This is a genomic window from Acidovorax sp. (genome assembly GCF_046339755.1).
Classification (GTDB): Bacteria; Pseudomonadota; Gammaproteobacteria; order Burkholderiales; family Burkholderiaceae_C; genus Acidovorax.
The window spans coordinates 1-48,647 of record NZ_JBKDTZ010000323.1 but is presented as its reverse complement, the minus strand read 5'-3'; the positions used below and the strand labels follow the sequence as shown (position 1 = coordinate 48,647).

At 60.9% G+C, this 48,647-nt stretch carries 49 protein-coding genes and 7 pseudogenes; 28 read left to right on the top strand and 28 right to left on the bottom strand.

Features of this window, described 5'->3' with window-relative positions; translation table 11 throughout:
- Positions 1–568 (top strand): annotated as a pseudogene (gene gatB, locus ACK59X_RS28650) (Asp-tRNA(Asn)/Glu-tRNA(Gln) amidotransferase GatCAB subunit B); the annotation flags it as partial.
- Between the two features lie 83 nt (positions 569–651).
- Here the strand turns inward: gatB and ACK59X_RS28645 are convergent.
- Both ACK59X_RS28645 and pyrE read right to left on the bottom strand, forming a co-directional pair.
- Positions 652–1,356 carry a DUF4124 domain-containing protein gene (locus ACK59X_RS28645; RefSeq protein WP_409961908.1) on the bottom strand — a complete coding sequence of 235 codons (705 nt, stop codon included), beginning with the start codon at positions 1,354–1,356 and terminating at the stop codon, positions 652–654.
- An 8-nt stretch (positions 1,357–1,364) separates the two neighbouring features.
- A complete protein-coding gene (gene pyrE, locus ACK59X_RS28640; RefSeq protein WP_409961906.1) occupies positions 1,365–2,063 on the bottom strand; it encodes an orotate phosphoribosyltransferase in 699 nt (232 codons plus the stop codon).
- Positions 2,064–2,073: 10 nt separating this feature from the next.
- Between pyrE and ACK59X_RS28635 the strand changes: the two genes are divergently transcribed.
- From ACK59X_RS28635 to ACK59X_RS28625, 3 genes and pseudogenes are all read left to right on the top strand, one after another.
- A complete protein-coding gene (locus tag ACK59X_RS28635) occupies positions 2,074–2,766 on the top strand; it encodes an exodeoxyribonuclease III (RefSeq protein WP_409961905.1) in 693 nt (230 codons plus the stop codon).
- Positions 2,767–2,861: 95 nt separating this feature from the next.
- Positions 2,862–3,074: pseudogene (locus ACK59X_RS28630) on the top strand (hypothetical protein); the annotation flags it as partial.
- Between the two features lie 113 nt (positions 3,075–3,187).
- Positions 3,188–3,398, top strand: a pseudogene (locus ACK59X_RS28625) (SMR family transporter); the annotation flags it as partial.
- Between the two features lie 35 nt (positions 3,399–3,433).
- Here the strand turns inward: ACK59X_RS28625 and ACK59X_RS28620 are convergent.
- The 7 genes from ACK59X_RS28620 to mobQ form a co-directional block, all read right to left on the bottom strand.
- Entirely contained in the window at positions 3,434–4,225 is a 792-nt protein-coding gene (locus ACK59X_RS28620; protein WP_409961904.1) for an exodeoxyribonuclease III, read from the bottom strand.
- Between the two features lie 124 nt (positions 4,226–4,349).
- Positions 4,350–4,973, bottom strand: coding sequence for a hypothetical protein (locus tag ACK59X_RS28615; protein ID WP_409961903.1), 624 nt, complete (start codon positions 4,971–4,973; stop codon positions 4,350–4,352).
- Between the two features lie 93 nt (positions 4,974–5,066).
- Positions 5,067–6,206, bottom strand: coding sequence for an ArdC family protein (locus ACK59X_RS28610; RefSeq protein WP_409961902.1), 1,140 nt, complete (start codon positions 6,204–6,206; stop codon positions 5,067–5,069).
- On the bottom strand, positions 6,199–6,381 hold the full coding sequence (locus tag ACK59X_RS28605; RefSeq protein ID WP_409961901.1) for a hypothetical protein: 183 nt from the start codon (positions 6,379–6,381) through the stop codon (positions 6,199–6,201). The genes ACK59X_RS28610 and ACK59X_RS28605 overlap by 8 nt, the downstream gene beginning before the upstream one ends.
- Positions 6,382–6,389: 8 nt before the next feature.
- Positions 6,390–7,151 carry a hypothetical protein gene (locus tag ACK59X_RS28600; protein WP_409961900.1) on the bottom strand — a complete coding sequence of 254 codons (762 nt, stop codon included), beginning with the start codon at positions 7,149–7,151 and terminating at the stop codon, positions 6,390–6,392.
- The gene (locus ACK59X_RS28595) at positions 7,139–7,390 is read right to left on the bottom strand and encodes a hypothetical protein (RefSeq protein WP_409961899.1); all 252 of its coding nucleotides are present in this window, start codon (positions 7,388–7,390) and stop codon (positions 7,139–7,141) included. The genes ACK59X_RS28600 and ACK59X_RS28595 overlap by 13 nt, the downstream gene beginning before the upstream one ends.
- A complete protein-coding gene (gene mobQ / locus ACK59X_RS28590) occupies positions 7,384–8,418 on the bottom strand; it encodes a MobQ family relaxase (RefSeq protein WP_409961898.1) in 1,035 nt (344 codons plus the stop codon). Before mobQ ends, ACK59X_RS28595 begins: the two co-directional genes overlap by 7 nt.
- Before the next feature lie 238 nt (positions 8,419–8,656).
- On the opposite strand from mobQ, the gene ACK59X_RS28585 reads away from it, so the two are divergent.
- Complete coding sequence (locus ACK59X_RS28585) at positions 8,657–9,139, top strand: conjugal transfer protein TraD (RefSeq protein ID WP_409961897.1); 483 nt, start codon at positions 8,657–8,659, stop codon at positions 9,137–9,139.
- Here ACK59X_RS28585 and ACK59X_RS28580 read toward each other — a convergent pair.
- Positions 9,129–9,575: a hypothetical protein gene (locus ACK59X_RS28580; protein WP_409961896.1), complete on the bottom strand. Its 447-nt coding sequence runs from the start codon at positions 9,573–9,575 to the stop codon at positions 9,129–9,131. The two genes, ACK59X_RS28585 and ACK59X_RS28580, sit on opposite strands and share 11 nt — an antisense overlap.
- A gap of 290 nt (positions 9,576–9,865) precedes the next feature.
- Here ACK59X_RS28580 and ACK59X_RS28575 point away from each other — a divergent pair, with 290 nt between their 5' ends.
- From ACK59X_RS28575 to ACK59X_RS28560, 4 genes and pseudogenes are all read left to right on the top strand, one after another.
- A complete protein-coding gene (locus ACK59X_RS28575; protein WP_409961895.1) occupies positions 9,866–11,005 on the top strand; it encodes a glutathione-independent formaldehyde dehydrogenase in 1,140 nt (379 codons plus the stop codon).
- Positions 11,006–11,010: 5 nt separating this feature from the next.
- A complete protein-coding gene (locus ACK59X_RS28570; protein ID WP_409961894.1) occupies positions 11,011–11,247 on the top strand; it encodes an FmdB family zinc ribbon protein in 237 nt (78 codons plus the stop codon).
- Positions 11,248–11,251: 4 nt separating this feature from the next.
- Positions 11,252–12,415: pseudogene (locus ACK59X_RS28565) on the top strand (Na+/H+ antiporter NhaA); the annotation flags it as partial.
- A 25-nt stretch (positions 12,416–12,440) separates the two neighbouring features.
- Positions 12,441–15,092 (top strand): excinuclease ABC subunit A, encoded by a 2,652-nt coding sequence (locus ACK59X_RS28560; RefSeq protein WP_409961893.1) that lies wholly within the window; start codon positions 12,441–12,443, stop codon positions 15,090–15,092.
- A gap of 80 nt (positions 15,093–15,172) precedes the next feature.
- Here ACK59X_RS28560 and ACK59X_RS28555 read toward each other — a convergent pair.
- Positions 15,173–16,051, bottom strand: a pseudogene (locus ACK59X_RS28555) (conjugal transfer nickase/helicase domain-containing protein); the annotation flags it as partial.
- 7 nt (positions 16,052–16,058) lie between these two features.
- On the opposite strand from ACK59X_RS28555, the pseudogene ACK59X_RS28550 reads away from it, so the two are divergent.
- Positions 16,059–16,431, top strand: a pseudogene (locus ACK59X_RS28550) (integrase core domain-containing protein); the annotation flags it as partial.
- Positions 16,432–16,468: 37 nt separating this feature from the next.
- Complete coding sequence (locus tag ACK59X_RS28545) at positions 16,469–16,639, top strand: type I restriction endonuclease subunit R, EcoR124 family (protein WP_409961907.1); 171 nt, start codon at positions 16,469–16,471, stop codon at positions 16,637–16,639.
- 124 nt (positions 16,640–16,763) lie between these two features.
- Here ACK59X_RS28545 and ACK59X_RS28540 read toward each other — a convergent pair whose 3' ends face one another.
- Entirely contained in the window at positions 16,764–17,066 is a 303-nt protein-coding gene (locus ACK59X_RS28540; protein ID WP_007182542.1) for a putative quinol monooxygenase, read from the bottom strand.
- 66 nt (positions 17,067–17,132) lie between these two features.
- Here ACK59X_RS28540 and ACK59X_RS28535 point away from each other — a divergent pair, with 66 nt between their 5' ends.
- Entirely contained in the window at positions 17,133–18,146 is a 1,014-nt protein-coding gene (locus ACK59X_RS28535) for a GlxA family transcriptional regulator (RefSeq protein ID WP_409961892.1), read from the top strand.
- A 259-nt stretch (positions 18,147–18,405) separates the two neighbouring features.
- Here the strand turns inward: ACK59X_RS28535 and ACK59X_RS28530 are convergent, their stop codons facing one another.
- The 6 genes from ACK59X_RS28530 to ACK59X_RS28505 all read right to left on the bottom strand — a co-directional run bounded on the left by ACK59X_RS28530 (position 18,406) and on the right by ACK59X_RS28505 (position 24,070).
- A complete protein-coding gene (locus tag ACK59X_RS28530) occupies positions 18,406–19,716 on the bottom strand; it encodes a Spo0J and IME4 domain-containing protein (protein WP_409961891.1) in 1,311 nt (436 codons plus the stop codon).
- 531 nt (positions 19,717–20,247) lie between these two features.
- Positions 20,248–21,393 (bottom strand): replication protein C, IncQ-type, encoded by a 1,146-nt coding sequence (repC, locus tag ACK59X_RS28525; RefSeq protein ID WP_409961890.1) that lies wholly within the window; start codon positions 21,391–21,393, stop codon positions 20,248–20,250.
- A 106-nt stretch (positions 21,394–21,499) separates the two neighbouring features.
- Positions 21,500–22,066, bottom strand: a complete 567-nt coding sequence (locus ACK59X_RS28520) for a hypothetical protein (protein ID WP_409961889.1) — start codon at positions 22,064–22,066, stop codon at positions 21,500–21,502.
- Between the two features lie 19 nt (positions 22,067–22,085).
- Positions 22,086–23,054: a hypothetical protein gene (locus tag ACK59X_RS28515; protein WP_409961888.1), complete on the bottom strand. Its 969-nt coding sequence runs from the start codon at positions 23,052–23,054 to the stop codon at positions 22,086–22,088.
- A 30-nt stretch (positions 23,055–23,084) separates the two neighbouring features.
- A complete protein-coding gene (locus ACK59X_RS28510; protein WP_409961887.1) occupies positions 23,085–23,480 on the bottom strand; it encodes a hypothetical protein in 396 nt (131 codons plus the stop codon).
- Between the two features lie 38 nt (positions 23,481–23,518).
- Complete coding sequence (locus ACK59X_RS28505; protein WP_409961886.1) at positions 23,519–24,070, bottom strand: hypothetical protein; 552 nt, start codon at positions 24,068–24,070, stop codon at positions 23,519–23,521.
- Between the two features lie 240 nt (positions 24,071–24,310).
- On the opposite strand from ACK59X_RS28505, the gene ACK59X_RS28500 reads away from it, so the two are divergent.
- Positions 24,311–24,592: a helix-turn-helix domain-containing protein gene (locus ACK59X_RS28500; protein WP_409961885.1), complete on the top strand. Its 282-nt coding sequence runs from the start codon at positions 24,311–24,313 to the stop codon at positions 24,590–24,592.
- A gap of 24 nt (positions 24,593–24,616) precedes the next feature.
- On the opposite strand, the gene ACK59X_RS28495 is transcribed toward ACK59X_RS28500, so the two are convergent.
- A complete protein-coding gene (locus ACK59X_RS28495; RefSeq protein ID WP_409961884.1) occupies positions 24,617–26,188 on the bottom strand; it encodes a recombinase family protein in 1,572 nt (523 codons plus the stop codon).
- A gap of 24 nt (positions 26,189–26,212) precedes the next feature.
- Between ACK59X_RS28495 and ACK59X_RS28490 the strand changes: the two are divergent.
- Positions 26,213–26,335, top strand: a pseudogene (locus tag ACK59X_RS28490) (exodeoxyribonuclease III); the annotation flags it as partial.
- 6 nt (positions 26,336–26,341) lie between these two features.
- On the opposite strand, the gene ACK59X_RS28485 reads toward ACK59X_RS28490, so the two are convergent.
- On the bottom strand, positions 26,342–27,745 hold the full coding sequence (locus tag ACK59X_RS28485; protein WP_409961883.1) for a heavy metal sensor histidine kinase: 1,404 nt from the start codon (positions 27,743–27,745) through the stop codon (positions 26,342–26,344).
- Positions 27,745–28,431: a heavy metal response regulator transcription factor gene (locus tag ACK59X_RS28480; RefSeq protein WP_409961882.1), complete on the bottom strand. Its 687-nt coding sequence runs from the start codon at positions 28,429–28,431 to the stop codon at positions 27,745–27,747. Before ACK59X_RS28480 ends, ACK59X_RS28485 begins: the two co-directional genes overlap by 1 nt.
- 135 nt (positions 28,432–28,566) lie before the next feature.
- On the opposite strand from ACK59X_RS28480, the gene ACK59X_RS28475 reads away from it, so the two are divergent.
- Positions 28,567–29,073: a hypothetical protein gene (locus ACK59X_RS28475; protein ID WP_409961881.1), complete on the top strand. Its 507-nt coding sequence runs from the start codon at positions 28,567–28,569 to the stop codon at positions 29,071–29,073.
- Positions 29,074–29,086: 13 nt separating this feature from the next.
- On the opposite strand, the gene ACK59X_RS28470 is transcribed toward ACK59X_RS28475, so the two are convergent.
- The 4 genes from ACK59X_RS28470 to ACK59X_RS28455 are packed head-to-tail and all read right to left on the bottom strand — an operon-like array spanning position 29,087 to position 33,523.
- Entirely contained in the window at positions 29,087–29,371 is a 285-nt protein-coding gene (locus ACK59X_RS28470; protein WP_409961880.1) for a DUF3325 domain-containing protein, read from the bottom strand.
- Positions 29,371–31,023 carry a PepSY-associated TM helix domain-containing protein gene (locus ACK59X_RS28465; RefSeq protein WP_409961879.1) on the bottom strand — a complete coding sequence of 551 codons (1,653 nt, stop codon included), beginning with the start codon at positions 31,021–31,023 and terminating at the stop codon, positions 29,371–29,373. The genes ACK59X_RS28470 and ACK59X_RS28465 overlap by 1 nt, the downstream gene beginning before the upstream one ends.
- Positions 31,020–31,325 carry a DUF3649 domain-containing protein gene (locus tag ACK59X_RS28460; protein WP_409961878.1) on the bottom strand — a complete coding sequence of 102 codons (306 nt, stop codon included), beginning with the start codon at positions 31,323–31,325 and terminating at the stop codon, positions 31,020–31,022. Before ACK59X_RS28460 ends, ACK59X_RS28465 begins: the two co-directional genes overlap by 4 nt.
- A 26-nt stretch (positions 31,326–31,351) precedes the next feature.
- Positions 31,352–33,523, bottom strand: coding sequence for a TonB-dependent receptor (locus ACK59X_RS28455; protein ID WP_409961877.1), 2,172 nt, complete (start codon positions 33,521–33,523; stop codon positions 31,352–31,354).
- Between the two features lie 501 nt (positions 33,524–34,024).
- Here ACK59X_RS28455 and ACK59X_RS28450 point away from each other — a divergent pair.
- Positions 34,025–34,549 carry a DUF3016 domain-containing protein gene (locus tag ACK59X_RS28450; RefSeq protein WP_409961876.1) on the top strand — a complete coding sequence of 175 codons (525 nt, stop codon included), beginning with the start codon at positions 34,025–34,027 and terminating at the stop codon, positions 34,547–34,549.
- A gap of 358 nt (positions 34,550–34,907) precedes the next feature.
- On the opposite strand, the gene ACK59X_RS28445 is transcribed toward ACK59X_RS28450, so the two are convergent.
- On the bottom strand, positions 34,908–35,492 hold the full coding sequence (locus ACK59X_RS28445) for a helix-turn-helix domain-containing protein (RefSeq protein ID WP_409961875.1): 585 nt from the start codon (positions 35,490–35,492) through the stop codon (positions 34,908–34,910).
- A 278-nt stretch (positions 35,493–35,770) separates the two neighbouring features.
- On the opposite strand from ACK59X_RS28445, the gene ACK59X_RS28440 reads away from it, so the two are divergent.
- Positions 35,771–36,223: a DUF3703 domain-containing protein gene (locus tag ACK59X_RS28440; protein WP_409961874.1), complete on the top strand. Its 453-nt coding sequence runs from the start codon at positions 35,771–35,773 to the stop codon at positions 36,221–36,223.
- A 167-nt stretch (positions 36,224–36,390) separates the two neighbouring features.
- A complete protein-coding gene (locus ACK59X_RS28435; RefSeq protein ID WP_409961873.1) occupies positions 36,391–37,524 on the top strand; it encodes a hypothetical protein in 1,134 nt (377 codons plus the stop codon).
- A 222-nt stretch (positions 37,525–37,746) separates the two neighbouring features.
- Here the strand turns inward: ACK59X_RS28435 and ACK59X_RS28430 are convergent, their stop codons facing one another.
- The gene (locus tag ACK59X_RS28430) at positions 37,747–37,980 is read right to left on the bottom strand and encodes a hypothetical protein (protein ID WP_409961872.1); all 234 of its coding nucleotides are present in this window, start codon (positions 37,978–37,980) and stop codon (positions 37,747–37,749) included.
- Between the two features lie 138 nt (positions 37,981–38,118).
- On the opposite strand from ACK59X_RS28430, the gene ACK59X_RS28425 reads away from it, so the two are divergent.
- The 8 genes from ACK59X_RS28425 (at position 38,119) to ACK59X_RS28390 (ending at position 45,781) form a co-directional block, all read left to right on the top strand.
- Complete coding sequence (locus tag ACK59X_RS28425) at positions 38,119–38,562, top strand: hypothetical protein (RefSeq protein WP_409961871.1); 444 nt, start codon at positions 38,119–38,121, stop codon at positions 38,560–38,562.
- A gap of 125 nt (positions 38,563–38,687) precedes the next feature.
- Positions 38,688–39,476: a DUF1266 domain-containing protein gene (locus tag ACK59X_RS28420; protein WP_409961870.1), complete on the top strand. Its 789-nt coding sequence runs from the start codon at positions 38,688–38,690 to the stop codon at positions 39,474–39,476.
- Between the two features lie 57 nt (positions 39,477–39,533).
- Complete coding sequence (locus ACK59X_RS28415; RefSeq protein WP_409961869.1) at positions 39,534–40,337, top strand: formylglycine-generating enzyme family protein; 804 nt, start codon at positions 39,534–39,536, stop codon at positions 40,335–40,337.
- Between the two features lie 37 nt (positions 40,338–40,374).
- Complete coding sequence (locus ACK59X_RS28410; RefSeq protein ID WP_409961868.1) at positions 40,375–41,259, top strand: formylglycine-generating enzyme family protein; 885 nt, start codon at positions 40,375–40,377, stop codon at positions 41,257–41,259.
- A 300-nt stretch (positions 41,260–41,559) separates the two neighbouring features.
- Positions 41,560–42,168 carry a hypothetical protein gene (locus tag ACK59X_RS28405; protein WP_409961867.1) on the top strand — a complete coding sequence of 203 codons (609 nt, stop codon included), beginning with the start codon at positions 41,560–41,562 and terminating at the stop codon, positions 42,166–42,168.
- A gap of 48 nt (positions 42,169–42,216) precedes the next feature.
- Positions 42,217–43,557: a hypothetical protein gene (locus tag ACK59X_RS28400; protein ID WP_409961866.1), complete on the top strand. Its 1,341-nt coding sequence runs from the start codon at positions 42,217–42,219 to the stop codon at positions 43,555–43,557.
- A gap of 356 nt (positions 43,558–43,913) precedes the next feature.
- Positions 43,914–44,552 carry an MBL fold metallo-hydrolase gene (locus ACK59X_RS28395; RefSeq protein ID WP_409961865.1) on the top strand — a complete coding sequence of 213 codons (639 nt, stop codon included), beginning with the start codon at positions 43,914–43,916 and terminating at the stop codon, positions 44,550–44,552.
- A gap of 143 nt (positions 44,553–44,695) precedes the next feature.
- The gene (locus ACK59X_RS28390; RefSeq protein WP_409961864.1) at positions 44,696–45,781 is read left to right on the top strand and encodes a GGDEF domain-containing protein; all 1,086 of its coding nucleotides are present in this window, start codon (positions 44,696–44,698) and stop codon (positions 45,779–45,781) included.
- Here the strand turns inward: ACK59X_RS28390 and ACK59X_RS28385 are convergent.
- The gene (locus ACK59X_RS28385) at positions 45,778–46,620 is read right to left on the bottom strand and encodes a M48 family metallopeptidase (protein WP_409961863.1); all 843 of its coding nucleotides are present in this window, start codon (positions 46,618–46,620) and stop codon (positions 45,778–45,780) included. The genes ACK59X_RS28390 and ACK59X_RS28385 overlap by 4 nt on opposite strands.
- A 37-nt stretch (positions 46,621–46,657) precedes the next feature.
- Between ACK59X_RS28385 and ACK59X_RS28380 the strand changes: the two genes are divergently transcribed.
- Positions 46,658–48,022, top strand: a complete 1,365-nt coding sequence (locus tag ACK59X_RS28380) for an AmpG family muropeptide MFS transporter (RefSeq protein WP_409961862.1) — start codon at positions 46,658–46,660, stop codon at positions 48,020–48,022.
- A 133-nt stretch (positions 48,023–48,155) separates the two neighbouring features.
- A partial coding sequence (locus ACK59X_RS28375; protein WP_409961861.1) for a response regulator occupies positions 48,156–48,647 on the top strand: 492 nt, incomplete at its 3' end.

Below are 48,647 nucleotides of genomic sequence, written 5' to 3'. Positions count from 1 at the left end.
GCAGCGCGCCCTCATGACCGAGCTGCCGCGCGCCATGGCCGCGCGCTTCGTGGCCGACTACGGTCTGCCCGAGTACGACGCCACCACGCTGACCCAGAGCAAGGCCATGGCCGCCTACTTCGAGGCCGCGGCCCAGGCCAGCAAGCAGCCCAAGCTGGCCAGCAACTGGATCATGGGCGAAGTCTCGCGCCGCCTGAATGCCAATGACATGGCGATCGAGGCCTCCCCCGTAACGGCTGTCCAGCTGGGTACGCTGATCGGCCGCATCGCCGATGGCACGGTGTCCAACAACGCCGCCAAGCAGGTGTTCGAGGTGCTGTGGACCGGGGAATCGGCCGACGTGGACGCCATCATCGAGGCCAAGGGCCTCAAGCAGATGAACGACACGGGCGCCCTGGAGGGCATCATCGACGAGGTGATCGCTGCCAACGCCGACAACGTGGCCCAGTTCCGCGCCGGCAAGGACAAGGCCTTCAACGCACTGGTGGGCCAGATCATGAAGGCCAGCAAGGGCAAGGCCACCCCGCAGCAGGTCAACGACCTGCTGCGCGCCAAGCTCGCGGGCTGATCCTGGCAGGTGGATGGGCGCGTTCCCGGTGGAAGGCGCCTGTGAAGTGAAAAAGGTGCAGGCGCCTGATCGGGCCTGCTTGGTCAGCGGCTGCCGCCAGCAGAGGCCGGGGCCACGCCGCCCGTCGCCGCAGCAGCGGGCGCCGCCACACCCCGCTGCTCGTCCCACAGCTTGCGCAACTGCGCAAGCTCCACGTCGAAGCGCTGGTGCACGCGGCGCTTTTCTTCATCCTGACCGTTGATGAAGCGCTGCTGTTCGGCAATGCTGTCGTCGGCCTCGGCGATCTTGCGGCGCAGTGTCATCGGGGCCTTGTTGGGGTCCTTCTTGTAGAACTCCATCTCTGCGTCCATGGCCTTGCGCTGCTGGCGCAGCTCGACGATGCGCTTTTCCGCCGTGGCGGCGACTTCCTCCACCATCTGGATCGCCGCCTTGCGCTCCACATCGTGGGTCGCCTTGTCAGGGTACCTGGCTGTCAAGGCGCGCTCGCGGCGGCGCTCTTCCAGGGCACGCGAACGTTCCTCGGCTTCCTTGCGCTGGCGCACTTCGAGGGCGGCACGCTCCTGCTCGGTCAGCGTGGGCCCGATCTGGCGCCGCACGGTGCCCGAAGGGCCCAGCTCACGCTGCTCGCGGTCCACGCATTCTGGGATCGGCCGGTCTGCCGTGAGCTTGCGGCCATTGCGGTCCACGCAGGTATAAATGCTGCCCACGGGCCCCGTCTGCGCCCACGCAGACACCGCAGCCAGGCTTGCCAATGCCACCCCGCCTATGCGCCACGCCGTCTTGTGCAACAACTAAATTATCCTTCGTTGACCCCGTACCGCTCGCGGTATGCCGAGACCCGCTCATGATGGGCGCGCATCTCCGCCCCCCCTGTTTGCGATAGGTACAGCAATAAGTCTGCCAGCTTGGCGATAGTACAAACCTTCATTCCGAGCTGGTGGCGCACATACTGCACTGCGCTGTGCTCCACGTCCAGTCCATTTTCAGTCGCTTTCTCCTGCCGGTCCAGCGCAATGGCCATCGCATGGGGAATGGCGCCCGCCGCCTGGATGAGCGCGATCGACTCGCGTGCAGCCGTACCGGCCGACATCACGTCGTCCACGATCAGCACGCGGCCCTTGAGCGGCGCGCCCACCAGGGTTCCGCCCTCGCCGTGGTCCTTGGCTTCCTTGCGGTTGTAGGCAAACGGCACGTTGCGGCCATGGCGCGCCAGTTCCACCGCCACCGTCGCGGCCAGTGGAATGCCCTTGTACGCGGGGCCGAACACCATGTCGAATTCGATACCGCTGGCGATCAGGGCTTTTGCATAGAATTCGGCCAGGCGACCCATCTTGCTGCCATCGTCGAACAGGCCGGCATTGAAGAAGTACGGGCTCATGCGGCCGGCCTTGGTCTTGAACTCCCCGAAGCGCAGCACGCCCGACTCCACGGCAAACCGTACAAAATCCTGCGCCAACGGGTCCAGCCCGGAGCCCTGCGCAACAACATCTACCATGGGAAATTCCTTGTTCAATTTGACCAGCCTCAACCTCAATGGCATCCGTTCGGCCACCACCAAGGGCGTGGAAAGCTGGATGGCTGCCACACGGCCGGATTGTATTTGCGTGCAGGAAGTCAAGGCCCAGGCCGCGGACATCGCCACCCGCTTCGAGCGCCTGGCTGAGATGGACGGGCACTTCCACTACGCGCAGAAGAAGGGCTACTCGGGCGTGGGCATCTACACCCGCCATCTGCCCAGCGACGTCATCGTGGGCTATGGCTCGACCGAATTCGACGCCGAAGGCCGCTACCTCGAACTGCGCTTTGACACCCCCGCGCGCAAGCTGTCCATCATCAGCGCCTACTTCCCGAGCGGCTCCTCGGGCGAAGAACGCCAGTTGGCCAAGTACCGCTTCCTCGCCGAGTTCCATCCCCACCTCATGAAGCTCAAGGCCGAGCGCGAGTTCATCCTGTGCGGCGACATCAATATCGCCCACCAGCAGATCGACCTCAAGAACTGGCGCAGCAACCAGAAGAACAGCGGTTTCCTGCCCGAAGAGCGGGCTTGGATGACAAAGTTGTTGCACAAAACTGATGAAGGCGGTGGCTTGATCGACGTTTACCGTCAGTTACAACCAACCACCACCGACACCGCCTACACGTGGTGGAGCAACCGTGGCCAGGCCTACGCCAACAACGTGGGCTGGCGGCTGGATTAGATAGTGCGGCAAAAAACCCACTATCCACGTGGTAAGCAACTGTGAAGGCTCGCGCAGATGATGAGTCGGCGCGCCGCTAGCGCGCTCTCCTCGTTGCAAGCGTGATTGACCGCGCTCTTACAGAGCGCTGGAACACCTGGGTGCAAGCCCACAGAAAGGACGACGATGCTGGTGTCAATGGAAAGCTAGTAGCACGTCTTGCGGCAGATGGCCTTTGGCTGTCGGACATGCTGGGTACCTACCAGCTATCGGAAGCGGAGCGTGAAGCCCTGGGGGCGGAGCTACTTCAACTACCGGAAGGAAACTGAAATGAACTCGTACGTATTTCTCGGCGGTGCCGTCGGTTTGAAAGTGGTGGGAACGACCATATGAAAACATCGGAGGCTTCACGCGGCTTTTGGCCTAGCGTGGCCGCCATGGTGTGTGCTTCTACCTGCTCTCGCAGATCTTGAAAGAGATTCCGACCGGCATCGCCTACGCGATTTGGTCAGGATGCGGCCTCGTGCTCATCTCCCTCATTGCTTGGCTGCTTCGTGGTCAAAAACTCGACCTCGCGGCGATTGCCGGCATTGGCCTGATCGTCGCTGGCGTCCATTGTTCTCAACCTCTTCTCCAAGAGCGCTGCGCACTGAATCCGACCTGGGACCTGGGAAGGGTGCGAGTGGGCTTAAAGCGTCATGTCGTAGTCAATGACAAGCGGAGCATGGTCGCTGAACTTCTGGCCTTTGTAGATGCTGGCGGACCGAGCCAGCTCCGCCAAGCCTGGGGTCGCTATCTGATAGTCCAGTCTCCACCCAACATTGTTGGCGTAAGCCTGCCCCCGGTTGCTCCACCATGTGTAGCAAGTCTCTGTCGTGTCAGGATGCAGGCGACGATACACGTCCACCAGTCCGCCTTCATTCAGAACCTTGGTCATCCACGCGCGCTCCTCGGGTAGAAAGCCGCTGTTCTTCTGGTTGCTACGCCAGTTTTTCAGGTCGGCATTTTGGTGGGCGATGTTTACATCCCCCATCAGGATGAACTCCCGGTCCTCGTGCATGGACAACAGCTTTGGATAGAGCAAGGCGAGGAACCGAAACTTGGCTTGTTGCCGCTCTTCGCCAGATGAGCCGCTGGGGAAGTAGCAACTAACGATGCTGAGTTTGCGGCCGGGCTTGTCGAAGCGTGCTTCAACCCACCGTCCTTCGTTGTCGAACTCAGTGTCGCCCAAGCCGACGATCACATCGGACGGCTCTTCGTGCATGTAGATGCCCACGCCTGAATAGCCGCGCTTTTGGGCGTAGTGGAACTGCCCGGCCATCTTGCCGATGTGGCAGTGGATACCCTTCACCTGTTCGTCTTGGGCCTTGACTTCCTGGACACCGATGACGGCGGCATCCTGTTGAACTGCCCACTCAAAAAAGCCCTTGGAAGCAGCTGATCGAATTCCATTCAAATTTGCGGTGATTACGCGAAGCATATTTGTCTCGGTGATGCGGGAACGCGAGAGCGTTTCCTAACCGGGCAATTGTCGCGTTAACCCAGTAAACGGTGCAATTCCGGCTCAACCTTGTTCTGCCGCAGTGCGAGAAAAATGCAGCGAGTCAGTCGCAGAGCAGCGCATCCAAGTTAGGCAGGTCTTCCATTCCACCCTGAGCCGCGAGCATGCGCGCACGCATTGCCGCTTGGTCGTAGATTTGCTGCGCCGTTGGATGCAAGTCAGGGGAACTTGGCTCAAACCAAACATCCTTCAAGGCGGCCACCTCCGCAAACTGCTGCATCGTAACGGGCGCAGCTTCCGTCTCAATGGGAACCACGCCCGCGTGCAGACCCATCCGCAGGCCTGTGATGAGTCGTACGCACGCAGCCAGGTCCCCCGAACCTTTGAGAAGGTCGAGCGCCATCCCGTCGGCTTTCATGGCCTGCTTGTGCTCCTTGTTTGGGGCGACCCGGTGTAACGCGCCATCGATGCCCATGTAGCCAATGCGATAGGTCCATCCGCGTTGATGGCGATGGTGGACTTGTTCTCCTTCGATGATGAAGTCTCCTACGGCCAACTCATCCTCGCCCCCCACACGCAAAAAGGGCCCTGGGATGTCTCTCGCGCCAGAAATGCTGTCGGGCAGACTCAACGCGGTGCCTGCGTCAATGCGCTTGGCCCAGTATCCACAGCGCCTGTCTGCGGGCCTGATCTCAATAGAGATGGATTGTTGTGATGATGATGTCATTGTGGTTCCTTTGGTTTAGAAAACCAAAGTAGCAAACGCACCTCACAAAGCGCAAGTGGGGTGCCGCGCGATGCAACCGCTGCTGCATCGCCCTCACCACATGGACAAACTGCCATTCGTCGGTATCGCAGCCCCCGTCTCTTGGAGTCCATGAACCGTCGGAGCCAAACCACTGCGCCGCGCTCGTTGGACCTGCGCGATGGACTTGCGCGCTTTGGCCAGCACGGCAGCTATCGCTGCCGCATCCGCACCGGGTTCTACCTCCTGCGTGTGTGCCAACATCGGAGACAGTGCTGGCGAGCTTTCCTGCGCGATGGCTTCATCTGGCTTGGGGTCCAGCACAAGACTGCCGGTGAGGTAGTCCACCATGCGCCTGGCATCTTTCGCCGCCCGAAAAATCTCGAACTTGTCGTCACGGAGCTTTTTGACCCACGCAGCGACATAGGCCGCATGGTTGTCCATCGACGTCGCAATACCCCATTTTGCGTTTAGGCACGCGCTACAAATTTCCGCTCGCAATTCTTCGGCGGCGTAGGCATCTGTGCCCCATGCTCCGAACTTGCGGCCAAGCCGATGCTCCGCCCCCGTCCAGTGCCCCAGCTCATGAGCCAAGGTGCCCGCGAAGGCTTCTGCGCTTGGGAACGCTCCCTCTGGTGGCATCTGGATGAAATCCCTGCCCTCCCCCAATGCGTAGAACGCCCGGTCCCCTCCATACCGAATGTCCGGCTTCAAGCGGTCCACCATCTCCTGCACGGCCTCTATTGGGGTCCACTGCCGCTCGGGTTGCACGAACGGCTCAATGCCCTCGATCTGCGTTGCATGAAAAACCCGGTACTCGGTGAGGAACGGGATTTGCCGACGCTCCTTTCCGCCCTGCTCTGCGCCGCCAGCAGATTCGCCATCCACCTCCGCGCCGCGCGCGTTGAGCATTTTGAAAAAATACACCGGCGTGGACTTGCTGCCCTTCTTGACCTTGGCGCCCATGTCGCTCGCCTGTTTGAAGGTGTACCAGCGGTTGTCGCTGTATCCCTCGGCCTGGGCCAGCATCATCAGCAACAGGGCATTGACGCCGTTGTACTCTCGTGAGGTGGCGCCATTCATGGGCAGGCCTGCGGAGGCGACCTGCTGCCAAGGCCGCTGCCATGGTGCTGTGCCGGCTTCGATGGCGGCGATGAGTTTGTCGGTAACCTCTTGGTAGAGGTCCCTCTTGGCGGGCTTCTTTGCATCAGACATGAAGCGGTCCTCCCAGGTCTGGCGGGTCGGCTTGGCCGGACAGGTGCAGCGCCACGCGCTGCCCGCTGTCGGTCCACACCTCCGCATGGAAGTAGCTTGCCTCTCCATCGAGCACGGCTTGCATTTCGGCAATGAGTGCGCATGCCAGCTCGGGCGTCAAGGAAATCGAATGCATAGGGTTGCTCATGCCACACCTCCCGCGCCACCGGCCAACGAATCAAGATAGCGCGCCAACGGCTCGTCGTCATTGACCCTCATGCGCAAACCCAAAGTGGGCGTGCCAATCGATACCTCGACGGGCGATATCGAGAGCGGCAGCTTCCTTGGCCCCAGCACATCGGCCAGGGTGGGTACGCTTGGCGTACTGCCCTGGCAACTGCCTTCGTGGATGCAAAAGTACTCCTGCGTGTCCGGGCTCAGCCATTCCACTCGGATGGGTGTGGTGTCCATGGGGCAGAGCACTGCTGCATTGGCCCGGTAATCAAAGTCCCTGCCGCGCGAGACTGCGCCGCTGTGCATATCGACATCGGTCTCCCGCAAACCGAGGCCGGCGATCAGCATCACGGATGGCGAGACATCGAACACGAGAGCCGTTGGGACACGGTCCTTGCTTAACACCACGAAGCACCACCATCGCTTGCCGCCTTCATTGCATGCGAAGAAGAACTCAACCGGTGGGGCGGACAGAAACGGGACTGCCAGCACCAGCTCGTTGGGAAACCAGCGCAGCACGTCCAGCGGCAGATACACCACATCCATGCCAAAGCACGGGGATACCTGCGGTGCTGCGGCCACCGCTCTGGGGGACTGCGCATTCAGCCAAGCGAAGCTGCTGGGGTCAGGAATGCGGTGGAAGTGATGGGCAGATGCCCACGCGGGCGCCGAGGCTGGCACCACGACGGGCGCGGCTGCATCAGGTGCGGGGAAAGCGCTCATGGTTTGCATGTCCACTCTCCTTCCGCGCCAGCGGTGAACGATTCGGAAATGGGCGCACTTTGGCGCCTTGGTTGCGGCGGACGCGCAAATCGGCGTCCGGCCTGGGCGACGGCTGCCGGGCGCAGCTGCCTGAATTCCAGCAGCTGCACAGCACTGCGTGCGTGCGGGCTCCACTGGCCTGGCTCGATGCCAGGTGGCCGGGTGGCGAAGATGGTTGCGATGAGTCGCAACAGAACGGGTATCAGCATGGTTTGTCTCCTTGAAGAATGCCGCCCGAGACATGCGAGACCTCGGGCTGCGGGGTTGATGGGTGCGCTGGGCGAATGGGGCTGGCCGGGCCAGCGAAATGGCCGCGTCGTACGAGCAGCCCAGCGATAGAGAAGTCCCGCGCAGGCGCAGCGCCTGCGGGTGTCCAGATGCGGTTAGTGGTTGGGGGCACGGCTTCGGCGTGCGCGGCAGCAGGCGGCGCAGGAGCAATCGGTACGTCGCTCGATGGCCGCCGCGCGCTTCGCTCCGCCAGCGCCTGCTCGATGGTGCTGGTCAAGTCCACGATCTGCGACTGCACGGCCTTTACTTCGGCTTGCACCTTGGCAAGCGCTACTTGGGTGCGCACCCACGCGTTGAACTCGGCGCGGGCATCCCACGCCTCAGCATTCGCGTGCGTTCTTCGGCCCTCGTGCACCGTGGCTGGCAGGTCAATGCCACGCTCCTTGTTGCTTCGGTGGTCAATGCGCGCTGCGTGGCCGGCTTCTTCCAAAGCGGTGTTGCAAGCCTTGGCCCAGGCTTCGCGCCAGCGCGCCACCAGCGAGGGGTGATTCCAGTCGCGGCGTTTGGCACCGAAGCCATCGGCTTCGATGTCACTGAGCGTGAGTTGCACGTGCGCGTGTGGGTTCCCCGGCTTCGAATGGATGTTGATATCACCCACCATCCCGAGGCTGATGAACTGCGCCTGCACATAACTGTGAATGAGCGCAACCTGCTGTGCGTGCGTGAGTTCGATGGGTAAGGCGACCTCGATCTCACGTGCGAGTTGCGCATTTTTTCGCTTCTGCTGCTCCGCTTGCGCCCAGAGCGTCTCGCGACAGAGGGCCCAGGGGGCAGCGCCTTCTGGCGCGAGGATGGCGCGGTGCGACACCTCCTTCTTGCGGGTGTAATTGAAGACCTGACCAGTGCGGGCACAGGTCATGCGCAGGCCTGCGCGGTACGCAGCCGCTTGCACGGCGTTGGCGCCGTCGCTCCTCGATATCAGCTGTGCTGAAAAATGAAAAATCGCCATCCACGTCTCCCTCTTGCCGGCACGAGGCAATGAGGGAGAGGTGGTGCGATGGCACTCCCGTGAGGGATGTGCCCTGGCTGTTCGAGGCCCCTGCCAGGCGCACACAAACGAAAGTTTGTATACGTGCGCTTGGGGGGCTTGCCTCCCTGGTATTGCTTGACTGCCTGCTACCCAAGGTGCCAGATTGATGGAGCCTCTGCAATCAATTCCGGGGGTCTAACGAAAAGGTAGACAACAAATGACCGTTCACACCGAACATGACACCGTCCATTCCGACGGCACCAAGCCAGCCAGCCTCATGCGGCTGCGTATGCGAGAGAGCGCGCTGCGACAGCAGGCCTCACAGTTACAGGCCCGCGCAGAGCACTTGGAGAGGGTCGCGCGCCATCAGGCGCAGCAACTGGGCCGGCGTATCGACGCGCACGAGAAGATTGTGCTGGGCGCGCTCGTGAAGAAGGCAGGACTGGCAATGACAATGCCGCGTAGCGACGCCGTTGACAACCAGCATGCAAACGACGACGTTTCGATCCCATCGCGCCGAGGAATTGCCGCTCAATCGGCGGCATATGACCGCGCGCTTATCTTGGGCTCCCTGATTTGGCTAGCCTCGGCATTGAATCATCTTGCGAACGATGCCGTTATGGTGCCGGACCGGCAACGTTTGCGCGAGGATGGACAGCGGGCGCTGGACAAGTCTGGTGCGAAGCGCGTCATGCGTTGACACCTCGCTCGATGATTTTTCGTGTCAAGGCTGGGTCGTGCGCGTAGTACTCGGCCACCATCCACACCAATGTATGTTCCAGTTGCTCGATATCGTTGGCGCCGGACGCAGGCGGCCTACCCAACAACCGCTGCGACAACACAACATCGCCAAGGTCGAGGCTGCGATAGCGCTCGTAGAGCGGAAGGGTCTCGACATAGTGAATGAGCCCTGGCACCCCAGCGTTGGCACCATGCTCACGCAGCACGTTCAGGTTTTCAAGGCTGAGGTTGTCGGCCAGCCAGTCCTTGAAGGTGGCAGGGCAAGGCCGCCAGGCAGTTGCCACCAACTTCCCGCTTGGCGTTGAGCGGTAGGAGATGCGAAAGTAGTTGCCGATGCAACCGCGCCCGATGCGCTGCGAGTATGCGGATTGGGCTCCCGATGCTGTCATGAACACGAGGGCCGCGTCGGTTCGGGGATCGATAACTGTCAGCCGCCACCGTGGAGCGCCATTGTTGGCGTAGGGCAGTTACTCCGCTGCCGCGAGCTTAAATTCGCCCTCCTTGGTGATGCTCGTCCGGCAATGCCGGCACTCACGGCGCCGCTTGGCCACAGTGCCTGAGCACCTTCCGATTCCTTTGTAGGCGCAGTCCTACGAGCGATAAGCGTGCAGCCCCATGTTGCGGCCAACCATGACCATTAAAGTGGACAGCTCCCATCCACCTTAACCACCACCTGAGGATTCGCATGAAAGCTCTAGTCTACGAAGGCCCCCGCCAAGTCACCGTCAAGGAGATGCCGGACGCCCAAATCGAAAAGCCGACCGATGTGCTGGTGAAGATTACGACAACCAACATCTGCGGCTCGGACCTCCATATGTACGAGGGACGTACGGACATGGAGACCGGCCGCATCCTCGGCCACGAGAACATGGGTCAGGTAGTGGAAGTCGGGGCTGCTGTAGACCGCGTCAAGAAGGGCGACTGGGTGGTACTGCCCTTCAACATCGGATGCGGCTTCTGCACGAACTGCGAGAAGGGGCTCACAGGCTATTGCCTCACCTGCAATCCTGGGTCTGCCGGGGCTGCCTACGGCTTCGCCGACATGGGGCCCTACAGCGGAGGCCAAGCCGAGTACCTGCGGGTGCCTTACGGTGACTTCAATTGCCTGGTGCTGCCGCCCGATGCCAAGTCCCGCCAGAAGGACTATGTGATGCTCTCGGACATCTTCCCCACCGGTTGGCACGCCACCCGACTGGCTGGGCTCATGCCCGGTGAAAGCATCGTCATCTATGGTGCCGGACCTGTCGGGCTGATGGCGGCGCACTCCGCACTCATCCAGGGAGCGGCCAAGGTGTACATCGTGGACCGCCATCCCGACAGGCTGAAACTGGCCGAGAGCATAGGGGCTATCACGATTGATGATTCTAAGGTGTCGCCGGTCGATTTCCTGATGAAGGAAACAAGGGACCTGGGCGTGGACCGGGGCTGCGAATGCGTCGGCTACCAGGCCCACGATGCAGAGGGAGACGAACAGCCCGACATGACGATGAACAGCCTCATCGGTTCAGTGAAGGCCACGGGCGGCATTGGCGTGGTGGGCGTCTTCGTGCCGGAAGACCCGCAGTCCGAGGACCCGCTGCAGAAGAAGGGCAAGCTTGCCCTTGACTTCGGCAAGCTCTGGTTCAAGGGACAAACCGTGCGGACCGGCCAGTGCAACGTGAAGCACTACAACAGGGAACTGTGCAACCTCATCCACAACGAGCGAGCCAATCCTTCCTTCATCGTGTCGCACGAACTGGACCTGGACAAGGCCCCGGAAGCCTATGAGCGTTTCGACAAGCGCGAGAAGGGCTGGACCAAGGTCATCCTGCATCCTGGCAACTGAGCGCCGTGCCAACCTATGACTATGACTGCAGCCGGTGCGGCCGCTTTGAGCGCCTTCGCACGGTCGCTCAGCGTGATGCGCCGCTGGCTTGCCCCGGCTGCGGCACCGATGCTTCTCGCGCGGTGTCTGCGCCCGCGCTGGCCATGATGGACGGCGCCAAGCGCGCCGTCATCCGTCCCGAAGAACGCAGTGCTGGCTATAAACGACTGCGCCATCCCATGGGCTGTGCCTGCTGCCGCTGAGTGGTATGCGGGCATCCATGCCTCCCTCTCCGGGATGGCCGCGGGGCTGCTGATCCCCGCCTACGCTACGCAACGTCACAAGGTCGTCGCGGCAAGACAGTTGTTCCGTGACTTCTGGCAGTCTCCGAGTGCCGCATCGGCTCGCGCAGTGGACTGCGGGCTGTCCCAGGGTATCTCGGTGAACGAGCGGCTGCACGAGTTCCTGCGGCTGCCGACAGCGCTGTTGATCGTGCCGGTGTTCGCCTTGGCGAACGCCGGGGTGGACCTGCGTGGTGGGCTGCTAGCTGAGGCCTTCGGCTCGCCCGTGACCTGGGGCGTCATCGCGGGGCTCGTGCTCGGCAAGCTCCTGGGCATCGGGCTCATCACTCTCGCCGCGGTCCGCCTCGGCCTGGGGCGCCTGCCGGCGGGAGTCGGAATGGGGAGCGTGTTCGGTGGTGCGGCACTGTCCGGGATCGGGTTCACCATGTCGCTGCTCATCATCGGGCTCGCGTTCGGCACGACCTCCGACCTGGGCCGCCAGGCGACGGTCGGCGTGCTCGTGTCGATGATGCTCGCCACGTTGCTCGGGTGGCTCATCTTCAAGGTTGCCTCTCGCAGGTGGGGTGAGGAGACCGCCGATCTGCCGATGGTGCTTGAGCCGCCGGTCGATCCCGAGGTCGATCACATCCGCGGGCCAGAGGACGCGCAGCTCACGCTGGTGGAGTACGTGGACTTCGAGTGCGCGTACTGTGCGCACGCTACCGGTTCTTGGGAGGATCTGCGCGCCCACTTCGGGGACGACCTGCGATATGTGGTGCGCCAGTTGCCGCACCACCCGCATGGGCCGATCGCCGCGCGTGCGTCCGAGGCGGCATCGAATCAGGGGATGTTCTGGCCGTGGCTGGACTTCGTGTTCACCCGTCAGCACGCGCTGGAGCGCGAGGATCTGATCGGCTACGCCGTAGAGCTTGAGCTCGACGTCGATCGGTTCATCGCGGATCTCGACAGTCCTGCGGTGATAGAGCGTGTCGAGCGCGACCTCGCCAGTGCGGTCGCCAGCGGTGCGCATGTCACGCCGACGTTCTTCGTCGAGGGTCGCCGCCTGCGCGGCAGCTACGACGCCCGCACTCTCACCGCAGCGCTCGAAGCCAGCCGCCGCGGCACCCGAACTCAGGAAGTCCCGTCCTGAGCGGGACGAACTACAGGATAAGAACATGCCAAACAATTCTTTCGGTGAATCCTCTTGTACCGCTGCGGCCAGCGGCCTCGTGCAGGTGCGTGGAGCGCGCGAGAACAACCTCAAGGAGGTGGACGTCTCCATCCCGCGTAACGCGCTGGTGGTGTTCTCGGGTGTCTCCGGCTCCGGGAAGTCCTCGCTGGCCTTTGGCACCATCTATGCGGAGGCCCAGCGGCGCTACTTCGAGTCGGTGGCCCCCTATGCCCGGCGACTGATCGACCAGGCCGGCGTGCCGGACGTCGATGCGATCGACGGCCTGCCGCCGGCGGTGGCGCTGCAACAGCAGCGGGGCTCCAGCAACGCGCGTTCCTCTGTGGGCAGTGTGACCACCTTGTCCAGCCTGGTGCGGATGATGTATTCGCGCGCCGGCGCCTACCCAGCCAACCAGCCCATGTTGTACGCCGAGGATTTTTCGCCCAACACGCCGCAGGGAGCGTGCCCGACCTGCCACGGCCTGGGCCATGTGTACGAGGTGACTGAGGCCATCATGGTGCCCAATCCCTCCCTGAGCATCCGCGAGCGGGCGATCGCCTCCTGGCCCCCCGCCTGGCAAGGCCAGAACCTGCGCGACATCCTGGTCAGCATGGGCTACGACGTTGACCGACCGTGGAAGGACCTGCCGAAGAAGGATCGCGACTGGATTCTGTTCACCGAGGAGACACCGACGGTGCCGGTGTACGCCGGCTTCACGCCCGCCGAAACCCGCGCCGCGCTCAAGCGCAAGATGGAGCCGAGCTACATGGGCACCTTCACGGGCGCCCGGCGGTATGTGCTGCACACCTTTGCCAACACCCAGAGCGCGCTGATGAGAAAGCGCGTGTCCCGGTTCATGGAGGGCAAACCGTGCCCCACCTGCCACGGCAAGCGGCTCAAGTCCGAGGCGCTGTCGGTCACCTTCGCCGGCGTGGACATCGGCGCGTTCATGCAGATGCCGCTGGACCAGTTGGCGGCCTTGCTCGAACCCATCGCCCAGGGCGATTTCCGGGCCCATGCAGCGGGGGCGGCAACGGACAAGGAAGCGACCCGACGCGACCGTACCGAACGCGCGACCTCCGGTCGCGCCGTCCATGCGGTATCGCCCGACGTGCGCCGCACCTCGGCGCTATCGGAAGAAAAGCGCCTCGCCGCGCAGCGCCTGGCCGGTGGCGTGATGGCACGCCTGCGCCAACTGCGTGGGCTGGGCCTGGGCTACCTGACGCTGGACCGGGCCACGCCGACGCTTTCGGCCGGCGAGTTGCAGCGCCTGCGGCTGGCCACGCAATTGAGTTCCCTGCTGTTCGGTGTCGTGTACGTGCTCGACGAGCCCTCCGCGGGCCTGCACCCCTCCGATAGCCAGGCCCTGTACGACGCACTCGACCGGCTGCGCGACGCCGGCAACTCGGTGTTCGTGGTGGAGCACGACTTGGATCTGATGCGCCGCGCGCAATGGCTCGTGGATGTCGGGCCGGATGCTGGGGAGCGTGGCGGCCGCGTGCTCTACAGCGGCGAGCCGGATGGCCTGCGCAAGATTGCCGAATCGCGTACTGCACGCTACCTGTTCGATGAGATCCCCGCGCCGGGAAGCCGGGCACGCGAAGCGACCGGCTGGCTGGAGCTGCAGGACATTCACCGCCACAACCTGCATGGCGTGAATGCGCGCATTCCGCTGGGCGTGCTGACGGCCGTCACCGGCATCTCCGGCTCGGGCAAGTCCAGCCTCGTCGCGCAGGCCCTGCCGGAGATGGTGCTGCTGCACCTGGGCCACGAGCCGGAAGACGATGTAGCCGAAAGCGCCACCAGCGAAGGGCCGGCAGTGATCGAAGCGACCGGCGGCCATCTGGCGGGCGACGTGGACGCCGTACAGCGTCTGGTGCAGGTGGACCAGAAACCGATCGGACGCACGCCGCGGTCGAACCTGGCCACCTACACGGGCCTGTTCGACCATGTGCGCAAGCTGTTCGCTGCCACGCCCGATTCGCGACGCCGCCGCTACGATGCCGGACGGTTCTCGTTCAACGTCGCCAAGGGGCGCTGCGAGACCTGCGAGGGCGAGGGCTTCGTCAGCGTGGAACTGCTGTTCATGCCCAGCGTGTACGCGCCGTGCCCGACGTGCCATGGCGCACGCTACAACGAGGCCACGCTGAAGGTGCAATGGAACGGGCGCAACATCGCCGAGGTGCTGCAGATGACCGTGGACGAAGCCAGCGAATTCTTCGCGGGTGAAGACGCTGTGGTAAGGCCACTGCAACTGCTGCGCGATATCGGACTGGGCTACCTGCGCCTGGGGCAACCGGCCACCGAGCTTTCCGGTGGCGAGGCGCAGCGTATCAAGCTGGCGACCGAGCTTCAGCGCAGCCAGCGCGGCCGAAGCCTGTACGTGCTCGACGAGCCGACTACCGGGCTGCATGCGTCGGACGCCGACCGGCTGCTGGTGCAGTTGCAGCGCCTGGTCGATGCCGGCAATACCGTAGTGATGATCGAACACGATATGCGCGCGGTGGCCCAGGCCGATTGGGTGATCGACGTGGGGCCTGGTGCGGGCGCTGCCGGCGGCAGCATCGTGGTGGCGGGCTCCCCTCAGCAGGTGGCCCGAACGTCTGGCAGCAGAACCGCTCCGTTCCTTGCACAGGAGTTGGCGCGGGCCGAGTAGCTCAGTTCGCCAAATGTTGCCAATTTTCGCGGGACATTGATCGTCGCCACACGACGGTGGCGATCAATGCCCCAATCGCGTCATCCTTCCTGAGTCAGAGCAAGATAGGGGTTAGCGGGCGGTATTTCGGCGAGTGCCAAGGACCCATCTTCGAGGAGGTAGCCATGGAGTCGGCGGGACTTCCTCGGGCCCGTGACTTCACAGGTCCAAATGTTCAGGCCATTGGGCTGCTTTCGATGTAGCTGCAGCTTCTCGAAGCGCTTCTGCACCCACTGCCAATCCTGTTGATTCTCCTGCTTGGCGAGTGCGGCCACTTCGGGATGCTCCTGCGCATAGCGTTGGAACACACCCGGGCTGACCAGGTAGGCCGTGTCATTCACCGTATGCACGAGTGCCTTCGCGTCGTTGATGATGAACCGTCGTGAGGCGATTCCCTGCTTCAGCCAAACCATGAACTGTTCCACGGATGGCTTCGTTGCCGATGGCCCAGGCGTAGGCGCGGGTGCAGGTGCAGGCGATGGAATGGACGTCGCGGCTGTTGCTGGCGCGGGGGTGTGGAGGAACTCCTCGGCATCCTGGCCAACGCCGGCATACTCATCCAAGCCCACCATCGCGAGCAAATCCTCCATGACGTCGGGCACGGGCTGGGCTGCGGGCGGTGAAACGATGGTGGTGCTGTCGCCCTCCCAAATCGGAGGCTCTTGACCTCCCTGCGCTGGGTTCACCGAGACGGAAGGCGCGGGAGCTGACATGCTGACGTCGTTTTCCGCGGGCGTCGCGTCGATCTCTACCGTCCCCGCGAAAGGTGCTGGTCGCTCGCCAGACTCCCAGATCAGCGCGGGAGCGAGACGCAACAGGGTGAACGAATGGGACCAGCCGGTCGTGCTGGTCACGGTCGCGCGCCAGACCGCTTTGCCGTTCGAGGTGGGCTGGAGCATGCCGTGGTCTTGCTGTTGATTTCCACGCATTGAGGTCGACTTCTCATTGCCCTCGCTACGTGTGATTCGGGTCTTGGAGCAAATCATGCAGTGGCGTGGCAAACCCCAAGTCATTCGCTGTGACAACGGGCCTGAGTACATCAGCGCAACACTGCAAAACTGGGCGAGCGCCAAAGGTATCCGCCTGGAATACATCCAGCCAGGTAAGCCTCAGCAAAATGCCTATGTGGAGCGCTTTAACAGAACCGTTCGCCATGAATGACTGTCGCAGTACCATTGGCGCAATCTTGATGAAGTGCGAGATTACGCCACGCAGTGGATGTGCCGGTATAAACATGAACGCCCAAATATGGCATTGGGCGGCATCAACCCCCAAACAGCGGCTGGCCATGGCCGCATAGCTCTACTCAGAGAGATGGTTTATGGGGGGATTACCACATCACCAATTCCTTGAAACGTGAATTCGCCTCAGACAGCGGCACTGAACTGAATGCTGTGCTGCCCAAGATGAGCCCACTGAACCCGCAGTACCTCACCAAGAAGCAGACGGTGTTTCAGAAGATCGCAGCGTTTGTGGAGAAGTTCAAGGGTGTGGGTGGGCAAGTTTGAATCTGCCCTTTTCTCACCGGAAAATCCATAGACTGCAAGAATGACAGCAAGGAGGTTGGGATCGCACGTAGGGCTGTGTGACCCCCATCCTGCAGCGTGACCTGATTGGGTCAAAGCCGAGTTGTCATGCAGGCAGTTTGGCTGCAAGCAGTTCGACCTTCTCGATATTGGGCGGAGAACTGAGCAAGGTCGCGGCGTTGGCCATCAAGGCCGCGGCGATCTGGCCGTTCAGATGTGCCTGGCGACCTGCCTCATCGGCAAAGGCATCGAACACACCAAACGTCGAAGGGCCAAACTTCAATGCGAACCAGGCCGTGGTGCCGGACTCGGCGTTGGCGAGCGGCAGTGCGCTGGCCAGGAAGTCGGCAAGCGCAGCCTCCTGGCCGGGTTTAGCTTCGAGGCGAACAAACAGGGCGAGCTTGGTCATGCTGTATTCCTTTGGGTAAATGGAAAAGTGGGTGAAGGGATCGACGAGACTGCAGTCTAAGTCTTCATGACAGACATCTCTATAGGCAATAATGACAACATTGATATCATTATTGCCATGAAACTCCACCTCCTTGTTTGTGATGGCGTGTTTGATCTGGGGCTTGCGGCGCTCACTGACACAGTGGGCTTAGCCAATGCGATGGCGGGCTCGCTGCCACAGGCTCCCGCGCACATAGAGCTCACGCTGGTGGGCGTGCGGCGTCGCATCCGAACTGCGCAAGGTTTGACGGTCCCCGTAGTCACTGCGCATGGTGTACCCGAACCAGACGTCGTGCTCGTGCCAGCGTTTGGCGACAAGATGCCTGACACGCTCTCGGCTCGACTCACACGCCCCGATGTGCCCGACGCGGTCGCGGCGCTACAGCAGTGGTCCACCGCTGGCGCGCACCTTGGTGCCGCTTGCTCCGGTAGTTTCTTGCTTGCAGAGAGTGGCCTGCTTGATGGGCATCGTGCGACGACGTCATGGTGGCTGGGGCCGATGTTTCGGCAGCGCTATCCGAACGTCACGCTGGACGAGTCACGCATGATCGTGAACTCGACACGCTTCACCACCGCGGGCGCCGCTTTGGCCCACGTCGACTTGGCCTTGCGCATCATCCGAGGGCGCAGTCCGGCGCTGGCGGCCCTGGTGGCACGCTATCTGCTGGTCGAGACACGCAGTTCGCAAGCCGAGTTCGTGATTCCCGACCACCTTGCGCATGCCGACCCGATGGTGGAGCGCTTCGAGTGCTGGGCCAGACGTCGGCTCGCGCAGGGGTTCTCGCTGGCCGAGGCGGCCAGCGCCGCGGGCACAAGCGAGCGCACCTTGGCGCGGCGGCTGCAAAGCGTTTTGGGAAAGACACCGCTGTCGTATTTCCAGGACCTGCGCGTGGAGCATGCCGTCCATCTCTTGCGCACCGGGAACGCCAGCGTCGACCAGGTCGCCGCACAGGTCGGGTACTCGGATGGGGTGACCCTGCGGGCCCTGTTGCGCCGCAAGCTGGGTCGGGGTGTCAGGGAGTTGCGACGCGGTGGATGACCAAAGGCGTTTGGTGCATGTACGGCTGGAGACAGCCGCGAAACTGTCGGAAGCAAAGGCTTACGCTCGTTGCGTGCGCGATTGGGGATTGTTGAAAGAAGACATTTTTTTCCATAGAACGTTGTACCTTGTGACTAGGGATGAAAGTGGACGCGTTACCGCCGAACAAAGGAGACACTCTTCGCGCGCCACGAGCGGAAGGAAAGACGATTTGGAGCGGTTATGCATGCATCAGCGCGACCGCCCATCCTGCCGTTAACTAAGCAACCTTTTTGTTCTCGTCAGGCACTTCGTTGCCGAACATGGTCCAGCCCGTCCGGTTCGAGCGGCTGAACAACTCGATGCGGCTCACGTCTGGGTATAAGGCCTCCAAACGCTCATGCACCACCAAAGGCTTGGCGCTGTGCTTGGTCACGGGAGCCGTGAAGACCGATGGCTCACGCTCCATCGTGTCCAAGATGGTCAAGCCGCTGCCACGGGTGCCAACCAAGAGTAGCTCGTGGTGCATTTTTGCTGTCCCACCACCACAATGGAGCCTGGGGCCTGTCTTGTGCCAGACCCAGTTCGACACGAACTTGAAACCCCACGCTTGCATGAGTTCAAGCCCGCTAGGCAGCAAAGAAGCTGGGCACCACATGAACAGCATGGAGTCTTTTGCAGCGATGCTTTCGACGTCAAGCTGCGCGCGCAGGTCGTCAACACTCATGACCGGGTAGTGGTTATGGGGGATCATGCGACTCGCGGCCCGGTCATGCGCTTCGTCGTAATCCCACGGAGGGTCAGCCAGGATGATGGAGTAACGACTACCTGTTGGCAAAGCCAAGTTTTTGGCGCTGAGAGCGGCCTGCTTTACAAGCCGCAGATGCCGCGCTTCTTTTCCCAGTCGCTCCTTCACCGCAGCTGCCACCTTCAAGGCCTTTCGCTCTTCTGGGGTTGTTTTTGTGCACAGGCTGCTCTTACTGCCTTTCATCACAACAACCGCCTCGTTCAGACTCATCGTGCCGTTGTGTACCGCATCCAAGGTAGCCTTTTTTGCTCCTTTGACTAGGTTACCCGCTCGCTGCACGGCGTCACGGCTCACCCCAAAAAGCTTGGCCGCTTCCTCTTGGCTCAGCATCGAACCAAGCTGCTTGGAAGCTTTGGTTTGTCCGGGTTTGAGGAATGCCAGTCGAGCAGCGAGAAGCGCTCTTTGGCCGACCGTCAGGTTGCGCCGATTGATGTTCCTGGCGAACGCCATCGATCTGGCCTCTTCATAACTGCACTTTACCTCCTCGAAATGGGGCTGGATACCGAGCGCAGCGCACGCTTTCAGCCGATGGCGGCCATCAAGCACACGCCCCTGCCATACCAGCAGTGGTTGCAGTTGCCCATTGCGACGGATGCTTTCTTTCAAAGAGTTGAAATCGTCGTGCTCCATGGGCGGGAACTCTTTGCAGCACGGGTCCAGCACGAGTTTCGGCGCTGGCTGGGCAGGCTTGACCGGCCTGGTGGATGCCGCTTTGGCGGTGATGCTTTTTTGTGCCGAGACGGCACGCTTTTGGCCAGAAACGGCCTTGGAAATCTGCTTCATGAATCGCTCCGAAAAGGGTGAACTAGGTCGAAGCCAAACCTATGGCTAAGACCGGCCTACGAAGCGAGCGATATCGGGGGAAGAAAGAGACTGATACGCCCGCTTAAAGCGGACGTATGACTGCGGACGTGGTCCGGGAGACAGTCAGATTGAAAGCAGTGAAGAGCAAGGAACTCATGCCCACAATGTAAGCGGTCGGGCGCTTCATGTCAAGATGTGAAACGCTCTCGCGTGTGGACCACCTGCCAGGTCGTGAACTATTTCACGCTTTCTTCGGGGTAATGAGCTGCTGGAATTCCGGCAGCTGGCTTTGCCGAGGTCGGCCCTGTGCTGCCGTGAGGGGCGGGCCAAAGCAGATCGCAATCCGGTCTCGCTCTGATGGCGATGTGATATCACGTTCTTCTTTTTGGCTAGGAACGTTTCATCACCCAATTTCCTCGTCTCATCAATCGGGCGATGGCTCGGCGCCTTCCAGGCGACGGGGCTTCGCCCCTACCACCATGGAAAGTCTTGGTACTTTCCTAGGTGGTCTTAAAGCGCGAACACAAGCTCGTCGCAATCCAAGCTGGGCGCGGGTTTCGCCGAAACGGCGGTTGTCGTTGCAGCGACTTTGGTTGGGGTTGCAGCGACTTCGGTTGTCGTTCCAACGATCTTGGTTGTCGTCGCAACGTCCGCAGCCATGAGCGAATTGGTGGTCGTGGTCTCTTTCTTGGCAGCCTGAGCCGGCGTGCCTACGAAAAGCGGCTTGCGCACAACCACGCTGGCGCAATCCTCGGCAAGGGTACAGGTCCATCCCGATAGGGCGCCCACCTCCGTCACGGCTGCACGCAGGGTATGCATCCTGGACTTTCGAATGGTTGGTGTCGATGGCACTTCGCCCCATACTTTGATCAATAGCTTGTCGAGGGAGACGAGTCTGCGCTCAACCTGGGATGCCCAGGCGGAAAGCCAGGCATGTAGGCGCTTGGCGGGCTTACCAGAGAGGCGCCGTTGCTCGCGCATGTTGATCCATGACACTCCCCGGTGCACCCCGCCTTTGACATCGCCCGACAAAAAACCGGACTCAAAGTGCAGGACGATGTGCACCTCAGTATCGAAGCACAAAAATCCCAGGAACTTGGTGGAGCCATGCTCGGCAACGGAGCCATTGTTCATCAGCCGTCGCTCCATCGTGGTCTGCGAAAGGCGATTGAGCGAGGCCAAAACGGATTGCGTATTGGTACCTGTGCGGCTAAGACCGATACCCGCTGCAAGGTCAGACGGTTTAGCCTTGATAACTGTCAGGTCCGCGTATGCGCCGAAGCCGCTTGCTTGTAGTACCTGCCGATAGGTCTCGTACATGTCATGGCCGTTGGTGAGGCCCATAGCTTCATTCGAAGCTGCTAGCTGGCAAAGATGGAAGTAGATCGATTGGTCGCTGATGTTCAGCGCCTGCGGGCTGCGCACGACATACTCCATCGAGCGATTTCGAATGAAGGATGAGAAACGCACTTCCAGCGGCTGAGCGGGGGCACCGTTCTGTGTGGGCCGGAACAGCCCTTGTGCGCAGATGGGCCCCGGCCATACTGGTGCATGGTCCATGTAGTCCACTGCGTATCGCAGGGACGTGGCGGCGATTCGGCGTTGATCGCTGCGGCGTTTTGGCTTGCCGCTCTTCTTCGGTTTTGATGATTGCATGTTGCTCCTTGATGAGCAACCAAGCTAGCAAATAGGTTAGCGTTCCAGCAAGTGATGCTCCTGGTGCTCAAATTTCAACAGCAACATATTGAGCCGCTGCCTCCGTTCAGTTGTCGCCTGCATCGCCCCAGCGAGATGAGAGCCGCATCAACGACCGATACACCGGTGGCGCGTGCTGCTGCAAGCCATCGAGAGCGATTTGTGCCGCTCCTCCATCCTCCGCCGCCAACGTGCGCGCATGGATATACATGGCAGTGTCAATGTCCCGTAATTTTGCTGGCGGCTTTCCATTCCCAGGAATGCTTGCGAGTACCCTCTGCACGGCCGTTTCCTGATCGCGCGTGAGTTCCTTGCGGCCGGCCAGAGCATGTAGAAGGTACGCTGCCGAGACAAACTTCCACATCGCTGCTCGCTCAGGCGTGCCTGCGTCGTGGTCCGACGCTGCTGCGCACCAACCAACCTCGGTGCCTTGCAATGCTGCGACGGCTCGCTGGTACGGCATAGCGATGCTTGCCATGGGCCCGCTGAGCGCGCCACCACAGCCGTTCTTAATTGAAGGGGCTTGCGCCAAGGCTGCGCCGGAACTGGCCCAGGCCACGCATACAGCCAGGAGCAGAAACCGGAACGCACGCATTGCACGAATCAGCGCAGTTGAACGACGGGCAGAATCCATGCTTGGTCCTTTCTTGGAGCTACGAAGCCACGATGGCCTGGATGTTCTGACTCGTCATCGGCTTGTCGATGTACGCGCACGGGTACTCCTGCTTGGGGTTCAGCCCTTGCTTGATAAGCCAGTCCGCCAACGGCTTGTCATCGGCGATGTACGCGTACGCCAGCAGGTCCATCCGCTCGCACACAAACGCCAGCCCGATGCTCGGCAACTGCGTGCGCTTCCTGGCCCATGCGTCCAGCTTGTCTAAGTTGCGCAATGTCGGCAGATCGTTGATGCGCGAACCCAGCACCACGTTGGACAGGACCGGCACCGGCTGGCGAATGTCGAGGCCTTGGTCCATGTACAGGCGCAGCAGGTCGAACCGGTCTGGGCGCTTCTCGTTCAAGCCCAGCAGGAGCATCCATTGGTCCTGCGGCAGCTTCTTGCCCGATGCGACGAGCTTTTGCAGGTAGGGATAGTCTCCCTCGGCGAGGTGGTCGCGCGGCTCTTTGAGCATGGCCTCCATGGTGCCCACCGACGCCTGGATGGCATCGACCTTGGGCGCCATGTTGTCCACGGTCGCGCGTATGTGCTGGGTATCTTGCTGCACGCCCAGCAAAAGCGCCTGCACGTTGCGCACGCTGGGCGCGGCGCTGGCGATGAGCCCGCCGCTGTCTGCGCGCGCCTTGGAGGCCTGTCCAAGCACCAGCGTGATGACGACAACGATGCCGAAGACCTGCCAGGCCGGAGACTTCCACAGTGGGCCAGGAGGCTGCCGCAACCGTGCTAGGGCGCGCACGGACCATGCATTGCCATTGGTGCCAATGCGCAGGGCGCGCACTTCCAGCACCATGGCCAGGATGACCAAGCCCGCCAGCGCATAGCTGACCCAGGCCAGGAACGGCGCACGGGGCGCCAGGAAGTCCAGGATGCCGGCGACGGTCACCGAGGTGAAGACCACCGCGTTGACCGGCGCCACATGCTCACGAACGAATTCTTGGATGTTCATGATGGATAGGTGTCTCGAATGCGTCGGGCGCTATCGCACGGCCATCCAGCCGTTGTCGCCCTTTTGCATGTAGAACTTCGTGGTCACGGCTCCGCCCCCGATGGGCTGGCCCTTCTTGATGTCGCCAAACAGGCTGAACACGGTGAACTGCGCGTTCTCCGGCAGTTCCTTCATGTCCTTCTTTGCGGTGATCGTGGTGTCGGCCTCGACCAGCCAGCGGCCGTCGTCCTGCTTGGCTTTGTTCTTGACCTTGACCTCGGTCTCAAAGACGTCGCTCCACTTCAAGCCCAGGGGCGCGAGTTGTTGGTCCATTTGCTTTTCGGACTGGCTGGTGACGGCACGCACGTCGCTGTCCGACGGGGCGCCCGAGCACGCGGCGAGGACGAGCGAGAGGGCCAGGATGAACAAGGTTTGGATGAGTTTCATGGGGTACACGGAAAGTGATGGGATAGGGGCGCAGCGGCTCACGCCGTGGCGTGCATGTCGAGCCAAGCGGCAAGGCGGTTCTCCCACTGGCGCATGTGCTCCGCATCCTGGAAGTACAGCTTGTAGCGCGGGGTGTCCAAGTCCTTGACGGACACGTCCACCACATACACGTCCTTGTTGACCTGCTTGTCACCGGCGCCGGTCATGGACAGGAGCTTGAACTGCAACTCCTTCTCTTTGCCCTTCTCGGACGCAAGCCCGAGAACATCGCTGCGGTGAAAGAGTCTCGCAGGCACACCAGCGGACGCCAGGACGATGCGAGGGTCGTCTTTGCTGATGGCAACGCCCGAGACCTGGTTGCCGCTTGAATGGAAGTGCTGGTGCTCGGGCTTGAAGTCGTGCTGCTGCATCAGCTCAATCATTCCCAGCCGCGCGCCCTCCTGAATGGCGTGCTGAGTCTTGACGCGAGAGTAGACCTGGTAGCCGACGACTACGGCCACCAGCACCACGAAGCGGTGCGAGGTCTTGCCGTCCCCGAAAAAGAGCCACAGGGCGAACAGCACAGCGGCGGCGATTTTGACGATGGTCATTTTGCGCATGGGTCCGCCTACATCAGTCGGCCATGTGGCCGGAGACGTCCCAGGACGTCGAATGCGAGGCGGTGGGGGTGGTGGACGTAGAACAGGCGGACAGCGCAAGGGCTGCGGCCAGGATTGCAAGGGCTCGTTTCATGGATGGTTTCCTCCTCGGTTGATGGCGGCACTGCGCCGCGCTTAGAGAGATCGTAAATCAAATAGTCGTGTTACGACTATTCCGAGTGAGACTAAACGATGAGAGGCATGGACACCTCTCTGTATCACGTCGATTACGACGAAATCCGTGCGTTACTTCGCGAATTAAGGCGGCGGTCTGGACTTACCCAGGAGCAGATGGCGGTCGCCCTTGGGGTTGGGCAGTCTTATGTGTCCAAGCTCGAACGTGGAGAAAATTTCGTGGATGTACTGCTCTATGCACGCTGGTGCCAGGCATGCGGCGCCAAACCTGGTGTTGCGCTAGATAAGCTATTGGCAGGGCCAGCGGCGAAGCGCTCAGGCACCTCTCGGAGAATGTGAAAACAGCGGTACTCACGACGGCTGCTAGTTCGCTGCACTGCGATCACGCCGAGGTGCTCTGTCCAGCTCTCCCTTTTTGAATAGGTAGGTAGCCATGCCACCGTCTCTGGTGTACATCATCAGAAGGCCGCGTGGGTCCCACACTAACTTAATTAGTAGTCGGTTCAGTGCGGTAGCGATGCGGTGCCGCTCTTTGACCGCATCTTTGTCCGCCACAGCCGCCCGAACGTCGTAAGCGAAAAGCGCGCCGAAGTCGACCCCAGCTTTTGGAGCAGCCGCCAACTCTGCTCGGCGCTGAGTGAGCACTGCTTGCAGAGCGTCCTGCTCGGATTCAATACGCCGCAGACGTTCGGTGATGAGCTTTATGCCCTGGCCACTGCCTGCCTCGATTGCATCCATGAACCGCGCGGCGCGTTCGTCGAGTTCCGCCAGCTTAGCCACTGCTTCGTCGATAGCCGCACGTGCAAGCCTCAGCGCTTCGGTTTCTTGGAACTGACCAAACTCCAACGTTGCCAGCCAAGAAAATCCGTGATCGATGATGGCTGCTTCACTGATGGCTCGGCAGTCACTTTTGCCCGCAATTTGACCAAGACAGTAGTAGCGGGCATAGCCTCGCTTCCAAGGGGCTTTGCGCTGCATCTTCTCCCCACACTTGCAATAGAAGAGGCCCGCCAAAACGTCAGCCTTAACCCCGCGTATGCGTGGTATCCCGGTACGATTGTCCAGAGCGACATGCACTTTCCCCCAGAGCTCATCGGTGATGACGCGGGGGAAGTAGTCGAGTACGGGATCGCCGAATGCTTCCAGCGAGCCTTCGACCATTTGTTTGGGCTGCCACTCTCCTAAAACGCGACGGTCGCGGACCAACCGGCTGACCTGTGTGTGCTCCCAACGCGTATTTGTATTGGCTCGGTCCCGCCATGGAAGCGTCCACCCTTCGGCATTGGCGGTTCTCGCTATGGCGATGCCTCCCAGTCCACCCGCCACATGCTCAAAGACTTTACGCACGGACTCCGCCTTCGCTTCGTCCAACTCCCAGCCTTGCCGGTCGTCTCGTGGATACGCCCATCCCGGCCCGTGCCCATGCGAAACAACCGCCAAGCCAGCGTCCCGCTTTTTTGCGAAGGCTGCTCGCACGCGCTTCGCCTTCGTAGCGCTTTCCTCATGGGCACGGGCGAACAACAGCACGGACAGCATGAAGTTCATGGTGTCGTTGATGTTTTCTCGGTTCCACTCCTTGCCGTCCAGTAGCGAGACTACCCTGATGCCCGCTTGGACAATTGACGTAAGTAGGGCAATCGCTTCCGTCAGGTGGTTTCGAGACAGGCGATCCAGGCTTTCCACCAGCAAAATGGAGCCGCTGGGCACCTTTCCGCCCTTTGCCGCCAGCAGGAACGCCGCTAGTGCTCCGTCCGTAGCATTTTTCCCCGTATAGGCCGAAGTTGCCATGTCGGATAGCTCGAACTCCTCGTCGAGTTCGTAGCCGTGTTCAACGCACCATGCCCGCGCTGATGCGGTCTGCCGTTCGAGGCTGTGGCCGTGTGCTTGGCGGCCTGATGAGAAGCGACGGTAGGAGTAAACGCGGGTGTTAGTCATACCCGAATTTTGCGGGTTTTTTGACGCACCATCTACCACCTGGCCACGCCGGCCATGGCGGCGCTGGCACGCACCGAGACCATCTACAAGGATGTGAAGTTCTCGGACCATGCGCCGATCACCATCGGCTACGACTTCAAGATATAGCCCTGCTCAGCCAGGAAACCGCAGCTCGAAGCGTATGGTGCCGGCTGCCGAGCAGGAGGCCCGCACCTGCCCCCCGTGCAGGTCCATGATCGCCTTCACAATCGCCAGGCCCAGGCCGCTGGACTCGGCCGGGCGGGCCCGCACCGCATCGGCCCGGTAGAAGCGGTCGAACAGGCGCTCCAGTTGCTCTGCCGGGATCGGCACCCCCTGGTTCTCCACGGCAAGGACCGACACCCCATCCTCCTGCATGCCCACGAGCTGGATCACCGTGCCCGGCGTGCTGTAACGCACCGCATTGACCACCAGGTTGTGCAGAGCGCGCAGGCACAGGGCGTGGTTCACCCAGGCCGTCCCGATGGCCTGCACCTGCAGGCGCAGGCCGGCTTCGTCGGCAGGGCCCTCGAAATACTCGGCGATGCGCTGCAGCTCGGCCGCCATGTCCAGCGGCGTGCGCTCGATCTGGAGCGTCGCGTGGTCGGCCTGGGCCAGGAACAGGATGTCGTCGACGATGCGGCGCAGCCGGTTCAGCTCCTCCAGGTTGGATTCGAGCACCTGCTGGTATTCCTCGGGCGTGCGCGTGCGCGCCAGCGCCACCTGCGTCTGCCCGATCAGGGCGCCCACGGGCGTGCGGATCTCGTGCGCCAGGTCGGCCGAGAACTGCGACAGCCGCCCATAGCCGGTGGCGATGCGGTCCAGCATGGCATTGAACACCGCCACCATCTGCTGCAACTCCAGTGGCGCATCGTGCTCAGGCAGGCGGATTGCGAGGTTGATGGGATCGATGCGAGAGGCCTGTGCGGCCACGCGGTGCAGGGGCCTCAGGCCATGGCGCAACACCCAGTAGACCAGCGCCGAGCAGGCGAGCACGGCCAGAAACGTGCTGAACAGCACCTGATCACGGCTGCGCCGGATCATCTGCATCTCGCTGGTCAGGGCATGCCCTGCCAGCACCTCGACCATCTGCCCATCGTGGCCCGAGCGGGCCACCCCTGCGGCCCAGTGCATGCGGGGCGTGTCCAGGGCATCACTGTGGCACACATCGCCCCGTGCCAGCGGCCTGTCCACGGCCGCTGGCACGGCGCAGGCGGGCGGCGCCACCTGGCCGGGGTTGACTTCGACCAGCGGTGCCTCGCCCGCGCGGCGCAGCACGAACACATCGCCCGAGCTGCCCGACAGCGCTTCCAGCAGCATGGCCTGGTCGCGCAGCTCCTGCATGCTGCGCACATCGCCCAGCAGGCGGCGCAAGCGCTCCACGCGCGTGATCAATTGCTCGTCGGCATGGGCCAGGATGGCACTGCGCGCGGCAAAGAAGTAGTTGCCCCCGAGCATGCCGGTGATCGACACCGCGATCAGCCCGCACAACAGCGTCACGCGAACAGCCAGCGAGCGCGGCAGCCAGGACACGGGCATCAGTCACCGCCCTCGGAAGGTGGTTCACCAAAGGAATAGCCCACATTGCGCACGGTGTGGACCAGCGGCGTGGCAAACGGTTTGTCGACCTTGGCGCGCAGGCGCTTGACCGCCACGTCGACCACGTTGGTGTCGCTGTCGAAGTTCATGTTCCAGACCTCCGAGGCGATCAGCGTGCGCGACAGCGCCTCGCCCTGGCGCTTCACCAACAGGTGCAGCAGCAGGAATTCCTTGTTCGTGAGCGCGATCTCGGCGCCTTCGCGCGTGACCTTGCGCCGCAGCACATCCAGGTGCAGGCCGGCCACCTCGTACACGTCGGCCTCGCGCGCGGGCCCACGCCGCAGCAGCGTGCGGATGCGCAGCACCAGCTCGGTGAAGGAGAAGGGCTTTACCAGATAGTCGTCGGCACCGAGTTCCAGCCCGCGGATGCGGTCGCTCAACTGGTCGCGCGCCGTGAGGAACAGCACGCGCACATCCCCCTTCTCGCGCAGCGCCGGCATGATCTGCCAGCCATCGATGCCGGGCAGGCTCACGTCCAGCACCACCAGGTCATAGGCCTCGCCCAGCGCCATGCGCAGGCCATCGGTGCCCGTGCGCGCCAGGTCCACGCCGTAGCCGCTCTCGCGCAGGCCTTTTCTCAGGTAGTCCCCCGTCTTGGGGTCGTCCTCGATGACCAGGATCTTCATGCCGCCGATTCTCGGGCAAAGCCGCGCAGCGGGCGGCGCATGACAGCTTTGTCATGCACTTGTCACCCCGGTCCGGAGCGCGCAACCCTAGACTTTTCCCATCTGCAGCAACCCCCACGACAAGGCTTTCCTCCCATGCCTAACCCACTCTCCGCCCTCGGCATCGCCCACACCGCCATCAGCCTCGTGCCGCTGGGCGCGGCCATCTACAGCTTCGCGCGCTACCGTGCCATAGAACCGGGAACAAGCGCCGGCCGTGTGTACCTGATAGGCCTGGTGCTGTCGGTGCTCACGGCGTTCGGCCTGTCGAGCACAGGCGGCTTCAATGCCGGGCATGCGCTGGGCATCCTGGCGCTGCTCGCGGTGTCCGGCGCCTGGCTGGCACCGAAGCTGCCGTTTCTGGGGCGGGCCAGCGCCTACCTGGCCACGTTGGGATGGTCGTTCAGCGTCTTCCTGTTGCTGGTGCCTGGCATCAACGAAACGCTGACACGCCTACCACCCGCACAGCCCCTGGCATCGGGACCGGATTCGCCGCTCGTGCGCGGCGCGCTGCTGGCCTGGTTGGGGATCTTTGCCGTCGGCTATGCCGCCCAGGTGCTCCTGTTGCGCGCCCGCCGGCGTGCACTGGCGGATCGCCGCTGAACCGGAGAAAGGCTCAGCGGCGGCCGCGCGTGCGGCTGTGCACGATCAGGGCACCCAGCACGATACCGGCCGCCAGGCTGGTGTGGCCGCTGTAGCTCACGAGGCCCATTCCCCAGCCCTGGGCCTGCACGATGATGGCCAGCGCCAGAAACAACGCGCCCCAGCCCAGCAGGCGCCACAGCCAGGTGGCGCGCGGCGCCAACGGCTGGCCGAAGAGCTCGTCCTGCTGGCGTTCGGTGCCCAGCGCCAATGCCGCGAAGGCGACCAGGCAGACCAGGAAGGTGGCTGCGTGGTGCATCAGACACCCTCCTTGGCCATGGCCGCGCCAGCCGGCACCACGGGGGCCGAGGGCGCGCGCGCCACCCGGCGCTTGGGTCCCTGGTGGCGCGCGGTACGCACGGCCAGCCAGACATGCAGCCCGGACAGCACCCAGAGCATCAGCTCGAAGCCCACGAACACCCAGTCACCCTGGGCCAGGCTGCGCCACAGCGGACGGTCGGTGGTCAGCGCACTAAGCACGGGCAGCAGGGCCAGGGCGGCAGCCCCGACCCAGAACTGCTCGATCCACGCGCGGCGCGAGGGCCGCAGCATGGCGTGCGCCAACGTCAGCGCCCAGAGGATGAAGAACACATGCACCTCCCAGGCGGTGCGCTCGGCCATGCCCTGCGGCAGCAGCCGGTTGCCCCAGAGGAAGCCCGCCATGGCGATGGACAGCCCGGCGATGCTGGCGATGTTGAGCTTTTCCACCAGCCGGAAGCCGAAGTGCGGCCGCGCCGGGTCACCGAGCTTCTGGCGGCGCTTGACGGTCCACATCACCAGGCCGGTGCCCACCATGGCCGTGCCGGCCCGGCTCACGATGAAGTACAGCCAGCGCATGGGCAGATCGGAAAAGCGACCCAGGTGCAGCGAATACAGCACGCCACGGGTTTCGGCTGCAGGGCCCACGCTTTCCTTGACTTCCAGGAGCTTGCCGCTCACGCCGTCGAACAGCATGTACTGCGGGCTCATGGTCACGCGACCGGCCTCGCCGCGCGTCACGCTCACGCGCGCCGCGGCATCGCCCGCGTTGGTGGCGGTTACGCGGCCCACATTGCCCTCCCCCCAGCGCGCCTGGGCCTGGCGCACCATGTCGTCCACCGGCGCCAGCGGCGCGGCCTGGCCCGTGGGCTTGCCGGGCTGGATGAAGGTGTTGAGCTGGGCCGTGAGTTCCTGGCGCTGCGCTGGCGTCTTGTACGCCGTCTGTTCGCCGAACGGCATGTACAGCGCCATCAGCGTGATCAGGCCGGTGTAGGTGATCATGAAGTGGAATGGCAGCCCGAACACCGAGAGCGCGTTGTGCGCATCGAGCCACGAGCGCTGGCCCTTGCCCCAGCGGAAGGTGAAGAAGTCGGTGAAGATCTTCTTGTGCGTGATGACCCCGCTCACGATGGCCACCAGCATGAACATGGCGCAAAAGCCCGCCAGCCAACGGCCCCACAGCACGGGCATGTAGTGGAATTGGAAGTGGAAGCGGTAGAAGAACTCGCCGCCCACGGTCTCGCGCGAGGCCACCTTGTCGCCGGTCAGCGGGTCGAAATTGGCGCTGCCGAAACTGCGGCCGTTCGGGCCGGCCGTCTGGCCGCGCGGCAGGCGCCAGAAGCTGTCCATGGTGGTGTAGCGCTCGTCGGGCAGGCGCATGCTCCACTGCGGCGCGTTCGGCGCCAGTTCCTGCAGCTTGCCCGCGATGCGCTGGGCAGCCTCGGCCGCATCGGGCACCACGGAGCGGTGCGGCATCTCGGGCCGCATCCACTGCGAGATCTCGTCCTTGAAGTAGCTCACGGTGCCCGTGAGGAACATCGCATACAGGAACCAGCCGCACAGCAGGCCGGCCCAGGTGTGCAGGTCCGACATGGTCTGGCGGATGCCCGGGGCCTTGGGTTCGTCCACCGGGGATGTGTCCTTGATCGTCATTGGGAAGCTCCTGCAGAGGACGACCATACGCTCCAGGCCGCCAGCAGCAGCGGCAGCGCCGCCACCAGCAGCCCGGCCCAGGCGCGCCAGGCGCTGCGCACGGCGAACACCCAGATCACCGCGCAGGTGTAGATCGCGAAGCTGGCCAGCATGCCGGTGATCACGGCCTGCGGCCGGGTCATGGGCAGGGCCAGCACCGCCACGCTGAACAGTGCCGCCAGCGCATAGCCGCCGCCGATGGCGGCGATGGTGCGCGACAGCACAGGCCCGGCCCGCCAGACACCACGCAACACAGACATCATGGCCGTACTCCGCTCACATCCATGCCTCAGAAGTCCACCGCGGCCGACAGCATCAGCGTGCGCGGTGCGCCCACGGTCACGTAGTTGCTGATGACCCAGTAATTCTTGTCGGACACGTTCTCCAGGTTGGCGCGCAGCACCACTGGCTTGCCGGCCACCTTGGTGGCGTAGCGGGCACCGATGTCCAGGCGCGTCCAGGCCGGCACGCGCAGGCGGTTGGTGGCGTCGGCATACATGCCGGAGGTGTTGATCACGCGGCCGTTCACGCTCAGGCCCTGCACGGGCGTGTCCCAGTCCAGGCCCAGGTTGAAGGTGCGGTCCGGCACGCCGGCCGCATCGTTGCCCTGGTTCACGCCACCGGCGGTGCGTGTGAGCTTGGCGTTGTTGAACGAGGCGCTGGCCATGGCGCGCAGGCCGCGCTGCACCTCGCCGTAGACCGTCAGCTCGAAGCCGCGGTTGCGCTGCTCGCCGCCAAAGCTGTAGCGGTTGGTGGCCGGGTCCGTCAGGGCGCTCGGGCGCTTGATCTGGTAGATCGCGGCCTGGGTGGTCAGCTGGCCCCAGTCCACCTTCACGCCGATTTCGTTCTGCTTCGATTTTTGCGGTGCGAAGGTCTCGCCCGCATTGGCCGTGCCGGGACCGGCCGTGCCGCCACGGGTCAGGCCGGCGGTGTAGTTGGTGTAGACCGAGATGTTCTTCGTCGGCTTGAACACCAGGCCGGCCAGCGGCGTCACGGCGCTGGCCTTGTAGTAGCTGGTCGCCGCGCCGGTGGTCACGTTGAACCCGCTTTGCTCGATGGTCTGGTCGCGCACGCCCACGGTCAGCAGGTAGCGGCCGTTGTCGAAGGACATGGTGTCCGCCAGCGCCACGCTGTGCTGCGTGAGCTCGGTGCTCTTGCCCGGGTTGCCGCGCGGGAAGTTGATGGTCGGCAGCGGTGCCGGGTTGTAGATGTTGGACGGGGCGTAGGCGGTGGTCAGCTGGTAGAAGTAGCCGATCTCCTGGTCCAGGTAGTTCGTGGCCAGGGCCACGGTGTGGCCAATGCCACCGGTCTGGAACTTGGTGCGCAGGCCCGCATCGGCCGACGAGGTCTTGTTGTAGGCGTCGTAGTAGCCGTTGGCCACCGTGAAGTTGCCCAGCCCGTCGACGCGCAGCCCGGCGGTCGGGAAGTGCTGCTCGTTGGTGTTGTGGGTGTAGCCCACGCCACCGTACACGGTGGTGCTGTCGTTGATGTCGTATTCCAGGCGCGACATCACGGTGCGCATGTCGTCCGTCAGGTTGGCACCGGGGTAGATGCTGGTGCGGTTGTCCGGCGCGGCGGGCATCTGCGTGACGCCGGCGCGGAAGGCAGTCTGGGGGCGGAACTGCTTGGTTTCGCCCTCGGTGGCGAATGCGTCCAGCGACCAGCGCAGGCGGCCGCCGGCGTAGTCCAGCCCCAGCGCAGCCACGTCGGCACGCTGGCGGCCGCCATCCACATTGCCTTCACCGTTGCGCACCAGCGCATTGGCACGCACGCCCCACTGGTTGTCTTCGCCGAAGCGGCGGCCCACATCCACGTGGGCACCGAACTGGGCCTTGCCCATGTAGGTGGTGGTCAGCCGCGTGATCGGCGTATCGGCCGCGCGCTTGGTCACCAGGTTGATGCTGCCGCCCACGCTGCCGCTGGGGCCCACACCATTGGTCAGGGCGCCTGGGCCCTTGAGCACTTCCACGCGCTCGATCATTTCGAGCGGGATGCGGGTCGAGGGGCTCAGGCCGAACAGTCCGTTCAAGCTCACGTCGGTGTTGGACACCGTGAGGCCACGCACCTGGAAGTCATCGCCGTAGCCGCCGCGCGCCTGCAGCGAGCGCACGGAGGCGTCGTTCATCACCACGTCGGCCACCGTCAGGGCCTGCTGGTTCTGGATCAGCTCGTTGGTGTAGTTGGTGGTGCTGAACGGCACGTTCATCTGATCGGTGCGGCCCAGGATGCCCAGGTCACCGCCGCGCGCGAACTGACCGCCGTGGTAGGTCTTTTGCAGGCCGCCGATGGCCTCGGCCTGCTCGCGCACCTTGACCTCGTCCAGCGTGGGGCCCGAGGTGCTGGTCTGCGCAGCCACGCCCACAGCAGCGACGGCCAGGCCGGCGCCCAGGCATTGGCGCACGAGCAGGGCCAGGGGGTTGGGGGCGAAGCGCTGAGACGCACGGGATGTCGAGGATTGCATGGTGTGGGCCGAAATCAGGGAAGCAGGAAAAAGACGAACGAAAACCCGGCCGTGGCGGGGTCGGTTTCATGGTGGGAAGTCGTACAACCAGGGGGCACCGCAAGGGGCAGCCGGTCCATTCTCCGAGACAAATCAGAACGACAACTATTCGCATTTTAATTTAGCAGTCTCCGTACGGCTAGGCTTCCCCTCTGTAAAGCCCGCCCGCGGCTTGCCGCCAAACTGCAGGGAAAACCCGAAAGCACCGCAACGCGCCTCTGGTTGCTACAAAATTCGCAGCAAAGTAGTTATCAAAATGTTGCATCAGTGCAACAAAAACGGGGAATTCAAGGCATGCGATGTCGCCCGAAGCCCCTCCAGTGCCCGCTGTCATGCCGTGGCGCCCCGGGTCGTCCTGCCAGTGATCGGAGGACCGGCGGCCGCCGCCGCCGCACCCTATTTCCCCGCGGTGAACCCGGGCCACCATCCACCGTCATACTCCGCACGATGGAGGAACACACCATGCCGCTGCCGCACCGACAACCACGCCCTTTCCACCAACTGATGGTGGCCGCCAGCCTCATCACCGCCACAGGCACCGCCGCCTTCGCGGGCACCGCCAGCGTCGCCTTCATCGCGCCGGAAAAGTACACCGACGCCAGCTACGCCCATCCCGTGGCCAACGAATCCGACCGCGCCCAGGTGCTGCGCGACCTGGAGCAGCACCTGCAGCGCCTGGCCACGCGGGGCCTGGCACCCACCGACACCCTCAAGGTCGAGGTGCTGGACATCGACCTGGCCGGCCACTTCCCGCCCCTGGGCGCCAGCGGCTCCGACGTCCGCGTGGTCACCGACATCACCGGGCCGCGCATCAAGCTGCGCTACAGCCTGGCGCGCGATGGCAGCGCCCCGGTTTCCGGCGGCGAAGAGGTGCTCAGCGACCTGAACTTCATGGTGCCGAGCAACCGCTATTCGAGTGGAGACCGGCTGCGCTATGAAAAGGCGCTGCTGGATCGGTGGTTCGAGAAGCGGTTTGGCAAGCTGTAGCCGCCAAGGCGCGCGCGGCAGGTACTGGCCAAGACACGCCCCAATGTCGACCAAAGAAATCCTGTTTGTTGCTAACAAAGAACGGCGAGATGCTCTCGGCACGAAGCGGGGTCTGGCTGGACGCCAGATTTTGCACGTACATCAAAGAATGGCCATTTCGGGCAAACATTGGTGCTTGCTAACAGAGCGTGGCTATCACTTTCTGTTCGGTCGCGAGAGTGCACCCTGTGCGTATTCCAATTGATCTGGTCAGTAGGTCCAGCGTCGTGACCAGCCAGTCCAGTGATCAGTTTGCGTTTCTTGTTGCGATCCCCCAGCAGAGTTCTGCAGCCTGCTGCATCGGTATGCGCTGGTATGTTTAAGAAGACAGAAATCCCTTCAAGTCAGGCCCTGCCGACTTGGACAATCGAATCCTCACACGCTGAAGTCCTCGTGGCGCGATGCCGAAGCTGGCCGCAAAGCTGCGGCTCAGATGAGCGCTGTCAGAAAAACCCGACGCATATGCAGCCGCAGTCAGAGTGGCGCCCTCGGCGAGACACCTAAGGGCTTTTTGAAGTCTGAGCCACCGTACATAGGGTCGAAAAGGCAAGCCATGCACCTGCGTGAACCAGTGCAGGAAGCGCCCCTCCGACAATCCGAGTACCTGCGCAGCATCGCACGCACGTAGTGGTTGGTCCAGCTTTGAGCTGAGCCATTCGGCCAGTGCTTGTTCGCGTGTTCCTGCCGAAAGTGGATCGTTGGTACCGCCGCCTTTTGCGTGAATCCATTGCTGCAGGCGAGCTTCCAGTTGCTGCACTTGAAGCGGAGCCAACTCGCAGGCGTTGCCGCCGGAAATCCCACGCCAGCCTCGCGCAATCGGCATCGCTGGATCAAGGAACAGCAGCCGAACAGGTTCGGCAGATTGCAGGAAGTGGGATGCACCAGCGTCCACAACATGGCCCATGCCACGCACCTTGTAGTCTCCTGCGCCCAACTCAAATGCGGTGGAGGGGGACCAAGCAATCTGAATCAGATGATGGCTGTGTGACCTGTTTTGTTGAACAGGCCCTATGTACGTACCCCACCCACGGCCAATGCACAGGAAGGGCACTCCGGCTTGCTCTGAGCCGTTGGAGTTGTCGCCAGCATCACGGTGGTGTATGACCCTGCCCTCTGGATCAAGGGCCGAAGTAGCCGGTTTGTTCAAGACGCGAGCGGGTTGCACTGATTCAATCCTTCCTCATGACTGACATTCATCATGCCCCAGCAGTGCCCAGGTTCAGGTCAGCACGGCTGGCCTATCGGCATGAAATAGCAATGATGAAATCCGCCTTGCTGGCCTTCGATGAGAAGGCTGCTTTGCGGCATGTGGTGCGCGCCCACATCCTGGGCCAACGTTACCTCATCCCCCATTTGACCAGCCATGTTTGGATGATGCGCATGGCATGGAAGCGGGGGGACACAGTCGATGCAATGGGCCAACTTCGACGGCTCCTATTCACCTTCCCCGCATGGCTCATAGGCTGGGTTCCGGTCGGCAATCCGGGACTGACCAGTGTGAGCCCGCTTCGTCCGAAACCCATGTCGCAAGACTTGGCGGTTTACTTTGTGAACGACAGCATCTGGCTACACGTGCTTCTAAGGCTCGGACTGCTGGCCCTCGCCGCGCTTGTGGCCTTCGCCTCCACTCTTTAGCAGGCCGCGCGCCTGCCGTCCACATCGGCTTTGACTGCCCTTATGTCAAAAAGCCAAGACCTGGTGTGTATTTTGCATAGAGTATTTGAACACTTCATCGTAACATGTCGGATTACTCCCTAGCATGCACGAGCTATTAACAACACCCGTATATCTCGCAGTGTGCTATGAAGATCTATAAGCTCGTTATTTTTAACTCCAGCCGCAGCAAAGCCGCCTTTTGGGATACCCCGATTAGCTTTGATAGAATTGCCGACGTTATCGAGCGCCTTCAGAAGCAGGAGAGTGGCGCAAGCCCTGTAATCAACCGATTTTTTGAACGACTTGAACAAGTCGAAGCCACTGGCGTGCGTTTCATATGCGGAAATTCTAAACTCGGTATGGAATCCGTGAAGTTTTCTGCCGAAAGCGTGGACGATTTCAGTTTGTACAAAATTTTATTGCCGTTGGTGCGGCAGCTTGGATTGACGCTTGTTCACCCCGGTGAGAACTGGATGGTTCAGCATGATCGCATTGTGGGTTGCCGCATATTCCCGGCCTCTATGCGAAGCACCTTAGAGGCCTACGACCCTGAGCATGGGGCGTCACTTACAGACAAGGCTGTGATCAGGGAATTTGTTTCAAGTGGTTTGGAAAACCTGTTGGCACCCTTGGGGTTCGCACTTAAGAAATCTGAGGAACACAAGGTCTCATTTGAACGTATTAGTTCCCAAGCACATTTCCAGTGCGCATTCAATTTCGCAGGGCGCTCACATTCTCAGCGGTTTTCGCTTGTGTTCCGTGTCAGATTAAAAAACACCATGGAATACCATTCGTTGGTGTTCCAGAGACACTCCCCCGAAATTTCAAAGGCTGAGGTATCGCTGTCTCTCGGTCTTAAATCGCTCAGATGGCACGTTGAACCTGCTTGGCATGCAGAGTCTTTCGAGGCATTGGAGTCGTGCCGCAATATTGAAGAGGCCCATTGGATGCTCAATGACTTTGAACGATTGATTATTCCCATCATCAATCAATGTGCGAATTTGCGTGGTTTGTATGACCTGTACTGTGATCCAGACATTGCCAGCCGATGCTACGAAAGTCTGCATGTTCAAACCACCTCTGCCTACAGGGCAATGCAAATCGCTTGGCAACTGGGACCAGAGGAGTTGGAACATGCGGCTGAGCTGGTGCGTGAGCGGTCTCGAAACGAAGAACCCCATCCAAGGTTCAAGTTCCAGGACATTGATAGAGAAATTCATCGCATAAAAAAATATCTCACCCCTACAGGCGACCCAGATTTTTTTATCTGCCAAGAATGATCTACATAGCAATCGCGACCCGTGAACTGAAAATATGGAAGAGTTAGCAAATCCTCCTGCCATTTGCACAAAATGCAAATATCACAGAAAACCAGTTGAAGACGCACCAGATTATGAATGCCCTGAATGCGGCGTGATCTATTCAAAATACGTAGCAAAAACGCCCACCAAACCAACGTCAAATTAGGTCAAGAAAAATGATGATTCTTTCCACATTTTTCTTTATAAAATAATTTTTTGCCTTTCCATTGGAATAGCCGCGGAGCCAGCATTTCCAGTTCGATCTCTATTGGGATTGGGCAGGCTCCTTGGGTTTGAAATGGATTTGTTTGGAAGTTTTGTTTTTAGAGTTATCTTGCTTGCGATAATTTTTGGCTTTTTTGTGTTTATAACAGGCTTGCACCAGAAGCTTCCAATAGGCAAGCTGCCTGCGCTGATGCTGGTGGCATCAACCATATGTGTTCTGTATATCAACTACGACAAAAGCTCATATATTTATATAGCGTTCACGAATAAGCTGATAGCAGCTTGGAACCTCATCTCGATAGGATATGTTTTCAAACTTTTGGCCGGACGTCGAACAGGTGGAAAAGCATGAAAAGTTTTTGCTTGGGTTTTTATGTTTTGTTGTTTTATTTCGTGCAGGCAGCATCGAAAGAGCACATGCCATACGGCTCTGAGTTGACATGGATAAATGTCATCATTGCGATAATCATGGTGATTGCTTTTTTTATCACGTCAAATTTAAGTGAAAAAATCCAACCCGAAACAAAAGGCACTCTCATCATTGCCACCGGAGTCGTGTTTAATATTTTGGCGTTCGCATTGAGTTCCACCCCCTCTCTGTCCATGATGGTTTCTGGGGGAGCCACAGAAAAAATAACCACTAGCTTGGTTGTATTGCTGATGTATGTGGCGCCAGTTTTGATTTTTCTGAAAACTATTGGCAATTTGCTGATTGTTATCGGCCTGATCAAATTTCTTGCCACTATTGGACCAGAGCAATCAACTCGTTATTCTAGCCTTGCGCGGGACTAGCGATATAGATCAATGACCTGAAAAATTAATGATCGATCATTTGATGTCTTTTATTGACCTAGAAGACATTAATACTGAAGAAATATAGATTGAGAGCTGAGGTAACTATGGATCGCAGAACCCTTATGACTACGCTTATCGCTGCAGGCGCAGCTTCGGCGCCCCCCTGGGCAAGCGCTCAGCTCAAGGACAAAGAAAATCGCCCTCGCCTGCCGCGTTTGCTGCAAGGAACCACGCAACGCCTGATCCGCGAGAAGGACGATCCGCCACTATTGTGGGCATGGAGTATGAACGCCGTGCTGAACGAAAGAAATGGCGTTAGCAACGATATTTATGCAGGCCGAGAAAAATCACCTCGACTCTATGAGGAATCTAGGGACGTGCTGCGGGAATGGTGGGGTGTCCATAACCGCGTAGACGCCCTCAAAACCATCGATAACCTGAACAACATGAGGATGGGGCAGGCCAGTTTTGAGAAAAACTGGGTTCCGCTGCTTGATAAATCCGAGGCCGAAATACGCAGCTTGGTGGACGATGAACTTTGGGTGTTTGGCCGCATGGTGTTGGATAACCGTGAGTTCTTGCGCGTGCATGGTGTCAAAGGTTGGGATTTGACCCGTGCCCAAGGCGTAATTTCCTTTGCATGGTTGGCAGACTGGATCACGCTGCCGGAGGCTCGCGAGCTGGCTCTCACTGCGGCCCAGCGTGCACAGCAAGAATTCAATGGCTGGAGCAGCCTGGGCTTGAGTTACCTGCTGGGATTTGCCGCGTGGAAACCAGAGGTGCAAGCCATCCGGGAACGGCAAAGCAGTGTGCAAAACCTTGTCCACAGTCCCGACAGCGTTTGGTCGCGCCGCCCATGGCGAACACCTCTGGCCGGCCTCGCCGGTCGAGCATATTTTGAGGTTGCATGAACCGATCATTCGGCTCTGTCATCGGGACGTGAAATTTCTTGAGTTGAAGGGGAACGCATGTTGCGTTTATTGGCTGGTGGAATATTTTTGTTGTTTTTGACAGTCGCTGCGGTCAAATACTCTGGCGGGGAAAAGAAGTTATTTGAGCCGGCGGCAGGAACGATATGGACGGAGGCCACGACCGGGATGCAATTTGTGTGGGTGCCAAGTGGGTGCTTCGACATGGGATCAGAGAAGGGCCGTGATAATGAAAAACCAGTACACAGGGTATGCTTGAAAGGCTTTTACCTCGGAAAATATGAGGTAACACAAGCAGAGTATGAAAAAATCATTGGCAGCAACCCATGTGCTGTGAAATGCAACAATTACCTGGGACCTGATCGAGCGGTAGTCAACCTTTATCGCGAAGATGCCGAAATTTTGGCTGAAAAATTTGGAGCGTTGACTGCGAATCGATTCAGACTGCCAAGTGAATCTGAGTGGGAATATGCTTGTTTGGCAGGTGACCAGCACAAGGAGTATTGCGGCGAAGATCGCTTTCTCAATAATTTGGGCTGGATAGGGGGTTATACATACGGACCAAAGCCTGTTGGCGGTAAAAAACCCAACGCCTGGGGGCTGTTCGACATGATGGGTAATGCCAATGAGTACGTGCAGGATTGTTGGCATGGGAACTACGTCGGCGCACCCAACGATGGGAGCGCCTGGATTGACGGCGGCTACTGCCATGCCCGGATGTTCAGGGGGGGCGCAACTCAGTCGCACGATAGTACCAAGGCCACATTTCGCATGTCCATCGAGAAAGATATGGATCCTGCCATGTTTATGGACATGGGTGTTCGGCTGGTCAAGATGCCTTGAATCAATATAGCCGCCAGTCGATAATATAAGAGTTCAAATGATTAACAATCCACTCCAGGCTCGATACATCACTCGGCTTTATTTTCGAGCATCGCTCATACTCCTTGTGCTTGGTCTTGCAGCTTGCAAACCATCTCGACCAAAACAGCTAAAGCTGCCGGAAGTGACTAACAGCATTGGAGTCACTATGGTCTCTTTGCCCGGAGGCACGTTCATGATGGGGGATGATTCGGAGTCGGCCAAGAAGCCATGGCGATCTTCGATACCGGCACATACAGTTGACGTGCCACCCTTTCAGATGGGCAAGACGGAAGTCACTGTCTCCCAATACAAGAAGTTCCTTTCATCAATAGGACGGGAAGGCGAAAAGAAGCTAAATGACACTGGTTTTTTAAAACATAACAGTGTTAGTGATGATGCTCCGGTACGGTATATTGATGGCCAGGAGATAGACGATTTTATCGAATGGCTCAATCGTGTGGATGGGCCGGGGTATCGCTTGCCTACAGAGTCCGAGTGGGAATACGCCTGCCGGGCAGGCAATCGCACGGATATGTATTGCGGTGGAAATGATATTGATCCGATAGGCTGGCACAGGGAGAACAGCGGACAGAAGATCCAACCCGTTGCGAAGAAAAGGCCCAACGCTTTCGGGCTTTACGACATGTCAGGCAATGCAGAAGAATGGACGGCGGACTGCTGGCACCAAACTTATGAGGGTGCGCCAACTGATGGCAGCGCACGGGAGAAGGGTCCAAAAGATAGTGCACAGGGGAGAGGGCTCAACAGGTGCAAATTCATCGTTGTACGCGGTGGTTCGGTCGAGCAGTGGCGTAACCGCGCAACAGCAACATACCGCGACTCTAGATTCCCTAGAGCGTTGCATTCTGAAACAGGATTTCGCCTCGCGCGAACGAACTGATCGGTTGAGCATTGGAGGCATCTACAGAGGACGCCTAGGATGAATATTGGCCCTTTGCGCGCATTGGCCGAGCGAGACCTGCCGCAAGGTGTGGCGAAGCTCCTCGGGTGGTCCTGCATCACCTGGCTGCGTATCGCCACAGGCTACTCCAGGTACCAGTCCGCGACGCGCAGGCTGAAAAATCATCCTATGCAAGGGAAGATCAAGGATGCTGGAGGTCGTCGCCTCGGAGTGCTTGCAGGCTCCATGTCATTGTGTCAATGTCGGGGTTCGAGCGGCCATTCGAATTCTTGAAAATTTATGACTGATCCCCAAAAAATAGCCAGCCTGAAAAAACTTTATCAAGCAATGGATTCCGCTGAAATTGAATATCGGCTGGCACATGGTGAGCTGAGTCCAATAGCCCGCGAAGTTGCAAAATCGGAGTTGCAGCGTAGGAGTGCTGCTTATGCTAGGGATGTTGATTCCGAGGCGGCTAATATTCCGAATACATCCGGCTCAGGCGTATTATTCCAACTTTCGCTTGCTGCTTTGATTATTTTTCTGGGCTATGCATTCCTGCGGATTGTAATGGGGTGGTCAAACGGCGTTTTCGTTGCTATCTTCGTGGTATTTGTCTTACCCTGTATCGTTGCAATGTTTGGGAAGTCCTTTCCGAGAATTGGCGGCTTAATTGGTGCAGCCATTATTTGTTATGGGGCATATTTCTATTTTTCTACCGAAATTAAAGGAGATCACCTAGAACGCGGGCTGACTCATGTTTTTTTGGTGGTGTACACCATAGGATACGTCATATTGGGTTCTTTTTTCTTGATGGGCGCATTTTTCAAAGGCACTGATGATGAGCTTGAAGATAAATTGAATGAATATGTTGAAGGTATGACTGAGGCTGCTCGGAGATTGCATTAATATTATGCAATTTAATATATTGCTTTTATTGGATTAGATATTTCGCGCATGGCTAGCATTAAACGATTTTTCTTTGTCGCATCCTTGATAATTGGCTCAATTGCTTTCATGCTAGCCAATTTTATTTTCATTGCTACGCCTAGAAACTTAAATGAACTCAAAGTTGTTACTGGGCGTATTAAACACGCATATTACCACCCGGGTAACCCCAGCACTGGCAACCCACTTCGTGGTGCATATAGATCGGGAAGTCCACCGAGCATAAATTTGACGGTTATGGGTTCAGACGTTTTGTTCACATTAATATATGAGCAGGAGCGGCTCAATAAAATAAATAACGCACCCAAGGATTCAATTGTTAAAGTGACCTATCAAGGTAGCGGCTCGGTAGGCAGTGTCTGGGGGTTAGAACTCAACGGAGTTGTAATTGAAAAACCAGAAGATCACTTGAAAGAAGACAAAACCCTTTATATAAGACTGTATTACGCAGCAGGTTTTTTTATTGCCATAGCAATCTTGCTATCAAAACTTACAAAATCACAACCAGAAAATAGATCCGAGCGCAATCATTCAAGATCAGCTGGTGCCTCCAAGAAATTGATGGTTGAAAATGATCCGCAACCGTTTAAGGGTGTCTTGCACATCATAGGGCTTGTTGCTGGCGGATTGTGGGGAGCTATGTTCGTGCGCTGGTATTACCTCTATGTCGTACCAAAGACAGAATTGGGCGCTGGTGGTACGCTGTTTATGCTAGTCACAATATTTCCTCTTATCTTGGGTATAACGCTGGGCTATTTTTTCGTGATGGTTGGAGCTCGTCCAATTCCCTCTGTCGCACGGGTTCTGGCTGTATTTACGCCGTTCTTAATTGCATTTTTTGGCTTTGTGCTGCCCATGCAAATCAACTCTGCAAAATCAAAACAGCATGAAAAAAACGCCTTGGCCATCCGTTCGTCAGCTGCAAATCAGAATACAGTTGCTGGAGGCGCACAACAATTCACGCCTAAGGAACTGAGGGAAATTTTCGCTTTGAAGATGCAAACTCCTCACGCCGCACCAGGTGTAATCCCGTCCATGCTCAGCGTGAGTCCAAGTGGTTCGGGTTTTCTGATTGGAAATAGATCAAATAATCCGATCAAGGTCCAAATCTCCCGTGTGCTGCCTGTAGCCGGCACTTGGGAGCATTGCGACATTGGATTTGAGGACACGCCGGCACCTGCAATATCATGGAGATATAGGGGCGAGATTCTACCCGGGCATGGAAAAATTTATAACTACGAATCTTGCGCAGAGCGGTTTAAAAATGCCAGTATCGAATACGTCGTATTTAATAGCACAGATCAAATTATTTTTAGATCTGAGTCATCTTTTTACCGCAGATATCCTTAGTTGAAAATTTTGCATTGGCCTGACGCGCGAACGAAGGCTCAGAAGTCAGGGGTATTTATGGACGACAGGCGTGGGTGCACGTGGAAATTCGCAGTTATCTAGACTCTAGATTAGCGTCGAGGTAAAATATGCCGGTCTGCCATGGCGGGGAGTCATGACAAGCGACTGGAACGGGTGATCACGTTTCACTGGCGCGGGTGATCAGATCAGAGTGGTGTATGCAGCCCGCGCAAATCAGGAACGATGCTGAATGCACTGAAATGCGTCTGGTGAGGGACTCGCCATTCTTTGTTAACTACCTGGCCACTCTCCGTTAGCAAAAGCCAATCTTTGTTAGCAACAAACAATCCCCACCCATGCTCCACTACCTCACCGTCCCCGTCACCGCTTTCCAGCAGAACAGCTCCATCCTCTGGTGCGACGCCACGCGCAAAGCCACCATCATTGACCCCGGCGGTGACCTCGACATGCTGCTGGCGGAAGTGGAGCGCCTGGGCCTCACGCTCGACCAGATCTGGCTGACCCACGCCCACATCGACCATGCGGGCGGCACGGGCGAACTGGCCGAGCGGCTGTCGCTACCCATCGTGGGGCCGCACCCCGGCGACCAGTTCTGGATCGACGCACTGCCACAACAAAGCGCGATGTTTGGATTTCCGCCCGCCCAGCATTTCACGCCCACGCGCTGGCTGGCCGATGGCGACACGGTGCAGATCGGCAACGAGACGCTGCAGGTGCGCCATTGCCCGGGGCACACGCCCGGCCACGTGGTGTTCCACGCGCCGCAGATCGACAGAGCCTTTGTGGGCGATGTGCTGTTTGCGGGCAGCATCGGCCGCACGGATTTTCCACAGGGCAACCACCAGGACCTGATCGACAGCATTACCGGGCGCCTGTGGCCCATGGGGGACCAGACGGTGTTCATTCCTGGCCACGGGCCGGAAAGCACCTTTGGCCGGGAGCGCAAGAGCAACCCCTACGTGGGTGGCACCTGAGCCCCTCCCCCTTTACGGGTAACGTGGAACTGGGATGCTTTGCCCCGCCTGATCCGGCGATGCGCTGCAGTGCAATTTTCTAAGATGTGACATTCTGTTAACAATCCCGGCTATCGGAGGCGCGCGCCGGGCAGCGTCACGCCATGGCATCCCCCGCAAGCACTGTTTCCACCGCCCATCCCCCCCCCCCCTTTTCCATTCCACAGCGCGGCTCCAGCGAACCCGGCAAGGCCTACTGGGCCATGGCGCAGCGGGTCGCATTGACGGCCGCAGCCATCGACTGCGGCTACATCGTGCTCTTTCTCTGGCTGGGCTCGGTGCCGCTGGCGCTGGTCAACCTGGCCAGCATTGCGATGTACCTGGGCGCCTACCAGCTCATCCAGCGGCGCCGCAACACGGCCGGCATCCTGCTGATCTGGCTGGAGGTGATTGCCCACTCGGCGCTGGGCTCGCTGCTGGTAGGCTGGGACAGCGGCTTCCACTACTACCTGTGGCTGTTCATCCCGGCCATCGTGATCGCCAACTCGGGCCGCTATGCCGCGCCCATGGTGCTGGCCTTGCTGGCCTACTACCTGGGCCTGCGCTTCGCGTGCGACCACTGGGGCGCGCTGGCGCCGCTGGCCGGCAAGGGGCAGCAGATCGTCAACACCCTCCACGTCTGCCTGGTGTTCGGCATGTTCGCGGCGCTGGCCGCGTTCTACCGCCGCACCATCCTGATCGCCGAGAACCGGCTGCTCAAGCAGGCCACGCTCGATGGGCTCACGGGCCTGAACAACCGCGCCCATTTCCACACGCTGGCCGGACACACGCTGGCGCGCATCCCGCGCACGGGCGAACCCGTGGCGCTGATGCTGTGCGACATCGACCATTTCAAGCAGGTCAATGACCGCTACGGCCATGCCATGGGCGACCGGGTGCTGGTGGCGGTGGCCGGCGTGCTCACGCGCAAGCTGCGCGAGAGCGACGTCATCGCGCGCTGGGGCGGCGAGGAGTTCCTGGCGCTGATGCCGGCCAGCCCCCTGGCGTCGGCGATGGAAGTGGCCGAACGCATCCGCGTGGCGATGGAACAGATCGAAATGGACTGCCAGGGCAAGCCGGTGCCGCTGAGCATGTCGTTCGGCGTGGCGCAGGTGACTCATGCCGACGACCTGCAGGCGGCCATTGCGCGGGCCGACCAGGCGCTCTACCAGAGCAAGAATGGCGGCCGCAACCGCGTGACGGCCGGCTAGGACCGGCGCGCCGCCTTGTACAGGCCCTGCACCTTGGGCACATTGGCCTCCAGCTGCTGGATGCGTGCCGGGCCCGAAGGGTGGGTGGACAGGAAGGCCAGGCCGCCCTGCTTGTTGCCCGTGGCATTGCCCATTTTCTTCCACAGGCTCACCGAAGCCTCGGGCTCGTAGCCGCCGCGCGCCGCCAGCTCCAGGCCGACCAGGTCGGCATCGCTCTCGTCCGAGCGGCTGAACTGCAGCGTGAGCAGTTGCCCGCCCAGGCTGGCCGCGGCATTGCCCAGATCGCCCAGGCCCAGCAGCTGCGAGCCCAGGCGCAGGCCGATGTTGGTGGCCTGCGTCTTGGCCAGGCGCTCGCGCGCGTGCTCGCGCAGTGCATGGGCCAGTTCGTGGCCCATGATCATCGCGGCCTCGTCGTCGGTGAGTTTCAACTGGTCGAGGATGCCGGTGTAGAAGGCGATCTTGCCGCCGGGCATGCAGAAGGCATTGATCTGCTTGCTGCCGATCAGGTTCACCTCCCAGCGCCACTGGCTGGCCCGCTCGTTCCAGGGCTTGGTGTGCGGGATCAGGCGCTGCGCGATGGCGCGCAGACGCTGCAGCTGGGGATGACCGTCCGGCGCCAGGGCACGCTGGGAGCGCGCCTGCTCCATCATCTGCTGGTACTGCTGCGCGGCCGAGCGCTCCAGCGTCTCGGCCGGGATCAGCTTGCGCAGGGTCGAGGAGGTGCCCACATCCACCTGGGCGATGGCCGGGGCCATGGCGCCCGCCCCCGCAGCCAGAAGAAACGCGCGGCGCGCCGACCACATCGATGAAGGCGCGGCAATGGGAGAGGGGCAGAGCATGCACATGCAGGAATAATAGACAAAAACCCAGGCACCCATGTCAGACACCTCCCCCACCAGCGGCATTTCCGCGCCCCCCCGCCCTTCCTGGCTGCAGACGCTGCGCATCTACCTGGAACCTGCCAGCCTGCGCATGCTCACGCTCGGCTTCTCGGCCGGCCTGCCGCTGCTGCTGGTGCTGGGCACGCTCTCGTTTCGCCTGCGCGAGGCGGGCATTGATCGCAGCACCATCGGCTACCTGAGCTGGGTGGGCCTGGCCTATGGCTTCAAATGGGTCTGGGCACCGCTGGTGGACCGCATGCCCCTGCCCCTGCTCACGCGCTGGCTGGGCCGGCGGCGCAGCTGGCTGCTGCTGTCCCAGTTGTTGGTGGTGGCGGGCCTCGTGGGCATGGCCATGGCGGACCCGCGCGAGATGCTGGGCCCCATCGTCTGGTGCGCACTGGCCGTGGCCTTCGGCTCGGCCACGCAGGACATTGCGCTCGACGCCTTCCGCATCGAATCGGCCGATGCGCGCTACCAGGCCGCGCTGGCCGCCTCCTACCAGACGGGCTACCGCCTGGCCATGATCTGGGCCGGTGCCGGCGTGCTGTGGATCGCCGCGCGCGCCGAGGTGGCGCCCGCCGTGGGCCAGGCCATGGCCGGCTACCAGAACGGCGCCTGGCAGGCCGCCTACCTGGCGATGGCGGCGTCGATGGCGGTGGGCATCGTCACGGTGCTGTTCTCGCGCGAGCCCGCACAGGTCGTGCTGCCACCGGCCAGGAACGCCGCCGAGTGGATCAAGGGCGCGGTGGTCGAGCCCTTCGCCGATTTCCTTGGCCGCTATGGCTGGCATGCCGCGCTGATCCTGGCGCTGATCGCGGTCTACCGCATCAGCGACGTGGTGATGGGCATCATGGCCAACCCCTTCTATGTGGACATGGGCTACACCAAGGACGAGGTGGCCGCCGTGACCAAGATCTACGGCGTGGTGATGACACTGGTCGGCGCCTTCGTGGGCGGCGTGCTGTCCATGCGCTTCGGTGTCATGCGCATCCTGATGCTGGGCGCCCTGCTCAGCGCGGGCAGCAACCTGCTGTTCGCCTGGCTGGCGGGGCATGGGCACGACGTGACGGCACTGATCGCCGTGGTCTCGGCCGACAACCTGGCCAGCGGCATCGCCTCGGCGGCTTTCATCGCCTACCTGTCGAGCCTGACCAACGTGAGCTACTCCGCCACGCAGTACGCGCTGTTCAGCTCGCTGATGCTGCTGCTGCCCAAGTTCCTCGCCGGGTTTTCGGGCCGCTACGTCGACCTGTTCGGCTACGCCCATTTCTTCACGGCCACCGCGCTGCTGGGCCTGCCCGTGCTGGCCCTGGTCTGGCTGGCCTCCCGCGTGAAGGCGCCGGCAGGCGCACCGCGATAAGCGCGCATTGCTATGCACTGCATAGCAAACAGGCGCTGGCAACGGTTGCGAGGTTTACGGGAGCTTTACAGAGGCTACAACACGGCGTGACGCCTTTGGGCGAGCATAGGGCCGTACCCAATACACTGATTCCATGAGCTCCCAACTGCTGATGATCGAAGACGACGCCCGCCTCGCCGAGATGGTGGGCGAGTACCTGGGCCAGTCCGGCCTGGTGGTGAAACACCGCGCCGACGGCAAGAGCGGCCTGGCCGAGCTGCAGGGGCCCGATGCGGCCGCCCTGCCCGACCTGGTGATCCTGGACCTGATGCTGCCCGACATGGATGGCCTGGAAGTCTGCCGCCGCATCCGTTCGCTGCAGGGCCCGGCCGCCCAGGTACCGGTGCTCATGCTCACGGCCAAGGGCGACCCCATGGACCGCATCATGGGCCTGGAACTCGGTGCCGACGACTACCTCCCCAACCCCTTCGAGCCGCGCGAACTGCTGGCGCGAATCCGCGCCATCCTGCGCCGCCGCACCGATGGCGGCAATGCAACGGCGGCCACGCAGGTCCTGCGTTTTGGCACGCTGGAGATCGACCGCGACGCCCGCACCGTGACCGTGGCGGGCGAGCTGGCCGACCTC

Bases quoted from the DNA above. Each gene is read 5' to 3' on its own strand.
- ACK59X_RS28620 (WP_409961904.1), bottom strand. From the start codon at position 4,225: ATGCTTCGCGTAATCACCGCAAATTTGAATGGAATTCGATCAGCTGCT.
- ACK59X_RS28420 (WP_409961870.1), top strand. From the start codon at position 38,688: ATGACTACGCTTATCGCTGCAGGCGCAGCTTCGGCGCCCCCCTGGGCA.
- repC (WP_409961890.1), bottom strand. From the start codon at position 21,393: ATGCAATCATCAAAACCGAAGAAGAGCGGCAAGCCAAAACGCCGCAGC.
- ACK59X_RS28540 (WP_007182542.1), bottom strand. From the start codon at position 17,066: ATGACCAAGCTCGCCCTGTTTGTTCGCCTCGAAGCTAAACCCGGCCAG.
- ACK59X_RS28605 (WP_409961901.1), bottom strand. From the start codon at position 6,381: ATGCATTCGATTTCCTTGACGCCCGAGCTGGCATGCGCACTCATTGCC.
- mobQ (WP_409961898.1), bottom strand. From the start codon at position 8,418: ATGGCGATTTTTCATTTTTCAGCACAGCTGATATCGAGGAGCGACGGC.
- ACK59X_RS28585 (WP_409961897.1), top strand. From the start codon at position 8,657: ATGACCGTTCACACCGAACATGACACCGTCCATTCCGACGGCACCAAG.
- ACK59X_RS28520 (WP_409961889.1), bottom strand. From the start codon at position 22,066: ATGGATTCTGCCCGTCGTTCAACTGCGCTGATTCGTGCAATGCGTGCG.
- ACK59X_RS28385 (WP_409961863.1), bottom strand. From the start codon at position 46,620: ATGCTCTGCCCCTCTCCCATTGCCGCGCCTTCATCGATGTGGTCGGCG.
- ACK59X_RS28615 (WP_409961903.1), bottom strand. From the start codon at position 4,973: ATGACATCATCATCACAACAATCCATCTCTATTGAGATCAGGCCCGCA.
- ACK59X_RS28470 (WP_409961880.1), bottom strand. From the start codon at position 29,371: ATGCACCACGCAGCCACCTTCCTGGTCTGCCTGGTCGCCTTCGCGGCA.
- ACK59X_RS28425 (WP_409961871.1), top strand. From the start codon at position 38,119: ATGAAAAGTTTTTGCTTGGGTTTTTATGTTTTGTTGTTTTATTTCGTG.
- ACK59X_RS28465 (WP_409961879.1), bottom strand. From the start codon at position 31,023: ATGACGATCAAGGACACATCCCCGGTGGACGAACCCAAGGCCCCGGGC.
- ACK59X_RS28480 (WP_409961882.1), bottom strand. From the start codon at position 28,431: ATGAAGATCCTGGTCATCGAGGACGACCCCAAGACGGGGGACTACCTG.
- ACK59X_RS28430 (WP_409961872.1), bottom strand. From the start codon at position 37,980: ATGGTTGATGCCACCAGCATCAGCGCAGGCAGCTTGCCTATTGGAAGC.
- ACK59X_RS28600 (WP_409961900.1), bottom strand. From the start codon at position 7,151: ATGCAAACCATGAGCGCTTTCCCCGCACCTGATGCAGCCGCGCCCGTC.
- ACK59X_RS28575 (WP_409961895.1), top strand. From the start codon at position 9,866: ATGAAAGCTCTAGTCTACGAAGGCCCCCGCCAAGTCACCGTCAAGGAG.
- ACK59X_RS28455 (WP_409961877.1), bottom strand. From the start codon at position 33,523: ATGCAATCCTCGACATCCCGTGCGTCTCAGCGCTTCGCCCCCAACCCC.
- ACK59X_RS28495 (WP_409961884.1), bottom strand. From the start codon at position 26,188: ATGACTAACACCCGCGTTTACTCCTACCGTCGCTTCTCATCAGGCCGC.
- ACK59X_RS28415 (WP_409961869.1), top strand. From the start codon at position 39,534: ATGTTGCGTTTATTGGCTGGTGGAATATTTTTGTTGTTTTTGACAGTC.
- ACK59X_RS28515 (WP_409961888.1), bottom strand. From the start codon at position 23,054: ATGAACATCCAAGAATTCGTTCGTGAGCATGTGGCGCCGGTCAACGCG.
- ACK59X_RS28435 (WP_409961873.1), top strand. From the start codon at position 36,391: ATGAAGATCTATAAGCTCGTTATTTTTAACTCCAGCCGCAGCAAAGCC.
- ACK59X_RS28380 (WP_409961862.1), top strand. From the start codon at position 46,658: ATGTCAGACACCTCCCCCACCAGCGGCATTTCCGCGCCCCCCCGCCCT.
- ACK59X_RS28485 (WP_409961883.1), bottom strand. From the start codon at position 27,745: ATGCCCGTGTCCTGGCTGCCGCGCTCGCTGGCTGTTCGCGTGACGCTG.
- ACK59X_RS28560 (WP_409961893.1), top strand. From the start codon at position 12,441: ATGCCAAACAATTCTTTCGGTGAATCCTCTTGTACCGCTGCGGCCAGC.
- ACK59X_RS28535 (WP_409961892.1), top strand. From the start codon at position 17,133: ATGACAGACATCTCTATAGGCAATAATGACAACATTGATATCATTATT.
- ACK59X_RS28450 (WP_409961876.1), top strand. From the start codon at position 34,025: ATGCCGCTGCCGCACCGACAACCACGCCCTTTCCACCAACTGATGGTG.
- ACK59X_RS28410 (WP_409961868.1), top strand. From the start codon at position 40,375: ATGATTAACAATCCACTCCAGGCTCGATACATCACTCGGCTTTATTTT.
- pyrE (WP_409961906.1), bottom strand. From the start codon at position 2,063: ATGGTAGATGTTGTTGCGCAGGGCTCCGGGCTGGACCCGTTGGCGCAG.
- ACK59X_RS28510 (WP_409961887.1), bottom strand. From the start codon at position 23,480: ATGAAACTCATCCAAACCTTGTTCATCCTGGCCCTCTCGCTCGTCCTC.
- ACK59X_RS28400 (WP_409961866.1), top strand. From the start codon at position 42,217: ATGGCTAGCATTAAACGATTTTTCTTTGTCGCATCCTTGATAATTGGC.
- ACK59X_RS28595 (WP_409961899.1), bottom strand. From the start codon at position 7,390: ATGCTGATACCCGTTCTGTTGCGACTCATCGCAACCATCTTCGCCACC.
- ACK59X_RS28390 (WP_409961864.1), top strand. From the start codon at position 44,696: ATGGCATCCCCCGCAAGCACTGTTTCCACCGCCCATCCCCCCCCCCCC.
- ACK59X_RS28440 (WP_409961874.1), top strand. From the start codon at position 35,771: ATGACTGACATTCATCATGCCCCAGCAGTGCCCAGGTTCAGGTCAGCA.
- ACK59X_RS28395 (WP_409961865.1), top strand. From the start codon at position 43,914: ATGCTCCACTACCTCACCGTCCCCGTCACCGCTTTCCAGCAGAACAGC.
- ACK59X_RS28505 (WP_409961886.1), bottom strand. From the start codon at position 24,070: ATGACCATCGTCAAAATCGCCGCCGCTGTGCTGTTCGCCCTGTGGCTC.
- ACK59X_RS28460 (WP_409961878.1), bottom strand. From the start codon at position 31,325: ATGATGTCTGTGTTGCGTGGTGTCTGGCGGGCCGGGCCTGTGCTGTCG.
- ACK59X_RS28445 (WP_409961875.1), bottom strand. From the start codon at position 35,492: ATGGGCCATGTTGTGGACGCTGGTGCATCCCACTTCCTGCAATCTGCC.
- ACK59X_RS28500 (WP_409961885.1), top strand. From the start codon at position 24,311: ATGAGAGGCATGGACACCTCTCTGTATCACGTCGATTACGACGAAATC.
- ACK59X_RS28610 (WP_409961902.1), bottom strand. From the start codon at position 6,206: ATGTCTGATGCAAAGAAGCCCGCCAAGAGGGACCTCTACCAAGAGGTT.
- ACK59X_RS28475 (WP_409961881.1), top strand. From the start codon at position 28,567: ATGCCTAACCCACTCTCCGCCCTCGGCATCGCCCACACCGCCATCAGC.
- ACK59X_RS28530 (WP_409961891.1), bottom strand. From the start codon at position 19,716: ATGAAGCAGATTTCCAAGGCCGTTTCTGGCCAAAAGCGTGCCGTCTCG.
- ACK59X_RS28405 (WP_409961867.1), top strand. From the start codon at position 41,560: ATGACTGATCCCCAAAAAATAGCCAGCCTGAAAAAACTTTATCAAGCA.